Annotated in this window: 37 protein-coding genes (1 of these 37 running past the window's edge); 29 read left to right on the plus strand and 8 right to left on the minus strand. The window is 48.3% G+C overall.

Translation table 11 applies throughout. The annotated features are described in order from the left end of the window. The 3 genes in view from CVT49_05410 to mce are tightly spaced (at most 8 nt apart) and all read left to right on the plus strand, a layout consistent with a single transcriptional unit that may run on beyond the window. Nucleotides 1–428, plus strand: the final stretch of a protein-coding gene (locus CVT49_05410) for a methylmalonyl-CoA mutase (protein ID PKK84061.1). 1,144 nt of this gene lie to the left of the window's left edge; the window shows 428 of its 1,572 coding nt (coding positions 1,145–1,572); its start codon lies beyond the left edge, outside the window; the stop codon is at nucleotides 426–428. Next, nucleotides 415–930 (plus strand): hypothetical protein, encoded by a 516-nt coding sequence (locus CVT49_05415; GenBank protein ID PKK84062.1) that lies wholly within the window; start codon nucleotides 415–417, stop codon nucleotides 928–930. The genes CVT49_05410 and CVT49_05415 overlap by 14 nt, the downstream gene beginning before the upstream one ends. 8 nt (nucleotides 931–938) lie before the next feature. After that, on the plus strand, nucleotides 939–1,352 hold the full coding sequence (gene mce / locus CVT49_05420) for a methylmalonyl-CoA epimerase (protein ID PKK84063.1): 414 nt from the start codon (nucleotides 939–941) through the stop codon (nucleotides 1,350–1,352). A 1-nt stretch (nucleotide 1,353) separates the two neighbouring features. On the opposite strand, the gene CVT49_05425 is transcribed toward mce, so the two are convergent. The 4 genes from CVT49_05425 to CVT49_05440 all read right to left on the minus strand — a co-directional run bounded on the left by CVT49_05425 (nucleotide 1,354) and on the right by CVT49_05440 (nucleotide 4,692). Next, a complete protein-coding gene (locus CVT49_05425; GenBank protein ID PKK84064.1) occupies nucleotides 1,354–2,103 on the minus strand; it encodes a hypothetical protein in 750 nt (249 codons plus the stop codon). A gap of 68 nt (nucleotides 2,104–2,171) precedes the next feature. Beyond that, nucleotides 2,172–2,615: a CopY family transcriptional regulator gene (locus CVT49_05430; GenBank protein ID PKK84065.1), complete on the minus strand. Its 444-nt coding sequence runs from the start codon at nucleotides 2,613–2,615 to the stop codon at nucleotides 2,172–2,174. 294 nt (nucleotides 2,616–2,909) lie between these two features. Next, on the minus strand, nucleotides 2,910–3,941 hold the full coding sequence (locus tag CVT49_05435; GenBank protein ID PKK84066.1) for a hypothetical protein: 1,032 nt from the start codon (nucleotides 3,939–3,941) through the stop codon (nucleotides 2,910–2,912). After that, nucleotides 3,907–4,692 (minus strand): hypothetical protein, encoded by a 786-nt coding sequence (locus CVT49_05440; GenBank protein ID PKK84067.1) that lies wholly within the window; start codon nucleotides 4,690–4,692, stop codon nucleotides 3,907–3,909. The genes CVT49_05435 and CVT49_05440 overlap by 35 nt, the downstream gene beginning before the upstream one ends. 175 nt (nucleotides 4,693–4,867) lie before the next feature. On the opposite strand from CVT49_05440, the gene CVT49_05445 reads away from it, so the two are divergent. The 12 genes from CVT49_05445 to CVT49_05500 all read left to right on the plus strand — a co-directional run bounded on the left by CVT49_05445 (nucleotide 4,868) and on the right by CVT49_05500 (nucleotide 19,179). Continuing rightward, nucleotides 4,868–6,232, plus strand: coding sequence for a hypothetical protein (locus CVT49_05445; protein PKK84068.1), 1,365 nt, complete (start codon nucleotides 4,868–4,870; stop codon nucleotides 6,230–6,232). Nucleotides 6,233–6,411: 179 nt separating this feature from the next. Beyond that, nucleotides 6,412–6,831, plus strand: coding sequence for a hypothetical protein (locus CVT49_05450; protein PKK84099.1), 420 nt, complete (start codon nucleotides 6,412–6,414; stop codon nucleotides 6,829–6,831). Between the two features lie 501 nt (nucleotides 6,832–7,332). Continuing rightward, on the plus strand, nucleotides 7,333–7,764 hold the full coding sequence (locus CVT49_05455) for a hypothetical protein (GenBank protein PKK84069.1): 432 nt from the start codon (nucleotides 7,333–7,335) through the stop codon (nucleotides 7,762–7,764). Between the two features lie 230 nt (nucleotides 7,765–7,994). Then, nucleotides 7,995–10,040 (plus strand): hypothetical protein, encoded by a 2,046-nt coding sequence (locus CVT49_05460; protein ID PKK84070.1) that lies wholly within the window; start codon nucleotides 7,995–7,997, stop codon nucleotides 10,038–10,040. Further along, nucleotides 10,033–11,085: a glycosyl transferase family 2 gene (locus CVT49_05465; GenBank protein ID PKK84071.1), complete on the plus strand. Its 1,053-nt coding sequence runs from the start codon at nucleotides 10,033–10,035 to the stop codon at nucleotides 11,083–11,085. Before CVT49_05460 ends, CVT49_05465 begins: the two co-directional genes overlap by 8 nt. Continuing rightward, nucleotides 11,027–12,226 carry a hypothetical protein gene (locus tag CVT49_05470; GenBank protein PKK84072.1) on the plus strand — a complete coding sequence of 400 codons (1,200 nt, stop codon included), beginning with the start codon at nucleotides 11,027–11,029 and terminating at the stop codon, nucleotides 12,224–12,226. Before CVT49_05465 ends, CVT49_05470 begins: the two co-directional genes overlap by 59 nt. Beyond that, nucleotides 12,213–12,887 carry a hypothetical protein gene (locus CVT49_05475; protein PKK84073.1) on the plus strand — a complete coding sequence of 225 codons (675 nt, stop codon included), beginning with the start codon at nucleotides 12,213–12,215 and terminating at the stop codon, nucleotides 12,885–12,887. Before CVT49_05470 ends, CVT49_05475 begins: the two co-directional genes overlap by 14 nt. Next, a complete protein-coding gene (locus CVT49_05480; GenBank protein ID PKK84074.1) occupies nucleotides 12,794–13,657 on the plus strand; it encodes a hypothetical protein in 864 nt (287 codons plus the stop codon). The genes CVT49_05475 and CVT49_05480 overlap by 94 nt, the downstream gene beginning before the upstream one ends. A gap of 60 nt (nucleotides 13,658–13,717) precedes the next feature. Beyond that, on the plus strand, nucleotides 13,718–15,691 hold the full coding sequence (locus CVT49_05485; protein PKK84075.1) for a hypothetical protein: 1,974 nt from the start codon (nucleotides 13,718–13,720) through the stop codon (nucleotides 15,689–15,691). Next, on the plus strand, nucleotides 15,684–16,613 hold the full coding sequence (locus CVT49_05490; GenBank protein PKK84076.1) for a hypothetical protein: 930 nt from the start codon (nucleotides 15,684–15,686) through the stop codon (nucleotides 16,611–16,613). The genes CVT49_05485 and CVT49_05490 overlap by 8 nt, the downstream gene beginning before the upstream one ends. Beyond that, nucleotides 16,600–17,823: a hypothetical protein gene (locus tag CVT49_05495; GenBank protein PKK84077.1), complete on the plus strand. Its 1,224-nt coding sequence runs from the start codon at nucleotides 16,600–16,602 to the stop codon at nucleotides 17,821–17,823. Before CVT49_05490 ends, CVT49_05495 begins: the two co-directional genes overlap by 14 nt. Before the next feature lie 30 nt (nucleotides 17,824–17,853). Then, a complete protein-coding gene (locus CVT49_05500) occupies nucleotides 17,854–19,179 on the plus strand; it encodes a hypothetical protein (GenBank protein PKK84078.1) in 1,326 nt (441 codons plus the stop codon). A 59-nt stretch (nucleotides 19,180–19,238) separates the two neighbouring features. Here CVT49_05500 and CVT49_05505 read toward each other — a convergent pair whose 3' ends face one another. Beyond that, the gene (locus tag CVT49_05505) at nucleotides 19,239–21,701 is read right to left on the minus strand and encodes a hypothetical protein (protein ID PKK84079.1); all 2,463 of its coding nucleotides are present in this window, start codon (nucleotides 21,699–21,701) and stop codon (nucleotides 19,239–19,241) included. Between the two features lie 539 nt (nucleotides 21,702–22,240). Here CVT49_05505 and CVT49_05510 point away from each other — a divergent pair. Continuing rightward, nucleotides 22,241–24,988, plus strand: a complete 2,748-nt coding sequence (locus tag CVT49_05510) for a hypothetical protein (protein PKK84080.1) — start codon at nucleotides 22,241–22,243, stop codon at nucleotides 24,986–24,988. Between the two features lie 26 nt (nucleotides 24,989–25,014). Beyond that, on the plus strand, nucleotides 25,015–27,261 hold the full coding sequence (locus tag CVT49_05515) for a hypothetical protein (protein PKK84081.1): 2,247 nt from the start codon (nucleotides 25,015–25,017) through the stop codon (nucleotides 27,259–27,261). Between the two features lies 1 nt (nucleotide 27,262). Here CVT49_05515 and CVT49_05520 read toward each other — a convergent pair whose 3' ends face one another. Then, on the minus strand, nucleotides 27,263–27,949 hold the full coding sequence (locus CVT49_05520; GenBank protein ID PKK84082.1) for a hypothetical protein: 687 nt from the start codon (nucleotides 27,947–27,949) through the stop codon (nucleotides 27,263–27,265). 77 nt (nucleotides 27,950–28,026) lie between these two features. Continuing rightward, nucleotides 28,027–28,245 (minus strand): hypothetical protein, encoded by a 219-nt coding sequence (locus tag CVT49_05525; protein ID PKK84083.1) that lies wholly within the window; start codon nucleotides 28,243–28,245, stop codon nucleotides 28,027–28,029. A gap of 119 nt (nucleotides 28,246–28,364) precedes the next feature. On the opposite strand from CVT49_05525, the gene CVT49_05530 reads away from it, so the two are divergent. The 12 genes from CVT49_05530 to CVT49_05585 all read left to right on the plus strand — a co-directional run bounded on the left by CVT49_05530 (nucleotide 28,365) and on the right by CVT49_05585 (nucleotide 39,660). Beyond that, nucleotides 28,365–29,132: a radical SAM protein gene (locus tag CVT49_05530; protein PKK84084.1), complete on the plus strand. Its 768-nt coding sequence runs from the start codon at nucleotides 28,365–28,367 to the stop codon at nucleotides 29,130–29,132. A gap of 138 nt (nucleotides 29,133–29,270) precedes the next feature. Continuing rightward, the gene (locus CVT49_05535) at nucleotides 29,271–29,765 is read left to right on the plus strand and encodes a hypothetical protein (GenBank protein PKK84085.1); all 495 of its coding nucleotides are present in this window, start codon (nucleotides 29,271–29,273) and stop codon (nucleotides 29,763–29,765) included. A gap of 14 nt (nucleotides 29,766–29,779) precedes the next feature. Next, nucleotides 29,780–30,031 carry a hypothetical protein gene (locus CVT49_05540; GenBank protein ID PKK84086.1) on the plus strand — a complete coding sequence of 84 codons (252 nt, stop codon included), beginning with the start codon at nucleotides 29,780–29,782 and terminating at the stop codon, nucleotides 30,029–30,031. Between the two features lie 76 nt (nucleotides 30,032–30,107). Then, nucleotides 30,108–31,505, plus strand: a complete 1,398-nt coding sequence (locus CVT49_05545) for a UDP-3-O-[3-hydroxymyristoyl] N-acetylglucosamine deacetylase (protein ID PKK84087.1) — start codon at nucleotides 30,108–30,110, stop codon at nucleotides 31,503–31,505. Then, nucleotides 31,498–32,271: an acyl-[acyl-carrier-protein]--UDP-N-acetylglucosamine O-acyltransferase gene (locus CVT49_05550; GenBank protein ID PKK84088.1), complete on the plus strand. Its 774-nt coding sequence runs from the start codon at nucleotides 31,498–31,500 to the stop codon at nucleotides 32,269–32,271. Before CVT49_05545 ends, CVT49_05550 begins: the two co-directional genes overlap by 8 nt. 44 nt (nucleotides 32,272–32,315) lie before the next feature. Next, entirely contained in the window at nucleotides 32,316–33,305 is a 990-nt protein-coding gene (locus tag CVT49_05555) for a hypothetical protein (protein PKK84089.1), read from the plus strand. Beyond that, on the plus strand, nucleotides 33,292–34,422 hold the full coding sequence (locus tag CVT49_05560) for a lipid-A-disaccharide synthase (GenBank protein PKK84090.1): 1,131 nt from the start codon (nucleotides 33,292–33,294) through the stop codon (nucleotides 34,420–34,422). Before CVT49_05555 ends, CVT49_05560 begins: the two co-directional genes overlap by 14 nt. After that, the gene (locus tag CVT49_05565) at nucleotides 34,409–35,689 is read left to right on the plus strand and encodes a hypothetical protein (GenBank protein ID PKK84091.1); all 1,281 of its coding nucleotides are present in this window, start codon (nucleotides 34,409–34,411) and stop codon (nucleotides 35,687–35,689) included. Before CVT49_05560 ends, CVT49_05565 begins: the two co-directional genes overlap by 14 nt. After that, the gene (gene lpxK, locus CVT49_05570) at nucleotides 35,658–36,725 is read left to right on the plus strand and encodes a tetraacyldisaccharide 4'-kinase (protein PKK84092.1); all 1,068 of its coding nucleotides are present in this window, start codon (nucleotides 35,658–35,660) and stop codon (nucleotides 36,723–36,725) included. The genes CVT49_05565 and lpxK overlap by 32 nt, the downstream gene beginning before the upstream one ends. Then, nucleotides 36,726–38,363 carry an L-aspartate oxidase gene (locus CVT49_05575; GenBank protein PKK84093.1) on the plus strand — a complete coding sequence of 546 codons (1,638 nt, stop codon included), beginning with the start codon at nucleotides 36,726–36,728 and terminating at the stop codon, nucleotides 38,361–38,363. Nucleotides 38,364–38,526: 163 nt separating this feature from the next. Then, nucleotides 38,527–38,853 carry a hypothetical protein gene (locus tag CVT49_05580; protein PKK84094.1) on the plus strand — a complete coding sequence of 109 codons (327 nt, stop codon included), beginning with the start codon at nucleotides 38,527–38,529 and terminating at the stop codon, nucleotides 38,851–38,853. 33 nt (nucleotides 38,854–38,886) lie between these two features. Then, on the plus strand, nucleotides 38,887–39,660 hold the full coding sequence (locus tag CVT49_05585) for a hypothetical protein (protein ID PKK84095.1): 774 nt from the start codon (nucleotides 38,887–38,889) through the stop codon (nucleotides 39,658–39,660). A 1,130-nt stretch (nucleotides 39,661–40,790) separates the two neighbouring features. On the opposite strand, the gene CVT49_05590 is transcribed toward CVT49_05585, so the two are convergent. Next, a partial coding sequence (locus tag CVT49_05590; GenBank protein ID PKK84096.1) for a hypothetical protein occupies nucleotides 40,791–41,428 on the minus strand: 638 nt, incomplete at its 5' end.

The following is a 41,428-nucleotide window of genomic DNA, read 5'->3' on the forward strand; positions in this document are numbered from 1 at the left end:
AAATCGAACAGAAGGTTCTCGAGATTATGAAAGACATCGAGAAAATGGGCGGCTCGGTCAAGGGTGTCGAGACAGGCTACTTCAAGCATGAAATCGCCAAATCGGCTTACCGGTTCCAGAAGATGATTGAAAAAGACGAGATGATTGTGGTTGGTGTCAATAAGTTCAAAGACAAGGCCCAGCCGATGGAGGAAATTCTCAAGGTCGATCCGCATCTTGAAGAGGAACAGGTCAAACGACTGAAGGAACTTCGCAAAAATCGCGATAACGAAAAGGTCGGGAAATGCCTGAAAGTCCTCGATGAGGTCGCCCGCAGTAATGAAAATATTGTGCCGCCCGTTATTGACGCGGTGGAACAGTACACAACACTCGGCGAAATTTCCAATTGCCTGAGAGATATCTGGGGAGAGTACCATGAAGTTTTATAGAATCATAATTATTTTTATTATTATCCTGTTTCTGAGCGGCTGCAGTAATCAGGAAACTGCAAAAAAATCAGGCAATCCGAGTACCGGTGCCGAAGAAATCAGCGACCAGAACGCTATCAGGGCGATGATGACAGAATATATTGACCGCATGAAAGAGGGCGACAAAACGGTCCTTTACGAGAATGAGTTCCTGTACTACCAGGATTTAATCTCGCTGACCGAATATATGGAATATCCCAGAGTAAGGGATTATGTTTATGATTCGCTGTCTCATGTCGAAGTTGACAGTGTTCATGTCTATGGCGACTCGGCCGATGTCTGGATCAGGCTGTTTTATGAATCTCTCGATCCCAATGCGAAAGGGCGTGCCTATCAAAGCAGGGTGTTTCGCTCGCGCGGGAAATGGCTCAAACCCTACCAGTCGCATTTTGACAAGCAACTGGAACTGGAAGAACAGATTAAGGCTTATGAAGATGCCGTCAAACGGGAGCAGACCGAGTAGGAAGGAAAATAGAAGTGTCTGATATATCGCATATTGGAATCGCAGTTGAAAATCTGGAGAAGGCGATTGAAGCCTTCTCCGATTTGCTTGGTTATCCTCCGCTCCATACCGAGGAGGTAATGGAGCAAAAAGTAAAGGTGGCCATGTTTGCCGCCAAAGATGATCCCGACTCGGGGCATATCGAATTATTGGCGGCGACCGATGACAACAGTCCGATCCGGAAGTTTATTGAAAAGCGCGGGCCGGGATTGCATCACCTGGCCATCCTCGTGGATGATATCGAAAAGAAACTGATCGAGATGAAAGCCAAAGGTTATCGGCTGATCGACGAGAAGCCGAAAATCGGAGCGGGCGGCAAAAGGATTGCCTTTGTGCACCCCGCTTCCACCGGCGGCGTCCTACTGGAATTGCAGGAAAAATAGTTCAACTTTTTCTGATAATATCCGCGGCAACTCTGACTGTCCCGCAGCGACTGCAGGCCTCATTATCAATATGATTTGCCCGGCCGCATAATGAACAGCGCCAGAGACTACCTGAATCCCTGCCCAATGGGTTTCTTGATTTCTGGACCCGGCGATTGCGCGAATAAAATAAGGCAGACAAGGCCAGAATCAGCAGAATCATCATATATGGCGAGAAATTCCTGCGAGGATAAAACTCCTCGGCAAGAGTCTCATCGATTCTGAAAGAATTCGTCAGGACATTAATTTGGGGTCTGATCGCATCAAATATTTCCGGGGGAGCCATTACCACGATCAGATAAAGCACCTGTTCGCCCGAGGCCAGTCGTCCGATAATTCCCTTTAATCCGCTGTGAATAAGTGCCTCCGACCGGGCTGGGATATGATTATACTCGGCTTCAAAAGAGGCCGAACCGCCATTGACTGCATATGCAATGCTGTCTCGGTTGGCCGATTTGATTCCAATGTCATGATATAGCCCGGTAATCGCCTCGGCCAGGTCACCGTCCGACTTAATGGGATTCTCGGTATCAAGTTCAAATCTGGAAACGGTTACCTCGACGGAGTCCCCGGCGTCGGTATTTATTATCAATATATCGGGCGTGGCCTGCTGAGCCGACCATCCGGCCGGAAGATCGAACGTGCATTTGAGCATCGAATTATTATAGACCTCGCCGACCGCTCCCGTGGCGAAAAATAATAATCCGAACAATATTAGAGATAATGCAGTTTTCATATAATAATTATCGGGAAATTTTCCAACTAAATGAGGCCCGAAGATTAATCGGCAGCTTTCTTCGAGGCCTTGCGGACCTTGTGAAAAAGATTGGCGGTTATGGTTCGGTATTCATTCATTAGGCCCGCTATGACCGCCGCCACGGCCAGCTTGAGAAAGCCTCTTTCGTCCGTAATCGGTGAATATACATAAGAAGCGCCTTCTTTATTCCGGGATAGATAACCTTTTTCGTGCAAGCGAACCATTATTGTCATTATGGTCGTGTAAGCGTATTTATTTTTTCTATTGATGAAATAAAGCGCCCGTTTGACGGTCATCGGACCATTTGCCCAGACAATTTGCATCACCTCGGCTTCAAGCCGGCCCATAAATTTCTCCAGGCCCGGTCTTTCCGGGCGGAAAGTGATGGAAATGGCCGGTTTTTCGGGCTGTGTGGGATTTTTATCCCGTGCGTTTTCGGGCTGATTGGCTGGTTTTTTTCCGGTCACTTAATTTCGATATGTTTCTTTTTGTCAAAAATTATCTTAGCTCCAAGCGCAATCAGGGCAATCGGCCAGAAATAGTCCCAGAATCCGCCTGAAATAATATCCATTTTGGCCAGAAGTAACAGGACTCCGGCGACTAAAATTGCAAATCCAAAAAACATATTCATCTCTCCTGAAGTATGATTAATATTTAAATATCTTATGCTTCACCGGCGGTGTCAATTAAAATTATTCAGGAACTTCCCAGAAGTAGATTTCACACCAGCCTGAGCCGCCAAGTATTTAATAACTTTTGAGTTACAACGCCCGGCGCAATGCCCGGAGATTCTCATAGGGCAGTTCCGGGGCAATAGCGCAACTTGGGCCGAAGATGAATCGTCGCCCGGCGAATTTCTCTTTCAGGCGCGCGATCTCATTGCCGATTTCATCAGGGCGGCTGTGCCACAGCCAGCCGCGGTCGTCAAGGCCGGCTACAACAGTCTTTTCGCCGAAAAACTCGAAAGCCTGCTCGACCGACGGATTGGTGGGATGACTTGAGTCCCAGTTGATGAGATCGACCGGGTAGTCGGATAATTGTTTAAGGTAATTGTTGGTGTGGCAGACATGGAGCATATTGAAGCGGCTTCCCTGCACCGCCTTTAAGATTCTTAAGTCGTATGGCCGCCCGTACTTCATGTAATCTTCGTAGTCCATATTATCTGACGAGGCCCACTCGAGCGTGGCAAAAAATATCCCGTCGGCGCCGGCATTGAGACATTCAACCGAATATTTCTTGAATGTTTCGGTTATATTCTCGAGGGCGGCAGTGATGCGCCCGGGATCCTGATCGATATGTTCCTTCAGTTTGTCGGTATCTCCAACCAGGTAGCGGGCGATTCCGAGGGGATTGAAGACGGTCATCAGGAGCGGTAATTCCGGCCCGACTTTCTTTCTGATCATTCTAATCACTTTGAGGTGCTCGGCCAGCACCGGCGCGGTCATGGGCAGCGGCTCGATCTTGTCCCAATCATGCAGTCTCTTGACGGCATATTCGAGCTTGATATGCTTCTGAAATTCACTGCATGACCAGCGCAATTTATTTCCCCAGTCCTCGACATGGTAGCTGGCGCGAGGATTGATTTTCATGAAGTCCCAGTCGAACTCACTCTGGAAGCCGATCATCGCATCGACCAGACCTTCGGCGGCGGCCTCCCTGTGATAAAAATGTCTCCAGGCCGAGGCGGCGAAACGGTCCGGTTTTTCGCCGCGCATAATCATTTCGATTCTTTCGCGATGGGAATATTTCTCGGGCATTTTATTTCTGGTCTTTCTCCTTTTCTTTCCAGGCATTGGTCAACTGGTAGTAATGCTCGGGATATTCGGGGGTGAAGCGGAGGTAGGCCGGAACCGGATAGCGGATGCCGCCGCTGTGGGTCCCTTCGAGTCCCTTGATCACCTCTTCTTCGAGGCCGACCGGAATGGACATGGCCATTTCATCGTCGCCGGTCTGCCCGAAAACACGATCTCCGTAGCAGGGGAGAATTACTTGCGGCTTTCCGGTTTTCATGGTTTCGATGCAAATATCGGCGCAATCCAGACGGGCCGAGAATTTACTGGTCAGATAACCACCTTTTTTATAGAGGGTTGCCGCCAGGAGCCGCATGATTTGAGCCGAGTTGCCGTAAACGAGATAAACATGCGGAATAAAATCCGCCTTCGAAACCGGCGCCGCCATCACATGGCTGTATTCTTTGAAAGAAAATCTCGGAACCAGGGCCTCCGTTTTGGCCCCGGCCTGTCGGGTTTCGGTAAACATCCCGGCGCACATGGCGCCGCAACTGTAAATAGCCAGTTCCTTTTTCATTCCGAAAGCGGTCAGGGCCAGCGGACAATTGATATCCTCCTCGCCGACGGCCAGTTGCCAGCCATAGCGGCGGGCCATCGAAAAGGTCTGGCAGATGGCCACCTTAATATTCATATCCCGAAAAGGGCGCCTGGTCCGTTCCGAAATATCCTTGCCGTCTTTGACCATCCGAATTGCCAGCGGAAATGAGCCCGGTCTGACATATTTGGCCAAAGCCTCATCAAAATCTTTAAGCATATCGGGTTCTCCGTTGAGTTGGTCTGTGTCAATTAAAGGATATACTATTTCTAAAGCAAGAATATTTGTCTGTGTAATATCTGAACATTGCAAAAAGCAAATATTCAGCGAATCATCTTTCTGCCGAAAACTATTGTATTAAGTAATCTCTGTTACTGCATCCGAAAGGAAAGAAATGGCCGGAAAAATATTGGTTGTCGATGACGAGCAGTCGATGTGTGATTTCATGGAAATCATGCTGACCAAGGAAGGGTATGATGTTGAGACAACGGTTTCCGGTTCCGAAGCGATTCAACGGACCGCTTCCAGCGAGTATGATCTGATAATTGCCGATTTGATGATGCCCGAAATGTCGGGGCTTGACCTCTTGAAAAAGGTCAAAAAGGGAAGGCCGAATCAGGAATTGATTGTCATGACCGCTTTTGCCTCGGTCGATACCGCCATCGAAGCCATGCGTGAAGGGGCGCTGGATTATATTACCAAGCCATTTAAGGTCGATGAGATCAAACTGGTGATAGAAAAATCGGTCAACCAGAAACATATGGCCGAGGAAAACAGCCGCCTCAAACAGCAGCTCAAGCATGATTATTCATTCATCAATTTCATCGGGCAGTCGGATGAGATAATAAATCTTAAAAAACTCGCCGCCAAAGTCTCGATTACCGATTCGACGGTTCTTGTTCGCGGTGAGTCGGGCACCGGTAAGGATCTGGTTGCCAAGGCGATACATGCCGGTTCGGGGCGCGCCACCGGTCCCTTTATCACGATCAACTGCGCCGCGCTCCCGGAAACTTTGTTGGAGTCGGAGCTTTTCGGTTACAAGAAGGGCGCCTTCACCGGAGCCATTAAAGATAAAGACGGCTTGTTCAAAATGGCCGATGGCGGCACGTTCTTTCTGGATGAAGTGGGCAATACCTCTCCGGCCATCCAGGTAAAGCTTTTGCGGGTTCTTGAGGATAAGATCATCACGCCGGTCGGCGACACCAAGCCGATTGAAGTCGATGTCCGGCTGATTGCCGCCACCAACGCCGATCTTGAACAGGACGTCAAGGCGGGCAAATTCAGGTCGGATCTGTTCTATCGTCTCAATGTTATCCCCCTGTATATTCCGCCGCTTCGTGAGCGGGCCGATGATCTGCCGATTCTGGTCGATCATTTTCTTAAAAAATACTGTGATCGCAATAAGGTCGAACCAAAGACACTCGGCCCGGAGGCGCTTGAAATACTCAACAAATACGATTGGCCCGGCAATGTCCGCGAGCTTGAAAACTGTATTGAGCGGGCGGTGCTCTTTTCACGGGGGAACGTCATAAACATAGATGATTTCCCGTCAAAAATTATAGAGGGAAAGAGCCGGGCGATAGTCTCCGAAGAAACGCCGGAGACCCCGACCCTGGAATCAATAGAAAAAGCTTATATTTATTATATTATGAACAAGGCCAAGGGCAAAAAGGCGCAGGCGGCCAAGCTGCTCGGTATTGATAACTCGACTCTTTACCGAAAACTTGAGAGATACAAAATGCAGGGGGATGAGGATTAATTTTTTCAAAATATCTCGTTTTGAAACAATTCGTCTTGATTTTGCCCGACAGTTGACAAAAAATTAAACAGATATAGATAGAATCAATGTAATGGTCTATTGGGAATACCATTTGCATTGATCTGGTTATGATATGCTTATGCACAGCGCCACCCAATAACATTGTGAGGTGTGTCGTGATACGAAAAAATGATAATACCGGCTTTACTTTAATCGAGTTGATGATAGTCGTTGTCATTATAGGAATTCTGGCCGCGATGGCCATCCCCAGATTTATGGCGGTTTCGACCAAAAACAAGCAGTCCGAAGCCAAGTTGATATTAAAGCAAATCTATACCAATCAAAGGACTTACCGCCAACAGGGAACGGGATACTATATTCCCGGAGGAGCGGCCAGCGCCACTGCTCCAAGTGCCTTGTCCCTGATATGGGTTGAGATACCGGCAACCTCAATGTACACATACACTATTAATGCCACCGTCAATACCTTTACCGCCATAGCAACATCGAATATTCTCGATGATGATCCGGCGCCGGATGTCTGGCAGATAGATCATTTGGGGATATTGGTTTGCTTGTCCGATGATGCGCAACTTTAGCCCTTTCATATATATCGTGTAAAGCCCGCTCAAGCGGGCTTTTTTTTGCATTGTTGTGCCGGTTCTTGCTCTCGATTTATCGGGGGTGTGAACCGGCACCACTATAACTATTTAGCTATTAAATACTAAGACCAACATGCGTCAGGTCACAATTTAACTTGGAAGTGAAATCAAGACCTGACGCAACTTTTTAGGCCGCTCAAGCGGGCTTTTTTTATTGCGATCTTGAACCTGAACGGCTCGTTCCGTTCAATGTTGCGCTTTGCAAAATGCAAAAAAGATTGCGAAAATCTACTAATGCCATTATGGGGAGTTCCCCAAACCTGTTGGCGGAAAGCCACATATGTAAAAAATATTAAATCCTTTTATGTTGAATGACATTCATTTACACATCCCATAGTAGCCAAAATTTTGCCTTTTGCCGGGAATGGCAAACCATTTGCGATAACTGGATATCGGAGAATTGAACATCAAACCCAAAATAACCTATAGGAGGTTCGAATGTTTTCAAAGTTCCACAACCGTCAGAAGGGTTTCACCCTCATCGAGTTGATGATCGTGGTCGTTATCATCGGCATCCTGGCTGCTCTGGCCATTCCGCGGTTCATGACCGCCACTACCAAGTCGAAGCAGTCGGAATGCAAGGGCATTCTGAAACAGATCTACACCATGGAAAGAACCTACCGCCAGCAGAATAACACCTACTGGGGTCAGGCTGTCGTCGGAAATGCCGGCGCTCCCAATGCTTTAATCACCATTGGTGTTGAAATACCGGCCTCGGCCAAGTATACCTATACAATTACGACTGCCGACGCTACCAACCTTTTGGTAACGGCGACCTGCGGTATTCTTGACGATGATGCTACCGTTGATTCCTGGACCATAGACAACGGCGGTAACCTTGTCTGCACTTCGGATGACGCGACCAGTTAAGGTTTGAAAATCTAATGTCCTTTAGCGGTCCGCCCTGGCGGGCCGCTTTTTTTTATGGGGGCCGGTTTTGGCCAGCCCTGAAACGATGTATATATCCCGCAATATTTTCCCATAAAATTGTCAGATTTTGGAGAAATCAGCCGAAAAGAGATATATACATTAAGCCCGTCTATCAATATGTTCGACAGGCTCTGTGTGGAGTATGCTAAGGCAAAGAAGGATGGTTAGTTATGGTAAAACATGAAACTGATTATACTTATGTCAGACCGTCACCATATAAGAGTCTGACAAATTGGCTGGTGCCGCTGATGGCTTTCATCGGTTCGCTGGCTCTTTATTTACGAACTATGGCCCCCTCACTTTTCTGGGGCGATTCCGCGGCCTTTACGTCCACCAACTACACGCTGGGTTTGCCGCATTCGCCGTCTTTCCCGCTTTATACGTTGCTGGGAAGATTGTTCGCAATAATCCCGGGGTTGGACCCGGCCCTGGCCTCGAATCTGATGTCGGCCATTTTTGCGGCGCTGGCGGTGATGCTCTTCTATCTGCTGGTCAGGCATTTTGCCGATATCCCGGCGCCCGGCTCGGATGCGAAACATTTTGTTGAGCACGAGGAAGGCAACCGCGGTATGCGGGTAGTACAGGATGAATCGCTGGTCGGAACTTCATTTATACTCCTGCCCATGCTGGCCGTGACCGCTTTGTTCGCCGTTTCGCTGCCGGTATGGCTGTCGGCCGTTCGCACCGAAGTCTATTCGCTGCATCTTTTCCTGACTCTGGCCGCGCTTCTGGCCTGCTTCAAGGGCGTCCGAGACGAAAGCCGCCGGCTGGTGTTTTTGGGAATCTGGCTTTATGCTCTGTCCTTTGCCAATCATCCTTTACTGGCGCTGGCTTTTATTCCGGCGTTCATATATCTATTTATTTCTCAATGGGCCAGTTTCGGTCAGAAATTCGGATCGATACTGATTGTCACCTTCTTTGCGTTTGTGGCCTTCAGCATATATTTCTATCTGCCCTTCCGGGCCGCGTTCGAGCCGGATATCAACTGGGGCCGTCCGGACAGCCTCAAGGGCTTTCTGGCCGCCATAACCCGCTCATCGGATATGGCCGATTTTGCGGCGATGACGGCCGCACCGGACTATCTCTTGCGGCTGAAGAGAATCGGCATGTTTATGGCCGACCAGATCGGCTGGCCGTTGATTGGGCTGACACTGTTCGGCCTGTGGGGGATATTCAAGATATCCCGAAAGGTATTCCCGTTTGTGTTGCTGGCGGTTTTGTTCAATCTGGCTGTTGTCTTGTGGACTGCCGAGTTTGATCCGCATAATTATGATCTGGTTAATTACCTGGCTCCGCTGTTGGGTTTGGTCCTGATAGTCAGCATGGCCGGATTTCTATATATAATGCGCCTGAAAATACTAACCAGCCATGCCTCGGTTATGATGACCCTGCTGGTCGGCGCCTTTGGTTATTTTGCGGCCACTGATAATTTTGCCCGAGCCGATTTATCCAATGTGCGCGGTCCGGACCTAATAAGCAAAGCCATTATTCAGAATGTTCCAACGGGATCGATATTGCTTGTCGCTGAAGACGACCTGCTGCTGCCGATGTGGTATCGTGCATATGTCGATTCCACGGCCTGCCGGATTGATATTCTGTCTCCGGGCGCCATGCTCAACCCGGCCTATCGCAAGCAACTGACGATCAATTATCCGGATCTGCATTTCCCCGAAGACTTCACCGGTGATTTTGCCGGCAAGGCCGATGAATGGGCCCGAGCGATCTGCCGCCTCAATGCCGATCAGAAGGATATTTATCTACAATTCGGCGTCCCGGGTATTAAGCACGATGAAATTGTCCCGCATGGAATTGTCTTCAAGTATGTCGGGGAAAATCAGGATGTCGCGTTTGACAAGAATTTTTATGAAGAGCATGTCGAACTGATGACGCTTATGACCGATGGCTGTGAAAATGAATCACTCACCGCTGAATTCACCGGCCGCTGGATCTTCACTCTCGGCGTATATTTCGAGCGGCATGGTTACAGCGACATTTCATGGCAGCTTTTCAAGCGGGCGCTGGCTCTCGACAAAGAGAGCATTGATCTCCGCCTTCACCTGGCTTCGGCCCTGGCCAAGGCGAAAAGATATAAAGAATCATTAAAATACTTATCCGACGCCCTTGAAATCGATTCGCAGGATCCGAATTGTCTCAAGCTTGCCAAATCCATTCTTGACGCAATGAACAGGGAAGGAGCGGTGGCCCAAAATGATTGAAATATCCGTTGTCGTACCGTCATATAACGAAGCGGCCAATATTCCGCAGAACCTCGAAAGGATGGCCGCGGCGCTGACCATTACGGGTCAGAGTTTTGAGATCATTGCCGTCGATGACGGTTCGACCGATGATACCGCCGAAAAGATCAGGCAGTATGCGGCCGAGGACCCGCGAATCAGATATGCCGGATACAAGCTCAATGCCGGCCGCGGAAAAGCCATCAGAACCGGTATTAAGGCGGCGCAGGGAAGATATATCCTGACTATTGACTGCGACCTGTCATATTCCGAGGAATACCTGACGGTGATGTACCGTCTGTTAAAAGACAATCCGGAAGTTGATTTTGTTATCGGGTCGCCGTACATGCATGACGGCGGCACCGAGGATGTCCCGTTCAAGCGGCTGTTGATCTCGAAACTGGGGAATATTATACTCTCATCGGCCATGCGCGGCAAAATAAAGACGCTGACCGGAATCCTGCGCGGCTATAAGGCGGAAGTGGTCAAGCGGCTCGATCTGGAATCGGACAAAAAGGAAATTCACCTGGAAATTCTGTCCAAAGCGCTGGCTTCCGGTTTTGTTCCGCTTGAATTTCCGGCTATTCTCCGCTCGCGGAAAAAAGGGAAGTCGAAATTCCGCTTCAAAGCCACCGCTTTGTCGCATCTTGTCTTCTCATTCTTCGAGCGGCCTTCGCTTCTTTTCGGATTGGCCGGATTGATGCTCATTGCGGCCGGACTGGGCATCGGGATGTACATGATATATCTGTGGCAAACCGCGGCGCTTAATCCCAACCGCCCGCTGATGACCCTGATGGTGCTTCTGCTTGTTGCTGGGCTGCAGGTAATACTGTTCGGTTTTCTGGGGACGCAGATGGTCGGACTTCGCAGGGAAGTTTATAAATTACAGAATCATCAGCATAAGATCGAAGAACTCATCGAAAAAAACAGGCCGGAATCAATAGCGGAAGTCACTTCCCGCAGGCCTAATGGAGATATATATCAGGATGATTATGCAGACCAAAAAACGATTACTGATAATCACTAACCGCTATCCGGTCGGGCCGGATGATGTCGCGTCACCTTTTGTGCACGACTTCAGAATGGCCCTGAAGAACGGGGATATAACGGCCGATGTCGTCACGCCGTACTATCACAGCAAGTGCGAAGATGCATCCTATATTGACAGCGCGGTGCATACTTTTAAATGGTCGGACGGATCGACGGTTATATCCCAGCTCCCGTTATATCATCCGGCCAGCCTTCTCAAGATAAAAAGGTACTTCAACCGCGGTTATGAGACCGGGGCGGCCCTCCTGGAAAAAAATAAGTATGACGGTATCCTTGCCCTGTGGGCGGCGCCTTCGGGCTATATTGCCTATAAATTGTCGGAAAAATATCACATTCCTTATGCGGTCTGGGCTCTCGGCTCGGATATTAACAGCTGGGCACAGCTTCCGATTGCCGGAAATGTTATCCGCAAAGTGCTTAAGTGTGCCGATCAGCTTTACGCCGATGGTTATGAACTGGCCATGAAAGTCCAGGCGCTGTCCGATTCCGCCTGCCGGTTTATCCCCAGTTATCATGCCATCGATATCCAAACCGCCGGAAAGAAGACTCCCGAGAAAAGGTTTATCTGCGTCGGAAGAGTGGAAAAGAGCAAAGGTGTTTTTGATTTGCTGGAAGCCTTTCGGTTGTTTGCGGGCGATCATCCCGGTTGGAAATTGTATTATGTCGGGACCGGCAGCTCGGAGCAGCGGCTGAAAGAATTGATTGAGGAATACCACCTGACCGATTCCGTGACCTGCTGCGGATACCTGCCGAGACATCAAATCAATGAGTTGCTGGTTAACTCGATAGCGGCGCTGATCCCGTCACATTCGGATTCCCTGCCGCTTACTTTTGGTGAAGCGATGCAGGCCGGCGTGCCGGTAATATGTTCCGACATCGGCGACATGCCGTATTTCATCGATATATATAAAGTGGGCTGTCATTTCCCCACCGGCGATGTGAAGGCTCTTGCCTTGAGAATGGGCGAGATGACCACCCGGGCCGCGCAATTCGCCGAGAATTGTCCGCGCGCACTGGACGAGCTTGATATCAAGAACTCGGTGCAAGCCGTGGCCGAATGGCTGGAAGCTGTCAAAGTTATGAATAACAGAGCCGAGTTTGGTTATGCCGACGCTTGAGGAAAAACAAACATTTTTCGATCAATACTGGCGCGAACAGCCGGACGCGAAGACCGATCCGCGCTCCCTGCAGCGCGCGGGAATAGTGCACCGCCTGCTGTCGAAAGAATCCGGGCGGTTATTCGATCTGGGGTGCGGACGCGGCCTGATCCTCGACTATTTCGCCCGCCTGGGATATGATGTGGTCGGCTCCGATGTTTCCCCCGACATAATTACCATGGTCAGTCAGAAGGGGCACCGGGCCATGATTCTCGATATCGAGCGTGATGAACCTTATGAGAAATATGATATTATTCTGTGCCTGGAAGTCCTTCAGCAGCTTTATTACCCGCTGCGCGCATTGAAAAGGCTGAAATATGCGCTTGAGGATGACGGCGAGATGGTTATTTCGGTCCCCAATGAGTTCCATATTGTATCGAGATTGAAAATTCTCTTCGGCAAATCGCATCTGGGGCATTTCAGTCATTCCCATGTCCGGCTTTTTTCACCCTCGCGCGACCGGCAGCTATTCGAAAAAACCAACCTGATTGTTGCCGACCGCAAATTTGTGCCGATTATACCGCCGCGATGGAAGCTGATGACGAAACTATTCATGCCCCTGGCACAGATGTTTCCTTCTTTATTCGCCATATCTTCGATTTACAGACTGAGGAAATTATGACTACCGTGACCCGGACCAGAATGAATGAAACGATGGGGACATTTTCTGAAAGATTCCCGGTTCTGTATGATATTGAATCCCGGCAAAAAAAGGCCGACAAGGTGGTGGCGGTCTGTCAGCATTTTTCGTTCAGACCGCTGAATGATCTGGTCTGTCTGGACCTGGGTTCATCCACCGGTATAATGACCGAGCGCTTTGCGGAAAATTTCAGGACCATCATCGCGCTCGATGTCGATACCGAGGGATTGAAATGGGGCAAGGAAAACAGCCGCAGAAAGAACATTGAATTTCTTTGTGCCGACGGCACGGAAATCTCGCTGGCTGATAATAGTGTCGATGTCATCATTTGCAATCAGATATATGAGCATGTCGATCGCCAGGAAGAACTGATGTCGGAAATCTTCCGCGTCCTGAAATATGACGGTTTCTGTTATTTCGGGGCCGGCAACCGGTATGTTCTGATCGAAGGTCACTACTTTTTGCCGTTCCTGTCATGGCTGCCGCATTGGCTGGCCGATATATATATGAAACTTGCCGGCAAAAAAGGGATCTATGATGTCCGACTGCTGTCACTGAAAAAGCTTAAATTCCTGACCGGGAATTTCTGGCGGCACGACTATACCAATATGATTTTCGAGAACCCGGAAAGCTTTTGCGCCGATGATGTTATTAGAAAAGGAAATATCATATCAAGACTCCCGCGCCGGATTTTCACTATGATATATCCACTGTTTCCGGCCTGGGTCTGGGTTTTGACAAAAAAGAAGTAATGGACCGCTAATATCGAAAATTTAATTGACCCGGTCAGTCAACAGTCTTTAATTACCGTTATGAAAGAATCGATCATTCTACTCGCTTTTTGCCTGGCCTTTTCCTTCGTTTCGGCCCAGGAAACAGCCGATTCGGTCTATGAACGGCAGGCTGTCGAGCAATTGACGGCACTCCTGAATCTTAAGATGAGTGACCTGCATCTTCGCGATGATTACTCAAAAAAAGACAGCTTCCGGCTCGAGACTGTCGCCGATCTGATGAACCAGCCGTACCGCATGATTGAATTCACGGAAAAATTCCGGGATAAATGCCGGGGCGGCCAGCCGGACCCGATCCTGAGGTTTGCCTTCGATAATTTGCGCAAGGAAACGCAATCGGGAATATTAAGGCAGTATCGCTTCCCGGAAGATGAGAATATGTACGCCGGGATAAATCTCTATTACAATTCGATGGAGCTCAACCGGCTGCTTATGAAAGTGCAGTCGTTTCTATATGACCGCTTTCCGAAGGCGCTCGATTCTACGCTGGCCGGGATAAGCGCCGACGAACGAAAGTTTATACTTAATGAATTCAAACAGACGATTCTTGAAGATACCGCCGATGCCAATAAACCGGTCGATGTGCTCGATTCCATTCAGAAGGCCGAGGAGGAATACACCAAAAGGTTTGTCGAGATGGCGGGAAGAATCAAGAAGGATTTTATAGTCTTGGCCGGTATCGATGCCGCCGGTGTCTTTTATGGCGAGGCCGTGCGGATGAAAGAGGAACTCGATGCCGGGAATCTGATTTCAAAACAAATTCTGGCCGATACAGCCGTGCTTCCGGCGCGGACCGGTATTGCCGAATATCTCGGGCGGCATGAGAAATGGGCCATCGGCGGGACTGGTGATGATGTTTATCGCGGAGAATATCATTTCATCCTGGATTTCGGCGGCAATGATATTTATGAATTGTCCTATGACCCGGCTTCGCCCCATGGAACCATAATTATCGATATGGCCGGTAATGACTTGTACAATGCCAAATCGGACTTTGTGCTCGGTTCCGGATGTTTGTCGGCCGGCCTGTTATTCGATCTGGGCGGGGACGATATTTACAACGGGGGGCACTTCTCGTGCGGGTCAGGCTATTTCGGTCTGGGCCTTCTTTTTGACGGCGGCGGCAGCGATAAGTATTTCGGCGATATCCACACCCAGGGCGCGGCGACCTTTGGACTGGGGTTGCTTCTGGATAAGAGCGGCTCGGACCTTTACTCGGCGGCCCTGCTTTCCCAGGGATTGGGCATGATCGAGGGTATCGGTATCATCGCTGATTATGGCGGTAACGACCAGTACCTGGCCGGCGGCAAATACACCGAAACTTATGGTCTGGCCGGGACCAATGTTCATTATCTCTCTCTTTCGCAAGGTTTTGGCCAGGGACTGCGGCCCTATACCGGCGGCGGTATCGGGGCCATCTTTGATTTTGAGGGTAATGATAATTATATTTCCGATATTTTCGGACAGGGCGCCAGTTACTGGTGGTCATTGGGATTAATATGTGATATTGACGGCAATGATCAATATGTATCTTACCAGTATGCGCAGGGGACAGGGGTTCATATGTCGCTGGGAATATTGATCGATGAAAAAGGTGATGATTTCTATCGAGGGAAAGGCCTGATGCAGGGAGTCGGGCACGATTATGGCTGCGGTATCATGCTTGATCGAAGCGGCAATGACATTTACCAGGCAGATGATCTCTCGCAGGCGGCGGGTTCTGCAAATGGTTTCGGACTTTTGATCGATGATCGCGGTGATGATACCTATTATGTTCGCTCGGGATTAAATACGCATGGCTATGGCAATCCGCGCCGCGATTTTGGCTCAATCGGTCTTTTTATTGATATGTCGGGCAAGGACCAATACACCGGCCAGGGAGTCGAGGGCGGTTACTGGAAAACCGATTCCAAATGGGGGGGCGGAATGGATATCGAAAACTGGCCGACCGATTCGGCCGGCGTTGCGGTTGAGAGGCTGAACGGCAATGAGTAAATCGTTAAACATATTTCTGATGATAATGGCGTTTGTATCGGTTGTTGCAGCGGAACAGACCCCGAAGGATGATACTGAGAAAAAAGTCGATTCATTATTTATTATTGCCTCATCGGGTGAACTGAAATATCGCGACATGGTCCAGCTTGCCCAGGATTCCTTAGTGGCCATGGGTGCATTGGCGGTCCCCAGGTTGATCGGCAAAATCGACACGCAGGTGGCCCGCGAATCCCGCGCCGTCAGTGATATTCTGATCAAGATCGGCAAAGCGGCGACCCCGTATTTAATGGAGCTCTTACCGAATAATGACCCGGAAATATCCGGCCGGGCCTGCTATGCGCTGGGAAAGATCAAGGATTCCACGGCTATCGATGCCATTACAAAAATCACTCATCACGGCGACTGGCGCATTCGCTCGAATGCCGTGGCCGCGCTGGGCGATATCGGCCATAGCCGTGCCGGTGATGCCGTTGTCGGGGCCCTGGATGATTCGAGTGAAAATGTCCGTAAATCGGCCGTAGTGGCGGCCGCCAAATTGAAAATTGTAGGGGCGGCGCCAAAGTTGACAGCTATGCTTGGCGATGATTTCTACGGGGCGAGGATGTGCGCTTCCGAAGCGCTGGTCGAGTTCGGCCCGGAAGTGATAGGAATCATTAGCGATTCGCTGGCATCCGCGAATGAGCTGTTGGGCAATCTCGGCTGCAGCACATTGGGAACCATCGGCGGCGACTCGGCCGCTGTTATATTAACCCAGCAATTGGCCTCAAATTCTCCGCTGAGGCGGGCCCTGGCTGTGGAAGGAATACTGGACTGCAATTCCTCGGTTGCCTGCGGCGCCGTCGAACTTCTGCACAAGACGGAAAAGGATCCCGTCGTATTATTTTATATCGAAAAGGTCCTTAAAAAATATGCTTCAGAATAAACTGGGAAGATTTTCGAGACATATTGTAAATAGTCCCGAAAACAGCGGTGAAAAGGTCTCCGGAAGTCGTTACCAAAAGCTGGCTGAATGTCTCGACGGCGACCTGATGAGACATTCCAACGGCACTTTTATCAAAATTATCAATAGATTCGATGAAGATTATTTTCACGGCAAACACATGATGCCCGATAGAAATCGGCTGCCGATATTTCGGAAGAAATATTTCGAGAACGCCGATGAGAGCATTACGCTCGACCCTGAAAAATTTCTTTTTTTTGATACCGAAACAACCGGGCTGGGCGGATCGGGTACAGTGGCGTTTTTGATCGGCTTCGGTTCCCTTAAGGACAACGGTTTCGAAGTCAGGCAATATTTCCTGCCTGATTTTCCCGATGAAGAAGCGATGCTGGAAGCGGTTCGGGCCGAGATAAGACCGGACACGGTGCTTGTCAGTTATAACGGCCGTGCCTTCGACATTCCCATTATCAGCGACAGGATGATAATCCAGCGGGTGGAACGGAACCTTGAATATGCCGACCATATAGATCTTCTGCATACGGTCAGAAGACTACACCGGCGGCGGATAAAAAAGTGCAATCTTGGCAATGTCGAACAGCAAATTCTTGATTTTTACCGGCAGGATGATATTCCCGGTTATCTCGTGCCCTCGATGTACTTTAACTGGCTGGCCTCGGATGACACTTACCAGATGGATTTGATTGCGGAGCACAACCTTAATGATATTGTTTCGCTTTATTTTATAATGTGCCATATTGCCGCGATTCATGAGGCCCCCTCGGAAAAAATTTCCGACCCTGACGATGTTTTATCTCTGGCTCGAATAATGGAGCGCCGCCGTGAACACGGGGACGTTTGCCGGTTCCTCGAGGAATTCGATGAACTCTCTCATAGTTATGACCGTTTCGATATCCTGTTTCTTCAATCATTGTCATATAAGAGAAACGGTGATTATGAGAAAGCGGTTGTTTTATGGGAGGAAATTGCGGCCCGGGCGGTCGAGGAATCCTTCTGGTCCGGGATTGAGCTGGCCAAGTTTTATGAACATAAAGCGGGGGATTTTCAGCGCGCTCTGGAATATACTCTGAAGGCAAAATCTGTCCGCCCGCCTCGAGATTCCGCCTTAACGGATATACAAAAGCGCATCAGGCGTCTAAATCAAAAAATTGCCCGCCGCGAGTCCTCTAAATAAATCATTCATTTCAGTCGATAATAAAAGAGAATGACTGATACCAAAAAACCAGAGGATTTTATGAGTCCGGATATATTTAAGAAATTACTTGAGGACAACAAGGAACTGTCATCCTTGCCGCAGATCATTATTGAAGTGGTCAACGTGGCGAATAATCCGGACGCCTCAGTGGCCGACCTGGCCGGGATCATAAAAAAGGATCCGGCCCTAACCGCAAAATTACTACGTATTGTTAATTCTCCTTATTACGGGCAAGCTCGCGAAATCACCACCATTCATCAGGCGGTGGTAACCGTTGGTCTAAGGACCGTTACTGCGGTGGCGCTGGCGGCGTCGATATATGATAAGTTTAAGTCGATGGGGCAGAGCATCGATCGAGTAAAATTCTGGAGACACTCGCTGGAAGTGGCGCTGACCTCACGGGCCATTGCGCGTGAGATAGGCTATGAACCGGCCGAGGAAGCATTTGTTGCGGGGCTGTTGCATGATATCGGCTCGCTGGTGCTCGAAGCATCTTTCCCGCAGGAGTTTGCCAAGAATAGCCGCCTGGTTGAATCGGGCGTCAGACTGACATCGGTCGAGCAACGGATATGGGGAACCAACCATGCCCGGGTGGGGCAGTTTCTTCTCAAACAATGGGGCCTTCCGGAAATAATCTGTGCCGCTGTCGGCAGTCATCATGTGGTCTTTGATGAAGGGGTCAGATCCGAAAAGCAGAGACTCAATCAGATAGTCGGCCTGGCTAATCATATCTCGAAATTCAGGGTTCTCGATGAACCGCAGCCCGATAAGGAAGAATTCGAAAATAAGCATATTCTGGCTGATAATCTCGGCTTATCTTTGGAAAAACTGGGTAAAATCGAGCAGGTATCGATCAGCGAGGTAGCCAATGAATCGACCTATCTGGATATCGATATCGGTTCCATCGAGGAAATTCTGCGTGATGCCAATCGCCTGTTATTTAAACAATATCTCATAGCGGAACAGTTGCTGCATGAAAACATGCAGATGCAAAAACATTTGTCCACATCGACATCGGGCCATGGAGAATCGATCCGGGATCTCGTAAAATCCTTCAGTCAGTTTATTTTTGACATCAATGATATCATAATCAATCAAACCCGTATTTTCAAACCGGAGCGATTGATAAGCAAAGATGATAGTTCACTCACCGCGGGCAGATCGGTCGAAATTATCAATGAGGGCGTTGATACCATTTCGACCATTCTCAATGAATTGCGCCGCCTTTGCGACCTGCAGAATGATTGTGACAACACGGTCGTTAACGATGCCAAGGATAAAATCCGACTGCGAATAAAACGATTGCATGAAGAAAAAACCGCCGTTACGGTATAAGGAAAAAGCCCCGCCCAAAGGCGGGGCTTTTTTGTGCAAAGGGCTAAAATGGGGTTATTTTATATATTCCACCAATAATTGGCCTTAACCAAAAGTGTGTTTGTCTGGGGCAGATCGAAAATATTGTTAAAATCCCGGGAGAAATCAAAATCACCAAAACCGGTGTCATAACGGTCGCGGGCCTGCGTCCAGACCAGGAACAGTGTCGAGCCGGGAAGATATTCCCAGCGGAAAACCAGATTCAGGTTTAATGACTTGTAATTAAAATCGCCTCTGCCGAAATTTATATAGTAATTTTCCAGATCAACATCCTTAAGATCCTCGGCAGACACCAGCTTTTGGTATGTATCAAACTCGCCGGTCGAGATGTAGAACTGAGTATAAAGCTGAATGGTCATGTTTCGGCGGAAGGTGTAGGTGCTTCTCAGTGTAATATCCACATCATTATTATCAAGCTTGCCCACCACCGGAAGCCCCTCTTCGTTCGGGTCAATGACAGGGTTTTCATCATCTGGGTTGATAATTTTGTACTGTGAACCGACCCAGTAATCGACATCACGGTTGATTTTGTGCTCGGCAAACAACGACAGTTCGAAATTTGTGAACGGCCTGTAACTTGTATAAAGGCCGTACAGGTAGAAGAATCCGTCACGTTCATTATCATGATGGAAATTGATTTCGGCGCACAGTTTCCTGGCCGAGTTGGTCCCGATATTGAACCATCCCCGGTAATTATGCTCTATGTAAAATAGACCGTTACCCCTCGTCTCACGATCATCGTACCGCGATCCGTCGCGTCCGACGCCGACATTTACCCACCAGTTGTTGGCGAAGACAACACTGCCGTTTATATTGCCGCCGTTGGCGCCTTTATAACCATCCAGATTCTCGTGGTACCAGTGATTAAAATTGAGACTATGCTGCTTGAAAATCCAAAAAGCTTTATTACTGTAAAGCTGCCACCAGTTGTTGATGCTTCTCTGCGAGTTTCTCGACATATAACCGAGGCGGTTCCAGTTAACCTTGCGCCCATAGTAATCAATAAAGGTGTTCCCACGGAGAATATGGCCGCTGAGTTTGTTGAAAGCCATGGCCCATGCCAGATCTCCGGTTCCAGGGCCGTTATTGGTGCCGATCACCGTTCCGCCGAAAGAATACATATTATTATTAGAGTATAATTTCCAGTCAGTCGACGCGGTGTAGGCGTCGGTCATATCCTTTTGATTGGCCGAGGTAACCATGCCGCCGACATATGAACTGCCATGAATATCCTGTTTGACCCGAACCACCGAGTAGTTTGCCAGCGGCTCGACCACCGCCTCATATATATTGGGATCGTCAATAATGCCGTAATTGGTCTTTTCTTTCTGTGTCAACGCATTCATGACACCGAACGATGTTCCGGTTTTGGTTTTGCCCGTTAATTTAAGGGCGCTGAGTATTGTCGTATTTTGGGGTCGATCGATATAATAATCGGCCTCAGCGACACCAAACCGGGGTGACCGGCCGATTCTTCGCGAATAGAATTGTGAAAAATACGGGTTACTGAATATTTCGGAGCCCTCAAGGAAAAATGGCCGCTTTTCTTGATAAAAAGTCTCGAAAGTGGACAGGTTGATGACCGACTGATCCGACTCGACCTGTCCGAAATCAGGATTGATTGCGGCATCGAGAGTTACCGAGGACGATACCCCATACTTCAGATCGACACCGACATTGGAAAAGAAATTCCTGCCGTTGGTGTTGCCCAATGACTTCGGTTCGGCGACGCCGTATGACACCATATAGGGCAATGTCTCGAGGCGGCCGGGCGGCTGAATATTACTGATTCCGGCCAGGTGTCCATAGCGGGAAACGCCTCCGTTTTCATGTCTCGGCACATATTGCCATTGAATCTCTTCATTGCGGCGCGGAAGATAGCGGTCGATGTAAAGCCCCCATTCATAATTATCCGCTTCCGGGAATCGCAGGGCCGAATAAGGAATCTTAAATTCCGCCGTCCATCCCCAGGTGGTGATTTGAGTGTTGGCCTCCCATACGGCATCCCAGGTTTCGTCGACACAATCGTTGTCAAAAATCAGAATATCGCGAAGGACACCCGCGGCATTCACACCGAAGCAGTAACTTGTCTGATGGTCATGGTGCGAATCGATTCTCACCGAGACCTTGTCCGATTCTGTAAATCGGTCTCTTCTGGTCAATATACGACATATTTTTTCGGGTTCACTGTCATAACACCAGAGTGCGAAATAAATCGCCTCATCGTCGTACAGAATTTTGACGGTAGTCGATTCGGTAGGTTGTGCACCGTCGTCAGGATCATGCTGTCTGAAATCAGAGAAAGCCTGTGCTTTTTGCCAGGCTAATTCATTAAGATAACCATCAATATCAATTTTGCCGTCGGCTCGAACCGCAAGTGCCGTTTTGACGGGATCGGCGGTTACATCCGCATATGAAAAACTTCCGGCAAGTAAGGCAAGGACTAATCCCAAGTACACCAATTTTGTTTTAACGAAGTCCATGATCTCCCTCAGATTAATGTTCCAACCTTTTGCCCTGCCTGTTCTTTTTTTAGATACGGGCAACAACAGCAGAGGTTTCATTTGGAGATGCAATTCGGGATATTTTTATCCAGATAATTCCATTGTGCATCATTTGAACATTATTAGTATGTTTGTTTAATTAGAGCGGCCGGCTCCGGCCGTTGCCCCATGGGCATCGCCGCCCAATTACCTTGACATAAAGGCGTTTTTGAGATATATTATTTTGTTGGGAATTTTGGGAAGAGCCGGCTGAAGCTTAAAGGGATAGCGGCTTCAGAATTTGTGAATCGGTTTGCCCCGGGTTGCACAGGATGTCACCCGGCAAATAAAGTAAGATTCCAAACCCTCACCTCGACTAATTCCCCATTATTCCTAATATCTTGCGATTTAATAGGATAGTCGCCAGCCACTCCACCGCCGCCATACTTAAGGGGTTGTTTTGATTAACTTCGTTTGCGGCATATGTTTTGCGGGAATAGGTCTCAGTATGGTTAGACATCATTGAGAGGGGTTGAAATTTGAAGACAAATAAGCTTCCGATAATCATTCTGATAAGCGCTTTCTTTTTCGCTGGAATTACCGCTTTTGGTAAAACCATTCCATCATCCTTTGACTGGCCGCAGCGTCATCAGCTGCGGGTCACGCCGCCGATCAGCCAAAAGCAGCCCGATTATAATTCTGTTTCACCGTCATTTAAGCTGACCGAGTTGCCCGATATATTAATTTCGGAATCAGTTGCCCCGGCCAGATTCGAGCAGAAATTTTTGTCCCTTGCGCGAATATCGGCTAATCGTTTGGTCATGGTCTGGCAGGATGATAGATTAGGCAGTTTCAAGATTTTCGGACAAGTTATCGATTCCAGCGGTAATGTCGTTTCGACCAATCGTATGCTGGTCGGCAGGAGTGATGGTTTTGACTTAATCGAACCCTGTGTCGCACCCGATGGAGCCGGCGGTTTTTATCTGGCATGGCGTGATGAAGCCGGCGGAAAGATTTTTGCGGCCGGATATGATGTCTCCATGGCACAGACACTGGCGCCGTTTGTGGTCAATGATTCCCCGCCCCAAAATTATGCCGGGCCCTTTGATATTGACAATTTTGGCAGCAGCCGTCTGGCTGTGGTCTGGGAAGATTACGGCACGGGTAATAATGTCAAGCTGCGGCTTTTCAGTTCATCCGGAACGGCTCTTACCGGGGCCATTCAAATAAACAACGTTTCGGGTGATGCCCAATGGGTGCCGACCGTAGCCTTCGATATTTCCGGCCGCATGGGGGTGGCATGGGAAGACTACCGGAATGGAAATGCCGACATATTTTTTCAATTGGTTAATGCCGACGGGGCCCTGAGCGGGGCCAATGTTGGTATTATTGAAGGGGCCTTCGATGATTCGGCTCAGATTATGCCGGAAATAGCCTATTCGTCTCGCGATGGTTTTGCCATAAGCTGGCTTGACCGCCGCAGCGGGGCTCAGAAAGTCTATCTGCAGCGCTATGTTCCCGGAGTCGGTTTGGTTGGAAGTAATCAGGCGATCTCCCAGGGTGACAGCAGCATAACCGCGTGGGATTTAAGTTCCGATGTCGATGATTCCGGCAATCTCAGGCTTGCCTGGGCGGCATCAAGTGAGATCGATACCATCAAGGTTCAGAGGTTCACCACGAATTTTGCACTTAATGGCGGTGCTTCGGCGATAAATTTGTACAACTCCGGTTCGCGATGGGAGACTGCGATCAGCAATGTTGTCTCCGGCAAGGTCCTGTGCGGCTGGACCGATTTACGGTCGGGGAATAAAGACATCTATTTGCAGCTTGTTTCATCGGCCGGCGCTCCGCTTCTGGCTCAGGATAAAATAATTAATGATGATGTTTTGGGGGCGCCATCATCCGAACCGGATGTGGCTGTATTGGAAAATGAAAATGTCCTGGTCGTTTTTATCGATGTCCGCAATGATGCCGGAGATATTTATTTGCAAATGGTATCTGTCGGAGGCGCTTTGAGCGGCGTCAATAGAAAAGTAAACAATGATATTCCCGAGGCTCTTCAGAATGAGCCCAAAATTGCGGCATCAGCATCAAAGGCAATGGTGGTCTGGAATGACAGTCGTGCGGTGAATGGAGTCACCGGACAAAGAATTTTCGGTCGATTTGTCTCCATCGATGGCCAGATGACAGAAAATGACTTTTTAATCTCGGACAGCGTCAATATAGCTGTAAAGAGAGGGCCGTCTGCGGCTGTGGCCGATAATGGCGCCGCCCTGGCCGCCTGGGTTGATTTTCGAAACGGAGCAGGAGATATCTATGGGCGGCATTTCAACGCGGACGGTTCGCCGTCGGGAAATATATTCAAGATTTCCACCGCCCCTGACATTGATAATGATGATATATCCATCAATGTCGACAATTCCGGTATATTCACGATAGTCTGGCTTTCGCGCGACGCCGCCGGAGGTCCGACTGTTGTCATTTCGCGGTATGCCAATAACGGTAGTTTTCTCAATCGTTTTACTTATCCCAGCGATCAGGTCGGTGTTGAAATTCTTGACATCGCCGCCGCTGTCAATTCAGCCGGCAATATATTCATTATCTGGGAAGGACGCGGTCTTATTACCAAACTATATTTGACGGTTATATCATCTTCAGGAACAATAATAAAACCGGGGACAAATATGTTTTCGGCCGATTCGGATTATCCGATGACGCCGGATATCGATGTTGACAAAGTTGGCCATATCATTACCACCTGGGTCGAATCAGAAGCCATTGACCGGCAGCTTTACTACCAGATTTTCAATAATAATTTTGCCTCAGCCGGGAAGCACTCGGTCACTTTTACATTGCCGGAATTCATGATGTCCCCATCCGTGGCCGCCATGAACCTGACGGCATGGTTTAGCTGGGTCGATCCGAGGAGTAACGGGTTAAATGTATATGCAGCCGCGATTGATTATCTTTCCACCGATGTCTCCGACATTGAAATACCGGTTTTGCCGGTGCGGTTTGAACTTGATCAAAATTATCCCAATCCGTTCAATCCCGAAACGCAAATTGACTTCAACATACCTTCGCGCAGTCACGTCAATATTTCGATATACAACATGCTGGGACAAATGGTTGCAACCCTGACCGACCGGGAATATGAAGCCGGCGGGCACTGCCTTGTCTGGGACGGGACCGACATGACCGGCAGCCGTGCTTCCAGCGGTATTTACTTCTATAGGATGAAAGTGGGAGATCTGGCCATAGCCAGGAAAATGCTCCTGATTAAATAAACAAATAGTACCGGAGGGTGAGTGATATGGCGAGAGTTATAGTTCTGTCGGTCTTTATATATGTACTGATTGTAACCGGGGGGCAGGGACAGGTTCCGCTCGAGGATACCACTTTTTGGGAATCTTCGGAGGAAAACGTCTATTCCACGGGGCTTATCTGGCGCGACTGCAACAATGACGGCTACATCGATGCTTTTTTGTCCAACGGTAATGACATCGTCAGGGCGAAAAATTTCATCTATATTTCCGAATACGGAACATTACCGCATTCGGCCTCATGGTCTTCGGCCGACAACGAATACTCGGGACACTGCGCGGTCGGCGATGTTGACGACAATGGTTTTCCTGATCTGGCGGTGGCGAATTTCCTGGGAGCGGGCGGCTTTGTCACGATGAATCTGTCCAATTTATATCTGAATATGGACGGTCTGCCCAACACCATTGCTGATTGGCGCAGCGGCGACAGTACGTACACCTTCTCCTGCGCCTTTGGAGACGCCGACGGCGACGGTGACCTGGATTTGGCCTTTGCCACCGGGATGTCATACGGCGGCCCGGCATTGTATGATTATATTTATTACAATATTGACGGCACTCTTCAGACGACACCGGGGTGGCAGTCGGGCGTTGCGACCGAAGCGATGGATGTTACCTGGGGTGATGTTGACAACGACGGCGATCTCGATCTGGCTTTCTGCTACGATGACAAGGCGGCTGAGGTCTATTACAATTATAATGGAGTTATTGAAACCACACCGTCATGGCATTCCATGCTGGCCAGCTCGGCCAATACGGTTATTTTCGGCGATATCAACGGCGACGGCTGGCTGGATTTGATTGTAGCTTTCAATTATCAAAACGCGGGACAGGGATACTATCGGGTTTATTATAATGACGGGACAGGGGTGCTGGAAGGGTACCCCAGATGGCGGTCGGGGGATGGCGGCTATGGGTCGGCGATCGCCTTGTATGATTATGACAATGACGGCGATGATGATCTGGCCGCCGGAAGATGGTGGGACCAGTTACGCGTTTATGAAAATCTTGGCGACAGCCTGACATCGAATCCGGTCTGGCGCGCCCAGCCGGCCACGGTGGTTGAAGAGATTGCCTGGATCGATGTCGATGGCGACGGAGTCGAGGCGATAGTCGATACCATTTATACTTCAGGTGATCGCAAGCTTTTCTATACCGACAAACATCCGCTGCAAGCGATTGATTCCGTTATCGCCGATGGCGTCAGGCTGACCAATAGCGATTACTGCTATGATATGATTGACGGGTGGGTATCGCTTGGTAATGAGCCGAGCGATCACGTCGTCATTTTCTATCAGTTTTCCTATAAGAATGATGTGACCATTTCGAACTGGGATACATATAATATGGCCTTCGGTAATTTCAGCAGACCCTATGTTGACTTTTATTCCGATGTCAGGGTCGGCCAGGCCCCTATGGAAGTGCAATTCAGCGATAGTTCGATCGGCGCCACCGAATGGTTGTGGAATTTCGGCGATGGAGAATCGGATATCGTGGAAAATCCAGTGCACACATATACCGAAGGGGGCGCTTATGATGTCAGGCTGGAGAATCTTCTGCCCGACAGAAGGCATAACCGCACCATAAAGAAAATGATCGTCGCTCTCGCCGATACCGTCTATATGCCGCGGATCGTGGCCTCTGCAGGCGATACGGTCAAAATGTCGATATATCTGAAAAACTCGCAACCTATGAAATATTTTGTCCTGCCGATAACCTATGGCGGCCCCCTGCAGCTGGATTATATTGATTTCGATTTGGATTCATGCCGCTCCGACTATTTTGATCAGGTCAAAATGATTGCCTTCAGTCCTTTCGAAGGAAAAGCGACTTTTTCGTTTACACCCGATTTGTATGGCAGCAATCCGCCGCTGGAAGCTGGGTATGGCCGGCTTATCAATATCTATTTTCTGCTGCAATCCGGTACCGGGACAAATATTCTCGACACGACCACTTTATCGAGCAAGCAGTTATTGCTCGATGCCTCTTTTGTCAAATATCAGCCCTTTGTTATGACCGGATATGTTTCGCTGAGTGATCAGATTAAAGGTGATGTCAATGGCGACGGTAATATAAATCTGCTCGATATTCTGTACCTGATTAATTATTTGTATAAAAGCGGCCCGGCGCCCGATGCATATGCCGGTGATGTTGACAGCAACGGCGCCATAAATTTACTCGATATCACGTATTTGATAAATTACCTGTATCGGAACGGTCCACCGCCGATTTTATAGATCAGGATTGATAGGGATAAAACAGGGCCGAAAAGTCCTGAAAAAAGTGGGCGATAATACAGGGCCAGAGGCTTCCGGCCCGGATATATAGCACGGCAAACATCGCCCCGTAAATACTGAGTAAAATTAATCCCCCGGCGCCCTGATAGGCATGGCCGGAACCAAAGACCATCGATGAGACAATAATTGGTATTGTCCATCTCTTAAGTCTCCCGAACTGTTTTATACGGGTTACCAGATAACCTCGAAATGCGGCTTCTTCACAGACTCCCGCCGTTATGGATAAGATTACCCAGAGCGCTCTTTCGGTATTTGTCTCCGGCAAAATCAATCCCAGCTCTCCGGGAATAGCGATATTGACCTGACTGAGAAGCAGGGCCAGCAGCGACAGGATAAGATTCGAAGCCAGAAGAAAGGCTATGGCCCACAAAAAGTGAATTAATTTGATTCCGTTAAAGCCAATTCCTTTCAGACCGGTTCCTTCGCGGAAAGTGGTGACAAAAATCAGCGTGAAAACGAGCCATTGGATGACAATATTGGGCAAATAAACAAGAAGCGCCCGCGATACTGCCATCTTTTCCAGAATTTCTTTGGGGTCGCCGGCGAAGGGGATAGACAGGATCGGCCAGAGAATCAGAAGGATAAAAAATGTCAGATACGACAGCCTGCTTCTTCTTGGAGTTTCCAAAGTGGCCGGCTCCGGGACCGGCTTAAAATCATCCTCCGAGTAAACCGGATATCTGTCCTGATCATTATTGTCCAGGGTTACATCTCCCTGCCGTTATCTTTCCTGGCGCGTTTTCGCATTGAGTCCACAATCAGGGCCAGCCCCACAATAATAATAAATACCGGCCACATTTCCTCCAGGCCGGGGACGATATCCAGATTCACCAGTAAAAACAGAAGCCCGACGCCGGTCACAATTATCCCGCCAATTATTTGGCCGGAGTCACTTTTCCGTGTATGGTTTGGCTGCTGATCCATGCTTCCTCCCGCTTAAGGCTATATTTATAAGTTCGTATTTCCACTCATTGACTTTAACCATGTATATGTTAAATTTACACAAAAGTTTATGATTTGAAAGAATAATTTGGAGTCGGAATATGAGCCGCATGCTGAATCTTCAAAAAGGCATCATATACGGGCCCGTAAATTCGAGACGGCTTGGTTCCTCGCTGGGCATTAATCTTCTGCCGACCGGCTTCAAAGCCTGCTCCTTCAACTGCGCCTATTGTCAGTACGGCTATACGCTTGCGAGTGGTTATAAGTCGAAATGGGGTGGCAAAGATATGCCTTCGGTCGAAAGTGTCGCAACGACCCTGATTAGAGCCCTGGATGAATATCCGGCCGTGTCATATATCACATTTTCCGGCAATGGTGAGCCGACCCTTCATCCGCAGTTTAAAGCGATTGTGGAAGAGGTTCGCAAGGTCAAGGAAAAGTACGCCCCGCAGGCCAGACTGGCGATTTTGTCCAATTCGGCATTGGTGGGCCGGGCGGATATTCGCGAGGCGCTGGGGCGGCTTGATGTCCGATTTATGAAACTTGATGCCGGCAATGATGAAATGTTCAGGAAATTTAACCGTCCTCACAAGGATGTCACTTTTGATGAAATCATCGATGGGCTCAAAATGCTGGGTGATTTTTCCATACAGGCCTTGTTTGCCGGCGGCGAACAAGGCAATTATACTGAAAATCACATCAAGGAATGGGCCCGACAAATTAAGTTGTTAAGACCAGGGGAATGTCACATATACTCACTTGATCGCCCCACACCGGACGGTAGGCTCACTAAAATCGATAAAGAAGGGTTGTTGCATCTTGTGTCGATAGCCCGACAATTTACTGATATCCCGATAAAAATCTTCTAACGTCGATAATTTCCTCTTTTCCCGACATGTGAATCACATGATATAACCCGAATAAAAGCAGGGTATTTTCAGTGATCGGCATGTCCTTGAATTCCGGTCGGTCAAGTGGTTTCCTTTCGTGTAATCGAAAGGAGTGCTATGACCAATATAATCTATCACGACTGGATTGTCGAGATTAGCTGTGACCCGGATCATCGGGAAGAGACTCAGGTTTGTTGGGAAGCTGCCGGGCCGGATGTTCATTTAATGGCCGAGGTAAACCGCGCCCTGGAGACTTTGGCGCCGCTCGAACAGGATATAATCCACCTTTATTATTATTCGGGCCGATCCCTTATGCAGATTGCCCGGGAGTTTCACAAACCGCTTAAACGAATCGAAGCCATCCATCACCAGGCTCTGCTTAAACTGAAGCAAAAACTTACCCCCTTCGTACATGACCGTTTTGATGTTCCATTCGAAATTGTCAGGAACTGCCCGGTTTGTGACTCGCTTTATAAAGATCAAATAGACCGGCTTATCGCGAAAAAAAAGGAGGGCGAAACCTGGCGGGAGATAATCAGAATCTTGAAATCCAGATATAACATTTTCATTAAAACGCCTCAGATTTTAATCGGGCACCAGAAATATCATTAAAAGGGAGGACAATTATGAAAAAGGGAATGCCATCCAGACTCAAGGGGGAACACGTTATTAGTATTCATGTTTCTTATGAGTTAAAGGAAAAGCTGAAGACTCTTGCCGATCGCTTTGATCGGACAATGGCCGATATGGTCAGGACGGTTCTGCGGATCGGGGTTCCTGTAATGGAGGGAATTTCCGAAGCCGAGGAGAAAATGATTAAGGAATATGCCCGAGTTGCTCGTAAGTTTAGGCGATCAAAGAGCTTGAAGGAAATTTAGGGTTGACCGGGGAATCTGTTTTTTAGCTTGATATACGGTATGCTTATTCGTATAATCCATTTTTGCGAGGAAAAGTATGTTTGAAAACCAGAGAACGATAAAGAAAGAAGTGACATTAGAGGGAATCGGACTTCATACCGGAAATTCTACCAGAATGACCTTTAAGCCGGCTTCTCCGGACAGCGGGGTTCGCTTTGTTCGAACCGATCTTGAAGGAAGACCCTCGATTGTCGCCGACATTGATCATGTCGTTGATATTTCCCGCGGAACCACGCTCGCCGAGGGCGAGGCCAGGGTATATACGGTGGAGCATGTGCTGGCCGCCGTTTCGGGACTTCAGATTGATAACCTTGAAATCGAATTGACCTCCAACGAACCTCCGGTCGGCGACGGCTCGGCGCTTCCATATGTGGAGAAGTTGCTTGAAGCCGGTATCGAAACCCAGGATGCGGAGCGGGAATACCTTGAAATTGATTCAACGATGTCTTATTCGGAACCGGATCGGTCGGTGGATATTATCGTCACCCCTTCCGATACCTTCCGGATTACCTTCATGGTTGACTATAAAAACCCCGCCCTCGGGACCCAATACACTACCCTGATCGATCTTGAAAAAGAATTTGTCGAGGAATTTGCTCCAGCCCGGACATTTTGCTTTCTTTCCGAAGTGGAGATGCTTCGCGATGCCGGTTTGATAAAGGGGGGCAGCCTTGATACGGCCGTGGTCATCTATGACTCCGACAAGGGGCAGATCGAGGTTGACAGGATTCGCAAGGCACTGGATCTGAAAGATGAGGCTTTCGTTGGAGAAACCGGGATAATCAATGATATTCCGTTGCGTTTCTATAATGAGCCGGTGCGGCATAAGGCGCTCGATCTGATTGGCGATCTTTTCCTGATCGGTGTTCCGATAAAGGGCCATATTTTGGCGGCCCGTTCCGGACACAAGGCCAATGTGGCGCTGGTTAAGCAGCTTCGCGCTCTATATAAGAAGAAAAAACTGGTCAAAAAATATCAGAAACCGGGTTCGGAAGCTTTTCTGGATATTAACGGCATTATGAAAATAATGCCTCACCGATATCCGTTCCTTCTGGTGGATCGCATTCTGGAGCTCGAACCGGAAAAGAGAGTTGTTGCTATAAAGAATGTGACGATCAACGAGCCGTTTTTCCAGGGACATTTTCCCGGCTACCCGGTGATGCCGGGAGTTTTGATTATTGAAGCAATGGCCCAGGCGGGCGGCGTTCTTCTTCTCGAAGCGGTGAAAAATCCTGAAAACAAACTGGTATTTTTCCTTGGTCTCGAAAATGTCAAATTCCGCCAGCAGGTCGTACCAGGCGATACGCTCAGGTTTGAACTGGAAATGCTGATGTTCCGTCGGAACACATGCAAAATGGCGGGCAAAACCTATGTCGGCGACAAACTGGTCGCCGAAGCAGAACTAAAAGCTATGATTGTTGAAAGAAATGAGTAATATACACACCACTGCCATCGTCGATAAGAGTGCGGTGCTGGGCGATAATGTCACAATAGAACCGCATGCAATCGTTGAAGCCGACGCAAAAATCGGTAATAATGTGATAGTCGGGAGCAATTGCCTGGTTGCCCGCTATACCGAGTTAATGGACAATGTCAAACTGTTTCACGGTGCCGTTCTCGGGACAGTTCCGCAGGATCTGAAATTCAGGGATGAGAAAACCCGGCTTGTGATTGGCGAAAATACGGTCATCCGCGAGTATGCCATGCTGAGTCGCGGGACATCACACAGCGGGGAGACGGTGGTTGGAAAAAACTGCTTGCTCATGGCCTACACGCATCTGGCGCATGACTGCTATATCGGGAATAATGTGATATTGGCCAATGCCGTCAATGTTGCCGGGCATGTCGAAATCGGCGATTTTGTGACCATCGGCGGTGTTGTCCCGATTCATCAATTTGTCAAAATCGGTGCTCACTGTATGATCGGCGGAGGCTTCCGCGTTCAGCAGGATGTCTGCCCGTATTCACTGGTGGGCGGCTACCCGCTGAAAGTCGTTGGTCTGAATACAATCGGGCTGCGTCGCCGTGGATTCAGCAAGGAAACCGTTCAAGTTCTGGAAAAGGTCTTCAAGTTACTGTTTTTCTCTCAACTTAACACGACCCAGGCTGTCGAAAAAATCACTAAAGAGGTTGAACAGACCGAAGAAGTGAAAATTATTCTTGAATTTATAAAGAATTCCAGTCGGGGGATGGTGAAATAGGACTTTTCCGGGAATCTGACTTAACTTTAACATAGAATTATCTTATGGATAAGATAAGAACGGCCGTAATCGGTGTTGGACATCTTGGCCGCCACCATGCGCGCTGGTACAAGTCGATCAAGGAGTCGGAACTGGTCGGTGTTTTCGATACCGACCGTGAAAAATGCAAAGCGGTGGCCGATGACCTTGGCGTAACCGCTTATGGCAATCTCGATGATGTTATCGGTAAAGTCGCTGCCGTTTCGGTTGTCACTCCCACCACCACACATTTTGAGGTTACTGAAAAATTGCTTCAAGCCGGGATTCATTGTCTGGTCGAAAAACCGATCACAACGACGGTCGATGAGGCCAAGGCTTTAATCAAATGCGCCCGGGAAAATAATGTAATCCTGACCGTCGGGCATATCGAACGCTTCAATCCGGCCGTGCAGGCCCTGAAAGAATATAACATTGCTCCCCGGTTTATAGAAGCGCATCGGCTGGCTGCTTTCGATCCCCGCGGAACCGATGTGGCGGTTGTGCTTGACCTGATGATTCATGACATCGATCTGGCTTTATACCTGATAAAGTCGAAGGTCAGGAAAATTGAAGCGGCCGCCGTGGCTGTTGTATCTGACAATGGTGACATTGCCAATGCCCGGCTTACATTCGAAAACGGTGCAGTTGCCAACCTGACGGCGAGTCGAATTTCGCTTCATGCCATGCGGAAGCTGCGCATTTTTCAGAAATCGGGTTATTACTCACTTGATCTGGCCAACAAACAGGCCGACATCTATCGGCTCGCGGGTGAATCTGATGATGGTCGGCCCGGGATGCGGATTCCGCTGGGCAAATCGGGTCATACTTTGCTATACAGCAAAGCCGGGTCCAAAGACGATGATATGCTTTGCGCCGAATTAAGCAGTTTCGTTAATGCGGTGGCGCATGGGACCGCACCGGAAGTCACTGCTTCCGAGGCGGCCGAAGCGCTGCGAGTGGCCATCGAGATTGACAGGATCGGAGTAAATGGGGTAATCTCCGGTGATCTTAAGTAAACCTGTACCAATTTTTATTTCCGCCGGCGACCCGTCAGGGGATATTGCCGGCTCGCTTTTATTAGGGGAGTTGTCGAAAAGAAACGCAGAACTTTCTTTTATGGGATTGGGCGGCAAACGAATGCGCCGGATGGGTCAGGAACAGATGGTGGATGGGTCCGAGCTGGCGGTGCTTGGTTTCTGGGAAGTCGCCCGAAAGTTTTCTTTCTTTAGAAAATTGCTTAATCAGACGGTGCGGCTGATCGAAGAAAAAAGGCCGAAGGCCATCGTCCTGATTGATTATCCCGGCTTTAACCTGAGATTGGCCGAAAGAGTCAAACCGCTTGGCCTTCCGATTATATATTATATTTCTCCCCAAATATGGGCCTGGGCCGGCGGCCGTATAAAGCAGATCAAAAAAGTGGTGGATAAGATGCTGGTGATTCTGCCGTTTGAGGCGGAGCTTTATGAGCGGGCCGGTGTTCCCAATGAGTTTGTGGGGCATTATCTGCTTGATGATATCCCCCCGAAACTTATAAAGGCGCCATACGATTCACAATCCAAGCTTATTCTGCTTATGCCCGGATCCCGCCCTCAGGAGGTTCAGCGGATGCTTCCCACCCTGATTGAAACCGCTTCCATAATCGCCGGGACCGGGGATTATAAATTTGCAGTTGCGGCGGTTGAGGGCAATATTAACTATGATGAATATATAAAATATAGTAAAATTCCGATTGATGTCGTTTATGGACAAACGCGGGAATTGATTGCACAAAGCCGCCTGGTGGTCACGTCATCCGGTACCGCCACTGTGGAGACCGGAATTATCGGCCGGCCCATGGTTGTTATTTATAAGACCGGCACCATCACCTATTTGATTGCAAGGCGGCTGGTCAAGCTCAATAATATTGCGCTCATTAACATATCGGCAGGCGAGAGAATCGTTCCGGAATTAATACAGCGCGATGCCTGCCCCGAAAATATTGCCGGAGAGGCAAAAAAATTTCTCGATAATGAACCTTATTGTATAAGTGTTATTGATGCGCTGAATGCCGCGGCCGACCGGCTGAATGAGTCAGGCGCGTCCGCAAGGGCGGCTGAAGCGATCATGAGGTGCATTGCCGATGCTGCTATATAAAATAGCGACCTTCATTATTTACTATGTAAGTCTGCCATATACATATATCTCCGCTGTGGCCGGATCTCTGAAATGGAAACAGCGACTCGGCCGTAAGCATCGGACTCCCGGCGACGGCCCTGTCGATATATGGCTGCATGCATCATCGATGGGCGAAGTCAAGGTGCTTGGAATTTTACTGGATCAACTGAAAGATGTTGACAACTCCTTGAAGATTTATCTGACGGTCATGACCGATGCCGGTTATAGTGCGGCCAGGAAGCTGGCCGGCAGTGATATTTCAGTCGGTTTTTTCCCGCTTGATTACCAGTCGGCTATAAACCGGTTTCTGGGAACCGTTCGTCCAAAATCCGCCGTCTTTATTGAGACCGAAATTTGGCCGAATATGATTAATACTCTCGGCCGGAACGATATCCCGATTTTCCTGGCTAATGGTCGTTTGTCCGAAAAAGCGTTCGGGAGATATCGATTTTTTAAGGAGGCCATGTCGGGCATATTGGCCAAATACACTCGAATGATGGTACAAAAGGATCTGGATAAACAAAGATTTGTCGGAATCGGGGCCCGTCCGGAAAAGATCGAAGTTGTCGGGAATCTAAAGTTCGATGCTCCGGTGGTTAAAATGCCCGCCGAAAAAAAAGAATCAATCCAGCGAAATTTGCCGTTCAACAACAACGCCAGAATTCTTATCGCCGGATCAACCAGAAACGGCGAAAATGAAATTATTCTGGACTGCTTTTTGAAACTGCTTCAGGAATTCCCTGAAGCGAGATTGATCTTGGTCCCCCGGCATCTTGACCGAATCGATATTATTTCAAATATGGCATCGACTCGCGCGCTTGAATCCTGCCTGTATTCCAACCTGAAGCAGAGTTCCGGTGATTGCCGGGTAATGATCGTCGATAAGATCGGCGTCTTGAATGATTTGTATCATGTATCCGATATCGCTTTTGTCGGCGGGACCTTGACGAATATCGGCGGGCATAACATTCTGGAACCGGTTTGGGCCGGAATCCCGGTGCTATATGGCCCATCCATTGCCAACGTCGTCGATAGTTCGGAATATATCCTGGCGTGTAATTTCGGGGCGCAGGTCAGTGACGGTAATGAGTTGTGTCAAAAATTAACTGCATACTTCAGGGGAACGCTGAAATTCAGGAAGAAAACCGATGTCCCGGCTGAACCGTCAAGAGCGCAACGTACGGCACAGATTATTCTTGGTGCATTAAAGTCCAATGCAAAAGATATGGTTCAAAATAACAAGTAATAAAAGTAATCCTCTTTATTGGCCCATCCTGGCATTTTTGTGGATTATATCGCTTTTTTATCGCCTGGGCTTCAGCCTGAAAATGCGTTTCACATCCGCAACCATCAGGACCAAAGCCGCTGTGGTCTCTGTCGGCAATTTGACTGTCGGGGGAACCGGCAAAACGCCCATGGTTATTGAATTGGCGCGGTATTTTGTTTTGATCGGCAGGAAAGTCGGGGTGGTGTCATCCGCCTACGGCAGACGGCATGATAAAGATATCATCGGCTCGGGAGAGGAACTGCAGTCAGGCAGCATTTTTGATCTTGGCGATGAGGTTATGGTGATGGCGCATGCTTTGCCGGAAGTGTCTTTCGGTATTTCAAAATCAAAATCCAACGCGGCGCGATTGCTGGATAACAATAATGAACTGGATGTAATTTTTGTCGATGACGGCTTTCAACATCGCCGATTGCATCGTGATTATGATATTTTGCTGCTGGAAGCCGGTCATGACATAAGGAAAGATTCAGTTTTCCCGCTTGGTTCCCTGCGCGAGCCGGTTGACAGTATCGGGCGGGCCGACGCCGTCATTTTTACCAAGACAAATTTCAGCCCGATTCAAATGGAATATCGGGAATGGGTCAGTCGGATCATGCAGGATAAAATATTGGCGGAGGTTGGGTATTTCAATGAAAATGCAATATCTCCTGATGAACGACTGACAATAGAAAGCCTGGCCGAAAGAAAAGTCTATTTTTTTGCCGGAATCGGCGGTTTTGACCGGCTTTTGAATTATCTCAAGACCCGCTTCAATAATCTGGCCGGTCACCGGCAGTTCCCCGATCACTGCAGCTATCCGCCCTCCGACGCCGCGCTTATAAAGAACGATATAGATAAACAGGGCCCCGAAATCGTAATTACTACATACAAAGATTTTGTTAAGCTGAGAAATTTTGATTTTGGACGGAAGATATATTATCTTGACTTGAAACTTGGATTCACGAACGGAGAAAAGGAACTGCTGAAGGCGCTTGAAAGTGTGGTGAACAAATAGATGGAAAAAAACTACGATTGTATCATTATAGGTTCCGGGATCGCCGGATTGTTTTTTGCCCAGAAAGTGGCCGATTTACTGCCCGACCGCAAGGTGGCCGTCATAACCAAAAAGAGCGAGACCGCTTCCAACACCAACTATGCTCAGGGCGGAATTGCCACGGTTACTTCCCGGACCGACAGTTTCGAGTCGCATGTCTCCGATACGCTGGTCTGCGGCGCCGGACTGTGCCATGAGGATGTCGTTCGGGAAATCGTGCACTCCGGGCCGGTCGTTATTCAAAAATTGGTTGGCATCGGTGTCAAATTTACACAGAAAAAAGGCGTTTATGATCTCGGTCGTGAGGGCGGGCATTCCGTCAACCGGGTCGTTCATGCCGCCGATCTGACCGGCCGCGAAATTGAACGGGCGCTTTTGACGGCATGCCGCGAAAAAGTAAATCTTGATATTTATAAAGATACCATTGCCCTTGATCTGATTACCTATCTTCACAATGGTCATCGTCAATGCGGCGGATGCTACACCTTCACTGCCCGTAATCGCGAGTTCAACAGTTTTTATGCGCCCGTGACTCTCCTGGCCACCGGCGGAGTCGGGCAGGTTTATTTTAATACCACCAATCCGAAGATTGCCACCGGCGATGGGGTGGCTATGGCGTACCGTGCCGGCGCCCGTGTGGGCAATCTCGAGTTCGTACAGTTTCACCCAACCACCCTGTACAATCCAGGTCGATGGCCGTTTCTTATCTCGGAAGCGGTCAGGGGCGAGGGCGGCATTCTGATGACCACCGACGGCAAACGATTCATGCAGCAATACCATAAGCTTAAAGAATTGGCCCCCCGCGACATTGTCGCCCGGGCCATCGATACCGAATTAAAAATATCGGGCGAAGATTATGTTTATCTGGATGTCAGTCATCTTGATCCGAAATTTATAAAAAAACGCTTTCCGAATATTTACAAGGAGTGCCTGCGACGCGGTTTCGACATCACCACAAAACCTATTCCCGTGGTGCCTGCCGCACATTATGAATGCGGCGGCGTGGTTGCCGATGTCTGCGGACGGACCGATATTATCGGGATGTATGTTTGCGGCGAGTCGGCCTTCACCGGTATGCATGGGGCCAATCGCCTGGCCAGTAATTCGCTTCTTGAAGCGGTCGTGATGGCCGATTATGCGGCCGATGATGCCGTAAAATATATTGAAAGCAACACCTTCCCGGCATCGCCCCCGGCCGAACAATGGCTGGCCTCTTCGATTTTCCAGAAAAAGGAAAAGGTGGTTCTATCGCACGACCGACGGTCGCTGCAGCGGCTGATGTCCGATTTTCTCGGCATTGTCCGTTCGACCGACCGTCTTAAAATGGCCGGGCAGCGCGTTCGCATGATTCTAAATGCCATCAATTCATATTATTACAGCCAGCCGGTTTCTTACAGCATTATTGAATTGCGCAACATAGCCACAATTGCCGATCTGATTATCAGGTCCGCAACTCGAAGGAAGGAATCGCGCGGTTTGCATTATGTTCTCGATTACCCGGAGACCGACGATGTTAACTGGAAGCGGGACAGTATCATCCGGCCGCCGAATTATATCGCCTCGGGACGCCACCTGCGCAATAAATGCCGGAAATACTGAGACTTCAAACCGGACAAATAAAATATAAAATTCCTTCGATCTCTTGGAATAATTTCTTGTATAAATCGAAAAGGCGTTATAATATAATATGTTACTGTAATCCCAGGTCTGACCGGGTCCGGGATCATGCCGATCCCTGATTTTGGAATGCTGATTCAGGAGGATGCCGATGCGATCAAGATTTACATTTTCCGTATTATTTTTTCTGATTATATGTTCCGGGTTGTGCCTGTTGTTCTGTTCCGAGGGAAAATCCGACGGAACCAAACTGAGGGAAAATGCCGCTTCCGTCGTTCTGGCGGATAACGGCGACCAGAAACAGGCAGCGACCGCCGAAAATACGGCCCAGGATGGCACTCCCAAAATAATGTTTTTCGAAAAAAGCTTTGATTTCGGAAATGTTTCGCAGGGCGAGAAAGTCTCTCATAAGTTTATCATCCAGAATACCGGTAATGCGCCGCTTAAGTTAATACGCGCCAAAGGATCGTGAGGATGCACGGCGGCGGTTTTAACCAAAGCCGACATTCCCCCGGGTGGGGAAGGTGAAATTGAAGTTACTTTCGACACCGGTCACAAAAAGGGCAAACAGAGTAAGACTATTACGGTGGAGTCTAATGACCCGCTCAGCCCCATAGTGAATATTTCTGTGATGGCTGATATTGAGGTCGAGTTTGATTTTGAGACTGCCTTTATACGCTACGGAGCGGTCAATAAAGACAAAGGCGCTTCGAAAACAGATTTTATTCTGATTAAAGATCCCAATCTGACTAAGATCGACAGTATTGTGACTTCGTCAAAATTCGTTAAGGCGGAGATTGTCAACAAATCTGCTGCAGTCGCAGGTAAAAAGGAACTGGAGATTACCTTATTGCCGGGAATGCCGATCGGGAACCTGAATGAAATGATCTCGGTGTATTCGACGCTGCCCAGCAAGCCGAAAATCGTATTGAATATCAACGCCAATGTCATCGGTGATGTCGAAGTCGATCCGATGGCGATGACTTTTGTTATTTCGGATTCCAACACTGTTCTGGGCAACCAGCTGTTTACGGTCAACATTGACAGCCATATGAAGGATGGCCAACGATTGGAAATTCTCGGCGTGACCGATTCGGACAGTTTGCTGGATATCAAGCAGAGGACCATTACGGACGGACAGAAATATGCACTGGAAATCACGCCTGATATCGCAAAATTGCCCGAAGAACAGCGTTTTGAGGGCCATATAGCAATCACCACCAATAGCGTTGACCAGAAGGAAATTGATGTTACTTACATGATAGTCCGTCGCCGTTGACGGCGGGCATTGTGACAAAGAAATCTTTTGTGGAATAAGATAAAGGGGCGGAACACATGATTCCGCCCCTTTTTATATATTGTTTATGGAAATATCTCCATACCCGAGGCACGCCAAATTTCCTACTTGCCAATTTAGTGAAAAATTATATCTTATTTGGGTGGGTCAGTCCATCTTAGAATGACAACTGCGAAAATCAGTCTTATAAATGTGTGGCCCGGAGCTTTGCTCCGGGTTTCAAAAAAAGGAACTCTGTGGCAATGAAGCGCCAATTTTTTAACGATACCGGCCACGCGCCACTCAAGTACATTAATTTTGAATATTAGTCAAGTTAAAGAGGTAATGTGAAATGAGATACTTATCATTACTAATATTAGTATTAGTTAGTCAATGCGCATCTAATTCGAAATTGTACTGCATTAAACCGGAAAAATCTACTATTATTAGGAATGATTATATAATATCCAACAATATCGATTCATTATATTACATAATTCCAGATATAGAGCAAATAGTGACAAGTGATAGTATATACAATGCTAATCTAAGGCATTCTTTCTTTACGCCGTATTATCATGAATTGGATACATTAAGACAGTATGCAAGTGTAGGATTTTTCACTGATCCTGAAATAGATATAGATCTATTAGTATTTTGCTATTCCAATAGGCGGATTTGTGGATTTATTAAAATGAATAAAGAAAGAGCAAACGATATTGTCATCTTTCGTTATGGAGAGCTTTTTGATTTTTTCAAGCTGGTAACGGTATATGATGTTTATTGTTTTATAAATAACAAATTGTTTGCCATAGATTTTATTGGTCTGCCATAGCCTTCTGCTGTTATTAAAGTCAGGCGGGCTGGCGTGGCCCGGAGCTTTGCTCCGGGTTTCAAAAAAAGTAACATTTTGGGAAGTGGGTCACCATATTTTGTATAAATGAAATTCAGGCTGAGATAAGTCGTGAATATCGCTTAAAATTGATTTAATTGAATATGACGTCAGAAGAATCATTGAGCATATTTAGAAACCCGGAGCAAAGCTCCGGGCCACACCAGCCGGTTGACTCTGAAAAAGAAAATGAATATGCTTATATATCTGTCCACTAAATCGGGGGAACCTCACTCCTGACCTACTTTTTCTTCCCATATTTATTTAGAAATTGCTTCATTTTCGGCAAGTCACAATCCAGAAACCTGTCATCAACTAAATACATGTTTAATGGATTCCCCTTAATTATCTCTTGGAATGACCGCCGCCTTGATTTATTCGGAAAGCGGTTCTTATTATCTATTTCCTTGAATGAATCATAAGCAATCATATCCGCCACCTGTAGAGGAATATGATTCCAAGGAAGAAAATTGATATGACCTAACGGAAGAAGTCTACGTCTTGAAGCCGCACGTCCCAATATTTTGACAAGTTCAATCGGCAGACTACACCCGTCCTCAATAATAGCATATATGCCATCTATCTTAGCTTCGTTACCCCTAATCATTATGTCGCCCAGGCTGGTGGCGAGCAGATAATCATATAAGCTCAGCCCAGATTTCTTGGAATTGAATAGTCTCTTCTCGATGGCGAAAGTGACATATTGTAGCCCAATATTGCTTATAGATTCTATTAGATTCCTAACGCAATCCTTCCGATCTTCTCTGGTCAATTTGTTACATTGGTCTTCCCCTAAAAAAATGGACACATAGTTAAGATAGGGTAGCCGCCCGTTCGAAGTCAACTGGATTTTTAAAACCCAGGCTCGAATGACGGCGT

It is taken from the genome of candidate division Zixibacteria bacterium HGW-Zixibacteria-1, assembly GCA_002838945.1.
GTDB lineage: Bacteria > Zixibacteria > MSB-5A5 > GN15 > PGXB01 > PGXB01.

Bases quoted from the DNA above. Each gene is read 5' to 3' on its own strand.
- CVT49_05415 (PKK84062.1), top strand. From the start codon at position 415: ATGAAGTTTTATAGAATCATAATTATTTTTATTATTATCCTGTTTCTG.
- CVT49_05435 (PKK84066.1), bottom strand. From the start codon at position 3,941: ATGCCTGGAAAGAAAAGGAGAAAGACCAGAAATAAAATGCCCGAGAAA.
- CVT49_05440 (PKK84067.1), bottom strand. From the start codon at position 4,692: ATGCTTAAAGATTTTGATGAGGCTTTGGCCAAATATGTCAGACCGGGC.
- CVT49_05445 (PKK84068.1), top strand. From the start codon at position 4,868: ATGGCCGGAAAAATATTGGTTGTCGATGACGAGCAGTCGATGTGTGAT.
- CVT49_05455 (PKK84069.1), top strand. From the start codon at position 7,333: ATGTTTTCAAAGTTCCACAACCGTCAGAAGGGTTTCACCCTCATCGAG.
- CVT49_05460 (PKK84070.1), top strand. From the start codon at position 7,995: ATGGTAAAACATGAAACTGATTATACTTATGTCAGACCGTCACCATAT.
- CVT49_05465 (PKK84071.1), top strand. From the start codon at position 10,033: ATGATTGAAATATCCGTTGTCGTACCGTCATATAACGAAGCGGCCAAT.
- CVT49_05470 (PKK84072.1), top strand. From the start codon at position 11,027: ATGGAGATATATATCAGGATGATTATGCAGACCAAAAAACGATTACTG.
- CVT49_05475 (PKK84073.1), top strand. From the start codon at position 12,213: ATGCCGACGCTTGAGGAAAAACAAACATTTTTCGATCAATACTGGCGC.
- CVT49_05480 (PKK84074.1), top strand. From the start codon at position 12,794: ATGGAAGCTGATGACGAAACTATTCATGCCCCTGGCACAGATGTTTCC.
- CVT49_05485 (PKK84075.1), top strand. From the start codon at position 13,718: ATGAAAGAATCGATCATTCTACTCGCTTTTTGCCTGGCCTTTTCCTTC.
- CVT49_05490 (PKK84076.1), top strand. From the start codon at position 15,684: ATGAGTAAATCGTTAAACATATTTCTGATGATAATGGCGTTTGTATCG.
- CVT49_05495 (PKK84077.1), top strand. From the start codon at position 16,600: ATGCTTCAGAATAAACTGGGAAGATTTTCGAGACATATTGTAAATAGT.
- CVT49_05500 (PKK84078.1), top strand. From the start codon at position 17,854: ATGACTGATACCAAAAAACCAGAGGATTTTATGAGTCCGGATATATTT.
- CVT49_05505 (PKK84079.1), bottom strand. From the start codon at position 21,701: ATGGACTTCGTTAAAACAAAATTGGTGTACTTGGGATTAGTCCTTGCC.
- CVT49_05515 (PKK84081.1), top strand. From the start codon at position 25,015: ATGGCGAGAGTTATAGTTCTGTCGGTCTTTATATATGTACTGATTGTA.
- CVT49_05525 (PKK84083.1), bottom strand. From the start codon at position 28,245: ATGGATCAGCAGCCAAACCATACACGGAAAAGTGACTCCGGCCAAATA.
- CVT49_05530 (PKK84084.1), top strand. From the start codon at position 28,365: ATGAGCCGCATGCTGAATCTTCAAAAAGGCATCATATACGGGCCCGTA.
- CVT49_05535 (PKK84085.1), top strand. From the start codon at position 29,271: ATGACCAATATAATCTATCACGACTGGATTGTCGAGATTAGCTGTGAC.
- CVT49_05540 (PKK84086.1), top strand. From the start codon at position 29,780: ATGAAAAAGGGAATGCCATCCAGACTCAAGGGGGAACACGTTATTAGT.
- CVT49_05545 (PKK84087.1), top strand. From the start codon at position 30,108: ATGTTTGAAAACCAGAGAACGATAAAGAAAGAAGTGACATTAGAGGGA.
- CVT49_05550 (PKK84088.1), top strand. From the start codon at position 31,498: ATGAGTAATATACACACCACTGCCATCGTCGATAAGAGTGCGGTGCTG.
- CVT49_05555 (PKK84089.1), top strand. From the start codon at position 32,316: ATGGATAAGATAAGAACGGCCGTAATCGGTGTTGGACATCTTGGCCGC.
- CVT49_05565 (PKK84091.1), top strand. From the start codon at position 34,409: ATGCTGCTATATAAAATAGCGACCTTCATTATTTACTATGTAAGTCTG.
- lpxK (PKK84092.1), top strand. From the start codon at position 35,658: ATGCAAAAGATATGGTTCAAAATAACAAGTAATAAAAGTAATCCTCTT.
- CVT49_05575 (PKK84093.1), top strand. From the start codon at position 36,726: ATGGAAAAAAACTACGATTGTATCATTATAGGTTCCGGGATCGCCGGA.
- CVT49_05580 (PKK84094.1), top strand. From the start codon at position 38,527: ATGCCGATGCGATCAAGATTTACATTTTCCGTATTATTTTTTCTGATT.